Origin of the sequence: Polynucleobacter sp. CS-Odin-A6, assembly GCF_018882095.1 — a bacterium.
Lineage (GTDB): Bacteria > Pseudomonadota > Gammaproteobacteria > Burkholderiales > Burkholderiaceae > Polynucleobacter.
Map to the genome: position 1 here is coordinate 226,424 of NZ_JACVPD010000003.1, position 44,181 is coordinate 270,604.

Here is a 44,181-nt window from a genome sequence, read left to right on the forward strand (position 1 = left end):
GTTATTGATTTTGTGGGCACCAGTATGATTTAAATCTTCACGCTTCAGATAAATCTGAGCACCGCCCAACATTTGACTCCAGCGTTTGGCGTGATAGACCGGTGATGGTCGCCCTACAAAGTGTTTGAGCTCGTAATGGAATTCTTCTAAAAACTCGGGGTCGTATTGATATTTGGCATAAGCCGCTTTGAGCTCATCCAAAGCAAACATCAGCGTCTCAGAAACAAATACGCCACCGTAAGGACCAAAGTGTCCTCGTGCATCTGGCTTATCGTACATAAATACCTCTTTTATTTAGCTACAGCAATATTAGGATGTGGTGCTTGCGTCTGCCGCACGCACTGCCTGAATAAACTCCTTCATTAAGGCATGATCTTTAACACCCTTGCTGATTTCTACGCCGCTAGAGACGTCAACTACGCAAGGATGTAGGCGAGCAATGGCATCGCCCACGTTGTGAACGTTCAACCCACCACTCAAAACGACCTGATGCGCGTTTGCGCTTATCCATGCTTCTGGGATTCCTGACCAGTCAAAAGGAATGCCTCCTCCACCGTAACCCTCAACTAGGGCATCGAGCAAAAAAGCATCTGCTTGCCTATATTGTAGGGAAAAATCGGCAAAGGGGAAGTCGGCGCCAACACGGGCCGCTTTTATCCAGGGTTGGCCTGCTGCAAAGCCCTGGCATTCTGAGGGTGACTCATCCCCATGAAACTGCCATAAAGTGATTGGGGCTACCCTACGAATGGCCTCAAACTCGGCATCTGTGGCATTAACAACTAAACCTACTGCATCAACACCGGCTGGAAGCCTGGAGATCAAGGCAGCAGCTGTTTGGGGGCTGACAGCCCGGGGGCTTTTGGGGTAAAAGACAAAACCAACGGCATCAACCCCAGCTGCAACTGCTGCATCTACATCATGGATGGTTTTTAGACCACAGATTTTGACTCTGGTTCGATTGGGGGAGTAATTGAGTAAGCCCATAAGGAAATGATAAGGCTTTAGGCCTTGGATGACCGAGTTTGACTAAAACAGACTTTTGGGAAGCCACGAATTTTCAAGCCATGGCTGTGGAATTTGAAATTGCTCTGGATAAGCGATTTGAGTCAAATAGAGCCCAGCCGGAGAAAAAGTGGGAGCAGCAATACTGCGATTTTTTGCTGCCAAGACATCTGACATCCAATCAGCAGACTGTTTACCAACGCCAATTTGGATAAAGCTACCGACAAGATTGCGGACCATATGATGCAAGAAGGCATTTCCTTTGATCTTAAAATACAGCCAAGGTCTATCAGAGACAATCTCAATAGAATAAATGGTTTTCACAGGAGTCTTACTTTGACATTCAGAGGAGCGAAATGAGGTGAAATCATGCTCGCCGATTAAACACACTGAAGCCAATTTCATCACATCTACATCAAACCAGCGCTCTGCAGGAAGCATTACATAACCCGCACGTGCAGCAGCCATTGGCGAGCGGCATGGTCCAGCATGCAAAGCATAAATGTAGGTGCGCTCAAATGCAGAGTAGCGAGCACTAAAATCTACTGAAACAGGCTGAGCCCAATTCACCACAATAGATTCTGGTAAGAAAGTATTGACCCCTCTTACCCATGACCAATGATCTCGTTCAACTTCAACATCAAAATGAACGACTTGACCTAAGGCATGTACGCCAGTATCTGTTCTGCCAGCCGTAATCACGCGTATGGGGTCAGATTGGATCGCACTCGTCCCGACAAATGCAGTAATCGCTTTTTCTACCTCATCTTGAATCGTGTTTTGATTTACTTGGGATTGCCAACCTGAGTAGGGGCTGCCATCGTATTGGAGGCCTAGGGCTATCCGCATAGCAAGGCTTTAGTGATGACGATCTGATAGCTCAGCTAACATACCTTGAGCTTCCACCGTAATGGCAGTATCAATATCTGCGCCAATCAGAATGATTTCTTGCAGCGATTTCTTAGCAGCCGCAAAGTCTTCAATAGTAATATAGGCACGCGCTAAATTTAACTTCACGCGCAGAGTGTCAGCCAAAGGATTCGACTCAGTAAGAACTGCTGCACTTGTTTTTTTTGCAGGAGATAAGTCTAAATCAATTCCTGCAAATAATGCCTTGGCTCGGTTAGGCATCGCACCAGGTGATGCAGCATGGTCATCAGGGGTTGGAATCGTTTGTGCTGGTTCTTTAGAAAAATGACGCGCTTCTGACTTACGCGCATTCTTGGCCAACAACCATAGTAGTAATCCTGTAAAACCCATCAGCACCAAAGCGAGTATGGCAGGCGCAAAACTACCCAGAATAGAGGCATTGTTAGAATTGGGTTCACCCTTATCTTTACCTTTTGCTTTGTCGAGCAGTTGCTGAAGATCTGCAATATTTTTTTCTAACTCAACTACACGTTCTCGGCTCTGCTCTAGTATTTTTTCTTGCGCAACCAATTCTTCAGTGTAACGACGCTCCTCGGAGTTACCTTCAGCAGTAGAGCCAATTTTTAATCTATCTTGAGCAGGTAGCGCCACCCCACTCTTTGAGGTATTTGCAGCAGTGGATGCACCACCCTGTGACGCACGTTTAGACTGCCATTGGGCATTTGATTCAGCCACAAACTCATAAGCCTCTGCTGGACTAATCGATCGCAATAAAGCTTGACTAGGCTTGCTCAGCTCAGCTCCCGCCTCAAGTCGATTGATACTGCCGCTAGCAAATGCATCAGGATTAGCTCTAAAAAGTGCCATCATGGTTTGGTCTAGGGTTGCACCATCTAATTTAGGCAATAATTGAGAAGCGATCTCAGACAAACTTTGGCCTGGTCTGACAGTAATCTTTTGAGGGTCACCCAAAAGCAAGGTATAGGTCTTAGTAATGCTCCCTGCAGACCAATTTAATGTCACCATGACATCTAGAAATGGATCATCCACTGCGGGAACTGATTCAACCGTCTCAACCAAGACCATTAACCGCTCTTTCTGATTACGATAAACCATCGCTTGCGGATTAAACATGAGTAACTTCTGGGAGACGCCGCGTTTTTCGTATACGGCTTTATTCGAAATATCGACATTCAAACTGGAGATAAGCGATTGCTCCTCTGCGCCAACCCGAATTGGAAACTCAACTTTCAGCGGCTCTCCAGGTCGGGACAACAGTTTCGGGGAGCCTAGAGAGATAGCGCCTGCTGTGCATGACCAGCTCAGCCAAATTAAGCATAGGGCTTTTACTTTTACTAACTTCATTTGGCTCATTCTTAACATTAGCGCTCGAGCAAGATGCGGAGCATGCGACGTAAGGGCTCAGCAGCACCCCACAAGAGTTGATCGCCCACTGTAAAGGCGCCGAGATATTCAGGGCCCATCGCCATTTTATGTAATCGGCCAATAGGTACTGTCAAAGTACCGCTAATGGCAGATGGAGATAATTCACGCTCAGTCATCTCACGGTCGTTCGGAACGACTTTGACCCATTGGCTATCGTTAGCCAAAATGTCTTCGATATCCTGTAAGGGAATATCTTTCTTGAGCTTCACTGTCAAACCCTGTGAGTGGCAACGCATTGCACCAACACGCACACATATACCATCAATCGGAATACTTCCAGGCGATCTAAACGCAGGTCGCCCTAAGATCTTGTTAAATTCAGCGCCACCCTTCCACTCTTCTTTAGTTTGGCCATTCTCAACAGGAACATCAATCCACGGAATTAAGCTACCTGCCAAAGGAGTATTGCGGAAATTTTTCTTAGGAAAATCAGGAGAACGCAAAGTTTCAGTGATTTTTCGATCAATATCTAAGATCCAGGATGAAGGATCGGCTAATTCGGTTGCGACGCTGTCGCGTAAGGCACCCATCTGCAAAAGAAGCTCACGCATATTCTGAGCACCAGCGCCTGAAGCAGCTTGATAGGTCATAGCACTAATCCATTCGACCATATCCGCCTTCACAAGACCACCCATAGCCATCATCATCAGACTTACAGTGCAGTTACTACCAATCCAGTTTTTTCCACCAGCAGCTAATGCCTTGTCTATAACCGGTCGATTTATGGGATCCAGAACCAGCACTGCGTCACCTTTCATACGCAATGCACTAGCTGCATCGATCCAGTGGCCCTGCCAACCAGCAGAGCGTAACTTTGGAAAAATATCGTTGGTGTAGTCACCGCCTTGGCAAGTCAAAATAATGTCACAACGTGATAGAGCTTGAATGTCGTTCGCATTCCGCAAAGAATTTTCGCCCTTAGTAACCTTTTGTCCGTTAAAGAGAGGAACTTCACCACCAGCCTGGCTAGTACTAAAAAATACGGGCTCAATGAGATCGAAATCCTTTTCAGCCAGCATTCTATCCATCAGAACACTACCGACCATACCGCGCCAACCGACTAAACCTACCAATGGTATTTTTGTATTTGCCATGATTAACTATCTATGAATGAACTGCACTATGTTATTAACTTAAACGATTTATTTTCAAAGCGCAGCCAGAACTGCGTTACCCATTTCAACGGTAGAAACCTTTTGGGTACCTTCTGTGAAAATATCAGCGGTGCGCAATCCTTGTGTCAATACTTTTTGCACAGCCCTTTCAATACGATCAGCTTGATCAGGCATCTCTAATGAATAACGCAACATCATGGCAGCAGACAAAATGGTTGCCAATGGATTTGCAATACCCTTGCCCGCAATATCCGGAGCTGAACCATGGCTCGGCTCATACAAGCCTTTATTATTTTTATCCAATGATGCAGACGGCAACATACCAATTGAGCCAGTCAACATCGCGGCCTCATCGGACAGAATATCGCCGAATAGATTACCAGTCACTACCACATCAAATGCTTTTGGTGCCCTTACTAGTTGCATTGCTGCGTTATCAACGTACATATGTGACAACTCGACATCTGGATAATCTTTACCAACCCGAATCATGACTTCACGCCACAACTGTGAGGTCTCCAACACGTTTGCCTTATCAACACTACAGACTTTTTTGCTGCGCTTACGAGCCGCTTCAAATGCAACACGACCAATCCGCTCTACCTCTGGCTCGCTGTAATGCATCATGTCATATCCCTCACGCGCACCCTTGAATAAAGGTAACTCTGAAGTACGAATGCCCCGCGGCTGACCAAAATAGATATCACCATTCAGCTCACGAATAATTAAGATATCAAGACCACCAACAATTTCTGCTTTCAAGCTAGAAGCCGCTGTGAGCTCGTCGTAGCAAATAGCGGGTCTGAAATTGGCAAACAACTCTAAATGCTTACGCAAACCTAGAATGGCTTGCTCAGGACGTAGTTCACGGGCGAGAGTATCGTATTTCCAATCGCCAACAGCGCCGAACAAAATAGCGTCTGCTTTTTTAGCAAGGTCTAATGTAGCGGGAGGCAAAGGATGGCCAGACAAGTCATAAGCAGCGCCACCAACAGGGGCTGTCTCAAGGTCAAATTGAGGGCCGAGTGCGTTTAATACTTTAACGGCTTCAGCAACGATTTCCGGGCCAATACCATCGCCCGGTAGAACTGCAATTTTCATGAAAGGCCTTTAACTAGATAAAACTACGGCAGTTGTGTCGCAAGCCAAGGCATCTTGAGGATGCGCTCAGCTTCATAAGCCTTGATTTTATCTGCATGTTCCAGAGTTAAGCCAATATCGTCCAAACCGTTAAGCAAGCAATGCTTCCTAAATGGCGCTACATCAAAGCTATAAGGAGTACCGTCAGGGGTAATCACTTGCTGAGCATCGAGATCGATAGTGAGCTGATAGCCATTAAACGCCAGTGTTTCATTAAATAAGTGGTCTACTTGCAGCTCAGACAACACAATGGGTAGAAGGCCATTTTTGAAGCAATTATTGTAGAAAATGTCAGCAAAGCTAGGAGAAATGACTACCCTAAAGCCGAACTGGTCGAGCGCCCAAGGTGCGTGTTCGCGGGAGCTTCCACAGCCAAAGTTCTTGCGAGCCAACAAAATACCGGCATCTTTATAACGGGGCTGGTTTAAAACAAAATCCGGATTCAGGGGGCGTATGCTGCAATCCTGCCCAGGCTCACCATGATCTAGGTAGCGCCACTCATCAAATAAATTCTGGCCAAAACCGGTTTTCTTAATTGACTTTAAAAATTGTTTTGGGATGATGGCATCGGTATCGACATTCTCGCGATTGAGCGGAGCCACCAAACCTTTGTATACGGTAAATTTATCCATTGCTTTTACTTAACCGGTGTGACAACAACATCTTTTCCCTGAGTTTGGGATTGGTTATTGTTATTCGTATTCGCTTGGTTTTTTCCACCCATGGAGTTACCCATCGTTTGGAGATCCTTACCAACACCTTCCATCGTATTGGCGCACGCAGCAAGAATAATCCCAGCAACAGCGACTACAGTTAGCTTTTTAATCATCGTGCAAGAAGACAATTTGACCATCATATTTCCTTAAGAAATCTTACGAATATCCACAAAATGCCCTTCAATGGCTGCAGCAGCTGCCATAGCAGGACTTAGCAAATGCGTTCTTCCACCATTACCTTGGCGACCCTCAAAATTCCGATTAGAAGTAGAGGCGCAGCGCTCTCCTGGCTCGAGTCGATCTGCGTTCATAGCTAAGCACATGGAACAACCCGGCTCACGCCATTCAAAGCCGGCAGCTTTAAAAACACGATCCAAACCTTCGCGCTCTGCCTGAGCTTTCACTAAGCCAGATCCTGGCACCACCAAGGCCAATTTAACGTTAGCTGCAACCTTTTTACCTAAGCGATCCACTACCTTAGCAGCAGCACGTATATCTTCAATGCGACTATTGGTGCAAGAACCAATGAATACTTTATCAACTGCGATATGACTTAGTGGCGTATTTGGGGTGAGGCCCATATATTCCAATGCACGCTCCATCGCGGAACGTTTATTGGGGTCTCGTTCTTTTTCTGGGTCGGGGACACGATCGCTAATAGATAGAACCATTTCTGGCGAAGTACCCCAAGTGACTTGTGGGGCAATTTCTTCAGCACGTAGCTCAACGGTAGTATCAAACTTGGCATCCACATCCGAATGCAAAGTGCGCCAGTATTGCAAGGCATGACGTAATGCTTCACCACTCGGGGCGTAAGGTCGACCTTGAATGTATTCAATTGTAGTCTCATCAACTGCAATCAGACCAGCACGAGCACCAGCTTCAATCGCCATATTACAGACAGTCATGCGACCTTCCATCGATAAATTGCGAATAGCCTCACCAGCAAACTCAATGGTGTAACCCGTGCCACCAGCAGTGCCGATCTTGCCAATCACGGCAAGCACAATATCTTTTGCAGTCGAGCCTGGCTGTAAACGACCGTCCACTTTCACCAACATGTTCTTGCTCTTTTTCATGAGCAAGGTTTGGGTAGCAAGTACATGCTCTACTTCTGAGGTACCAATACCAAAAGCTAACGCACCAAAAGCGCCGTGAGTACTAGTATGGGAGTCACCACAAACCACAGTCATGCCAGGCAAAGTAGCACCCTGCTCTGGCCCAATCACATGCACAATCCCTTGACGGGAATCGTTCATTTTGTATTGAGTGATACCAAAAGCGTCACAGTTTTGATCCAGGGTATCTACCTGCAACTTAGAAATCGGATCAGCAATTCCTTCGGATCGATCAGTTGTCGGAACATTGTGATCTGAGACTGCCAGGTTAGCCGAGATACGCCAAACCGGACGACCAGCCAAATTTAAACCTTCAAAAGCCTGGGGGCTCGTGACCTCATGCAATAAATGACGGTCTATATAAATCGTAGCCGTACCATCATCTTCAGAATAGACGACATGGTCATCCCACAATTTATCATAAAGCGTACGTGACATAAAACCCTCTAAGGCGTTTATTTACGAACCGAAATGTTGGAAACTTTACGTGAAGTTTCACCAACGTATAGCTGGCGTGGACGACCAATCTTGTACTCAGGATCAGTAATCATCTCCTCCCACTGGGCAATCCAACCAACCGTCCTTGCTAAAGCAAAGACACAGGTGAACATTTCTGTAGGGATACCAAGTGCGCGTTGAACAATACCTGAGTAGAAATCTACGTTGGGATAGAGCTTACGGCTAACAAAGTACTCATCCTCCAAAGCAATCTTCTCAAGCGTCATTGCCAACTTAAATAATGGATCATCTTGTAAACCAAGCTCTTGCAACACTTCATAGCAAGTCTCACGCATCAATTTAGCACGGGGATCAAAGTTTTTGTATACACGATGGCCAAAGCCCATCAAACGCACGCTGGAATTCTTGTCTTTAACTTGCGCGATGAAATCATGAATCTTATCTACGCCACCATTCGCCTGAATGTCACTCAACATCTCCAAACAAGCTTCATTAGCGCCGCCATGAGCTGGGCCCCATAAGCAGGCGATACCGGCCGAAATCGCCGCAAAAGGATTGGTTCCTGAAGATCCACATAAGCGAACAGTTGAAGTAGATGCGTTTTGCTCGTGATCAGCATGCAAAATGAAGATCCGATCTAGGGCGCGCACCAAAACTGGGTTCACATGATAGGCTTCACATGGTGTAGCAAACATCATTCGCATGAAATTAGCCGTGTATGACAGGGAGTTATCGGGATAAATGAATGGCTGGCCAATAGAGTACTTATATGCCATAGCAACTAAGGTCGGCATCTTTGCAATTAAACGAATTTGAGCTATCTCACGAGCTTTGGTCTGACTATAGTCAATCTGATCATGGTAGAAGGCAGCCATTGCACCAACCAATCCAGTAAGCACTGACATTGGATGTGCATCACGACGAAAGCCCCGCAAGAAAAATTGCATTTGCTCGTGCACCATAGTGTGATGCATGACCATATTTTCAAAATCTTTTTTCTCTGTGGCATTTGGCAAGTCGCCATTAATTAAGAGATAGCACACCTCCAAGAAATCACAATTATTCGCCAGATCTTCAATTGGGTAACCGCGATACAACAACTCACCTTTATCACCATCAATATAAGTAATTTTGCTGTTGCAAGATGCTGTAGAAAGGAAGCCTGAATCGTAAGTGAACTTACCAGTTTGACCATATAGTTTGCGAATATCAATGACATCAGGACCAATCGTGCCTTTGTAAATCGGCAGTTCGATATCTGGTGTGCCATCCGAAAACGAGAGTTTTGCCTTGATGTCCGATTCAATCATTTCTAATCCTTAGTCATTCATATTGAAGATTAATACACTATTTGATCCTACAACCGCACTACTTCTGCCTAAGCTTTTGCAAAACCGACTTAAAAGAGGTTTTTTGGGCCTCTTGTTCCAATGCCGCTACAGAATCTTTACGTCCGATCAATAAGTCCATCAAATCGTTATCCTCTAGAGCAAGCAACAGGGTTAATACTTTTCCATCTTCCGCATTTAATTGAGTGCCAAAGCGCTCAAAAAAACGATGCAAAATCAAATCGTTCTCAAGCAAGCCCCTGCGGGCATCACTCTTTAATCGATATAACTCTGCATTACTAAGGGTCATACGGCCCTACGTACCATCAATTCTTTAATCTTTCCAATCGCTTTTGTTGGATTTAAATGCTTAGGGCATACATCCACACAATTCATAATCGTATGGCAACGGAATAAACGATACGGGTCTTCCAAGTTGTCCAAACGCTGCGCAGTCTCTTCATCGCGACTATCGGCAATGAAGCGATACGCTTGCAGCAAACCGGCAGGACCTACAAATTTATCCGGATTCCACCAAAAAGATGGACATGCTGTAGAACACGAAGCACACAAGATGCACTCATATAAGCCGTTTAACTCTTCACGCTCTTCAGGACTCTGGAGACGCTCTTTTTCTGGTGGAGGGTTATCGTTTACTAAGTAAGGCTTAATAGACAAGTATTGCTTGAAGAACAAAGTCATATCAACAATCAGATCACGAACGACTGGCAAGCCAGGCAATGGGCGTAATGTGATGACCTTTGGCAGGGTTAACATATTCGTCAAGCAAGCAAGGCCATTTTTACCGTTGATGTTCATCGCGTCTGAACCACACACACCTTCACGACATGAGCGGCGATAGGTGATACTCTCATCTTGTTTCTTCAAAGAAATCAAAGCGTCCAATAACATCCGCTCACCAGTCAACTCCAGTTCATAACGTTCCATACGCGGCGCTGCATCGACATCAGGATCGTAGCGGTAAATTTCAAATATACGAATATCACTCATTTTTCTATTTCTCTTCGCTTAGAAAGTACGTTCTTTGGGAGGGAAAGATTCCACTGTTAAAGGCTTCAATTGCACGGGCTTGTAATCTAGGCGGTTACCTTCGCTATACCAAAGCGTGTGCTTCATCCAATTGATATCATCGCGGACCTGATGATCATCATGTGAATGTGCTCCTCGACTTTCAGTACGCGCAGCCGCTGAAATCATCGTAGCGTTTGCAGTCTCGATCAAGTTAGCCACTTCCAAGGCTTCAATCCGTGCGGTATTAAAAATCTCCGACTTATCTTTTACCCATAAGTGTTTTGCGCGCTCTGTCAACTTCGCCATTTGACGCACACCTTCGTCCATCAGCTCTTGATTACGGAAAACGCCTGCATACTTTTGCATCGTCTTACGAATATCATTTGCAACATCTTGGGCGTACTCACCCGAACTGGAGTTATCGAGTGCGGCAATACGCTCTAAAGTATGCTCGCCAGCATTAGCAGGCAATGATTTGAATTCACGATTCTTGAGATCCATTGCAACGATGTGATTCCCTGCTGCGCGCCCGAATACCAACAGATCGAGTAATGAGTTTGTACCTAAGCGGTTTGCACCATGAACGGATACGCAAGAACACTCACCGATCGCATATAAACCATTCACAATTTCATTGGGCTTACCATTGGCCGGAACCACCACCTGACCATTGATGTTCGTCGGAATACCGCCCATTTGATAGTGAATGGTTGGCACCACCGGGATTGGCTCTTTAGTAACATCCACGTTCGCAAAGTTCATGCCGATTTCATAGACAGAAGGCAAACGCTTCATGATGGTTTCAGCGCCAATATGGGTCAAATCAAGCACTACATAGTCCCCATTAGGACCGCATCCGCGTCCTTCTTTAATTTCTTGATCCATACAACGAGACACGAAATCACGAGGAGCCAAATCTTTATAAGTCGGTGCATAACGCTCCATGAAGCGTTCGCCATCCTTATTGCGCAAGATACCGCCTTCACCACGACAGCCCTCTGTCAACAATACGCCTGCACCAGCTACACCCGTTGGATGGAATTGCCAGAACTCCATATCTTCCAAGGGAATACCTGCGCGCGCAGCAAGACCCATACCATCGCCAGTATTAATATAAGCATTGGTTGATGCGTCCCAAATACGACCTGCTCCGCCAGTCGCCATCAAGACCACCTTAGCCTCAAGAATGTAGACCTGGCCTGTTTCCATTTCGAGAGCAGTAACGCCAACAACATCGCCTGCATCATCACGAATCAGATCGAGAGCCAGCCATTCAACAAAAAAGTTGGTTTTGGCGCGCACATTACGTTGGTACAAGGTGTGCAACATCGCATGACCAGTGCGGTCCGCTGCAGCGCAAGCACGTTGCACCGGCTTCTCACCATAATTTGCTGTGTGCCCACCAAATGGGCGCTGATAAATCGTGCCATCTGGGTTGCGGTCGAAAGGCATCCCAAAGTGCTCGAGCTCATAAACTACCTTCGGGGCTTCACGACACATAAATTCAATCACGTCTTGGTCACCCAACCAGTCGGATCCTTTAATCGTGTCATAAAAGTGATAGTGCCAATTATCTTCACTCATGTTTCCAAGCGCAGCACCGATACCGCCTTGAGCCGCAACGGTATGAGAGCGTGTAGGAAAAACTTTTGTTAACACCGCAACATTCAGGCCCACCTCTGCTAGTTGCAGTGAAGCACGCATACCCGAGCCACCAGCGCCAATAATGACGGCATCAAAACGGCGGCGTGGTAATACTTTTTTAATCGCAGTCATTCAATTACACTTTCCACAAAATTTCTACGGCATAGGCCGCACAGGCTACGAGATATAAAACAGTGAGCGCTTGAAGCGTCAAGCGAACACTGACAGGCTTGATGTAGTCCATCCAAATGTCGCGAATACCAATCCAAGCGTGGTAGAAGAGGCTAAAGAAGAACAGGAGCGTGAGGAGCTTCATAAACTGATTACTAAACAAAGCAGACCAGCCCTCATAAGTTGCGCTACCGGTAATGCAATAATCAATCAATAAAACAATCGTGAAAACCACCATCACAACAGCAGTAACGCGCTGAATAATCCACTCTTTCAGACCATAATGCGCGCCGACCACTAAACGCTTTGGTCCGATTTGATAAATAGGCATGAGATTTCCTTAGTATAGAAACGCTTAATACAAGCCGAATAGTTTGAGACCAACCAGGGCTGTTAAAGCAAGGCCCAAGCAAAATACAAAAATTGCTGAACGATTGGCATCCACTTTTTCAACGCCAATCTCTAAATCGAGCAATAGATAGCGAATGCCGGCACAAAAATGGTGCAAAAAGGCCCAAATTAAGCCAAGGCAAACGATTTTGACCAGCACATGACCGGTAATCAACTGAAACTGTTGATAACTGAGTTCAGAGGCCAAACTTTGATCTAAGAGATAAAGTAAAAATGGCAACATCAAAAATAATGCTGCTCCACTAATGCGGTGAAGAATAGATACTTTTCCAGCCCATGGCAGGCGGTACTTGATCAACTGGGCTAGACCAATATTGCGATAAACCGGTCTATCTTTTTTTATGGTTTGCTGTGCATCACCCATGGGTAATCTCAATCTTTCGGTGGAGGTTCAGTGTGGCTTTGTTGTGTTGCAACATATTCTATTGGAAACCTTGGTGTAAAAGTGGACTTTTTCGTGTTTAAAGGGGTTAAATAGTGGTTTTTACTCATTTTTGAGTGTACTACCTAGTTCAATTTATTGTCGTAATGCTGGTCAGAAGTGTCGTACCTAGCATGCCGAATTTCCACTGGTTTACTCCCATAGGTAAAGGCTACCCGCTCTACCGAGAGTAAAGCTGCGCCAGCTGGAATCTGCAGATATTGAGCCAGATTCTGATTGGCCAAAACGGCTTTAATTTTTTCCTGTGCACGCACCATATGGGTAGCGTATTCACTTTCATAAAAAGCGTACATTGGGCCATGCCAGTCATTCAACTCTTCCATCGTCAGCCCTTTAAAGCGCCATTCAGGAAGCCAAATCTCCTCAAATACGATCGGTTTACCCGCATAGCTTTGGATACGATCAATTCGAATGATGGGGTCACCGACCTTTAAGCTCAATAAATCAGCAATATAGGCATCGGATTGAATGTTTTCACAGACTAAAAACTGGTTTTTCAGGTGCAGTTTTTCACCAGAATCCGGCTCCAAACGCAGAAAACGATACTGCCAGTTTTCCTCTTGATGGGTGGCTACAAAGGTGCCTTTGCCTTGGCGCCTTACTAATAAATTTTGGGCAGCCAACTCATCAATCGCCTTGCGAACGGTCCCCTGGCTTACGGCATAGCGTACTGCGAGCTCCATTTCACTGGGGATAGCCTCACCTGGCAACCATTCGGAAGTCTGCAAACTGGCCAAAATCAAAGCTTTTATTTGCTCATAGAGGGGGCTAAACGAGGCAATGGGTTCGGACATAATTGACAAATTAACTTAACGAGCGCTGCTATTGGATAAAATCTGGTGCATATCTCATATCTTATATAAGACATGAGCAATAGTGTAAATGGAAAGTCCGCACTCTTGAATGGATAATAGAAAAAGATTTTTTAACCTTAACTGGAGTTATTAGTAATGGCAAAAGCCCCAATGCGTGTTGCGGTCACCGGTGCAGCCGGTCAAATCGGTTATTCCCTGCTCTTTCGTATCGCCAATGGCGATTTACTAGGAAAAGACCAACCTGTCATCCTCCAGTTGCTTGAAATTCCAGATGAAAAAGCTCAAAAAGCCTTGGCTGGAGTGATGATGGAATTAGACGATTGTGCGTTCCCATTGTTGGCCGGCATGACTGCCCATTCTGACCCAATGACGGCCTTTAAGGATATTGATATTGCTTTACTGGTTGGCGCACGCCCGCGCGGCCCAGGTATGGAGCGAAAAGATTTGCTCTCTGCGAATGCGCAAATTTTCACAGCCCAAGGTAAAGCACTAAATGCAGTTGCTAAGAAAACGGTCAAAGTATTGGTGGTTGGTAATCCAGCTAATACCAATGCTTACATCGCGATGAAATCTGCTCCCGATATTCCTGCTAAGAACTTCACAGCGATGTTGCGCCTCGATCACAATCGGGCACTGTCACAACTAGCAAGTAAGCTGAATAAACCCGTAGCGGATATCGAAAAATTGGTTGTTTGGGGCAACCACAGTCCAACCATGTATCCCGATTATCGCTTCGCAACAGTGGATGGTAAATCGGTAAAAGACAGTATTAATGATGCCGCATGGAATAAAGATACTTTCATTCCTACAGTGGGTAAGCGTGGTGCAGCTATTATTGAAGCGCGCGGCCTTTCATCAGCAGCGTCTGCTGCAAATGCAGCCATTGATCACGTTCGTGATTGGGTTCTCGGTACTAATGGGAAATGGGTCACGATGGGCATACCGTCTAAAGGCGAATATGGCATTCCGGCTGATGTCATTTACGGTTATCCTGTCGTTTGCGAAAACGGCGAATATAAGATGATTGAAGGCTTGGAAATTGATGAGTTTTCTCGTGAGCGCATGAACCACACTCTGAATGAATTGCTTGAAGAGCAAGCAGGCGTTCAACATCTCCTCTCTTAAGGATTTAGATACATGAAGAAAACCCTGATGATTGTTGGTTTAGCTGTAACTGGCCTCCTGGGCTCGGTGCAAGCCCTTGCAAATGAAGAAGTTTCTACTTGGACTTGTAGCGAAAGTAAGCAATTTAAAACTTCAGGTACTACTGAATTGGTTCGCCTTACTTGGGAGTCAAAAACATTTGAGCTAAAACGCGAGAATTCGTTGCCGGGTAGCTTGCGTTACAAGAACGCTAATACTGGACATGATCTTGTGGTCCTAGGAAATAAAGCGATGTTATTCAATATCAAATCAGGAAGTCGCTTAGCAGATTTCTGCCAAACTGCAGAAATGAAAACCGGTAAGCTGCCTCATTTATTTGCTAATTCAGAGCCTTTTATACAAAATTAAAATATGCATTTAAGCTAGTGTTATCAGATCAAAAGCCGAGAGTTTCTCGGCTTTTTTCGTTACTGCAACCAACTTTGAAATTGCCTAATGAAACAAAGGTTGCTGTATTGGTGCGTCATCTGGTAGCTCGGCGTGAGCAGCCTCACCCGATCGATCGGGAAATAGAGGCGCGCCGCAATCATCACACAACTCTGGATCAAAGAGCATCGCATGACGGAAAACATCATCCACACCTGCATCACGTAATGCATCAGCAATTTTCTTCATCGGGCTATCATCATCCGATAAATCATTCAGCGCATCGTTAGCAACACTTTCGCGATCATAAAGAGGCCAAATTACCCCATAGACTATCTCTGGAGAGCCTTTTACGCTAAAAGAAATACGATACTCGTCAGCCTGCTCTTCGCCGAACGCACCGACTACACAAGATAATCCAGCGGGCAAGACACCGAGTGTGCTTTCCAGGAAATTCACAGCGGCTCTAATACTCAATGGACGTATCTGCTTATCTGCTAAACGACAGTTTGTAAAATAAGCCTCAGGTAATAAGAGTTCAAATTCGCAGCCCGGCAAGAGTAATGCCACGGACTCTTGCATCGTATTTTGCCAACCAATCAGGCTAACACCACGCTCTTGTCGGGTTGGTGCTTCTGCTTGCCAACGAAACAATGGCATTCCAGAGGGAGCAGCAACAGCTGCAATGATAAAACGGGGATCGGCCAAAACAGCAATCGTTTCAGACATCTCACGTAGCTCCAGCTTAATCTCGCTCGCAGTAATTGCTGCCATTGCCAAAGCTTCAGTTAATAAACGGGTTTGGCTATGTGAATGCGGCATTTGATCAATACTATAGAGCCAAGGAATAATTGCAAGGCGCGCATCCGCAGAAGCGATCGAGCTATGTAGGGAAGCGGCTGTAGATTCAATGATGTGAACTGGCAGAGCGCCAGAGGGAATTTGATAGCGAGTATGCGCAATAATGGGTATGGCTAGCAAAAGCACATCCCATTGTTGCTCTTCATGCTCCATGATTAAGGATTCAGCTAAGGTTTCAGCACAATCGGCAAGCACTTCAAAGGCCAAGGTATTAATTCGAAATGTTTGATCTAGAGCGGCGTCAATGACATTCTGATTCTGGCTCTTGAGTAAACGCATTAAACGTACGTTTAAGCGTTCTTCCCAGAACTGATCTTCCATATGACTGCCTGAGGCTGCCAAGGAAATAGCGTCAGCTACCAATCGCTCCACATCTGGCGAAGCGCGTTGTGAGGATTTAGTGCGATGTACAGCCATAGTGCACTCTCCTACTTTCTTTCGGGACGTCTAAATAACGGTTTTTCAGGCTTAGATTCAGAGGCGACAAATTGATAGCCGTCCAAATTAAAACCCTTCAACTCAGCGGGCTCTGTAATGCGATTTTCAACCACATAACGCGCCATCAACCCCCTCGCTCGTTTGGCGTAAAAGGAAATAATTTTGTATTTACCATCCTTGCCATCTTGGAACACGGGAGAAATCACAGGGCACCCTAGATTCTTCGCTTGCAGTACTTTGAAATACTCCTCTGATGCAAGATTGAGTAGCGCAGGCTTCTTTTGCTTCTCCAGAAGCTTTTTAAGAGAATCAGTAACGCGCTCACCCCAAAAGGCATACAGATCCTTGCCCCTTGGATTCTGAAAGGCAGTACCCATTTCCAAGCGGTAAGGCTGCATTAGATCAAGGGGTCTGAGAACACCATACAGTCCAGATAGGATGCGAATATGGTCCTGGGCAAAATCGATCGCCTTGACACTCAATGTTTTGACGTCAAAGCCATCATAAACATCGCCGTCAAAGGCATAAATGGCAGCCTTGCTGTTTTCTTCGGTGAATTTCTTGGACCAATCGCGATATCGTCCAACATTGAGTGTAGCTAACTGATCAGATAAGCCCATCAAATTGGCAACTTCTTGGGGTGAAAGCTTCTTGAGATCGGCAATCAGCTTTGCCGATTCCGAGGCAAACTCAGGCAAAGTTGGCGCCTTAACCTTGGCGGGGGTTTTGTAATCTAGAGATTTAGCAGGTGAAAGGACGATCAACATGGCACAATTTATAAAGAATTTCCCCCATTCTAGCGACTACCCACCTTATTTGCCTTAAATCCCCTTTGAAGGAACTCATAATGACTATCAATAAAGCTCAGGAAAACCAAATTGAAGTGTTTAGCTGGGCAACTCCTAATGGGCACAAGGTGCACATCATGCTTGAGGAATGCGGCTATAAGTTAGGAAAAGATTGGATTGCTCATCCAATTGATATTGGAGCTGGCGATCAATTCAAGCCAGACTTCTTGACTATTAGTCCAAACAACAAAATACCGGCGATAACAGATCCACAGGGACCCGATGGAAAGCCGATCCACCTTTTTGAATCTGGCGCCATCTTGCTCTACCTTGCAGCAAAAACCGGTAAGTTTTTACCCAAGTCTACCCGGGGTAAATATGAAGTATTGCAATGGCTGATGTTTCAGATGGGTGGCGTAGGCCCCCTTTTGGGACAAAACCACCACTTTCGAATTTATGCTCCAGAGAAAATTGGATACGCGATTACTCGCTACACTAATGAAGCAAAGCGCTTATATGGGGTTATCGATCATCAACTCAAAGATAATCCCTACATCGCGGGCAAAAGTTACACCATTGCCGATATAGCCATCTTCCCTTGGACTCGTAATTGGAAGAATCAAGGTATCGATATTCATGAGTATCCGCATTTCAAGCGCTGGTTTGAGATGATTAGTGAGCGCCCTGCTGTTAAGCGTGGGGTTGAGGTGTTAACAGCATTACGAAAGCCTTTGCATGATGACAAAGCAAAAGAACAATTATTTGGTTCATCACAGTATCAAAAAAGGAAATAGCATGAAGATTCAATCAGTAGGAGTCATTGGCGCGGGCACGATGGGTAATGGTATTGCCCAAGTTTGCGCGGTAGCTGGACTAGATGTAGTCATGGTTGATATGAATGATGCTGCGGTGGAGCGTGGCTTGAGCCAAATTAGTAAAAGCCTAGATCGCCTAGTGAAGAAAGAAACGCTTACAGCAGAAAATAAAGATGCCGCACTCAAGCGCATCAGAGGTAGCACATCGTATGCCGACTTCAAAGGTTTGCAATTAGTGATTGAAGCTGCTACAGAGAACCAAGCGATTAAAGAGCAGATTCTGAAGCAAGTCGATGAGATTGTGAGCAAAGATACGATCATTGCCACGAACACCTCATCATTGTCGATCACCAAACTGGCCGCTCTTGACTCTAATCCAAGTCGCTTCATAGGCATGCATTTCTTCAACCCACCACCCTTGATGGCCTTGGTTGAAGTAATTCGCGGCCTGCAAACTTCAGATGCAACCCATGCCACCATTATTGAAATGGCTAAACGAATTGGCAAGGAGCCCATTACGGTGAAAAACTCACCTGGTTTTGTTGTAAACCGTATTTTATTGCCGATGATTAATGAAGCCTTCTTTGTTTTACATGAAGGACTTGCTAGTCCAGAAGATATTGATGCTGGCATGAAGTTGGGTTGCAACCAACCGATTGGTCCGCTGGCCTTGGCTGATTTAATTGGTCTGGATACCTGCCTAGCAGTCATGGAAGTGTATTTTGAAAACTTCAGCGACTCTAAGTATCGTCCGTGTCCACTCCTCCGAGAAATGGTTGCCGCCGGTTATCTCGGACGTAAGACTAAGCGCGGCGTTTATACCTATGATCAGTAATTTAGCAACATTCATTACCCTATACCCTATAACCTCAATGAAAAATCCTTTGTGAACCCATTACCACCCCTAGTCCTTAAATTAGCTTATGCCGGCCTGATACCTTTTGTGGGCCTCGCTTTAATGGTTCAGTTAGCACCAACGCCACTCAATTATCTAAGTGCCGAGTCACTGGCGAGTTATGGCGCAATCATTACCGCCTTTATGGGTGCATTGCATTGGGGTGCGAATTTACATCATCTTGGCAAGACGCCGCAGGGCGATCGCTGGGAAGACCGCAATGCTTGGATCTGGGGTATCACACCGGCATTGGCTGCCTGGGTTGCGCTTCATGTTTATATTCCAGTAGGCTTGCTCATCTTGGCATCCGCATTAATCATTCAACGCAATATTGATAAGGAAACCTATCGATATTATTTTTCCAGCGAAGTAGCTTGCAAAGCATTTATGACCTTACGCACTCGACTGACAATTGTTTCTGCAGGATGTTTAACTTGGGCCGCTCTCGTGATTTTATTTGTACAGAATTAAATCGGGTATATGGGCAATCTATTTGATCAAACGCCGCCCCCACCATTAGCGGAAGCCTTACGCCCTAAAACAATTGAAGAAGTCATTGGCCAAACTCACCTATTAGCCTCAGGTAAGCCACTAAATCTGGCTTTTGCATCTGGTAAGCCTCACTCAATGATTTTATGGGGGCCTCCAGGAGTTGGCAAAACTACCTTGGCTCGACTATCTGCTAAAGCCTTTGATCGAGAATTTATTGCCATCTCAGCAGTCTTGGCTGGTGTAAAAGAAATTCGCGAGGCAATCGAACAAGCGCAACAAAGCATGTCTCAGTATGGCAAGCAGACCATTCTGTTTGTTGATGAAATTCATCGCTTTAATAAAAGTCAGCAAGATGCCCTATTACCGCATGTGGAATCAGGTCTCTTTACCTTTATTGGCGCCACTACTGAAAACCCTTCTTTCGAAGTCAACTCTGCCCTTCTCTCTCGTGCGCAAGTGTATGTACTTAAGTCATTAAGCGCACCAGAGCTAAAGCTGCTGTTTGATCGAGCCCGTGAATACGCTATGCCGGAAATTGCATTTGAAGCGGCTGCAATTGATAGTCTCATTACCCATGCAGATGGCGACGCCCGTCGACTACTGAATTTAGTAGAGCAAGTACGTAATGCGCTCTCAGCACCTAATTTAAATGTTCAGACTGTAGATCAAGCGTTTATTGAGAATGCGTTAACGGTCCAAGCACGTCGATTTGATAAAGGTGGCGATCACTTTTACGATCAAATTTCTGCATTACACAAGTCGGTTCGTGGCTCCAATCCTGATGCAGCTCTTTACTGGTTTTGCCGAATGCTCGATGGTGGCGCAGATCCGCGTTATTTAGCCCGCAGAATTATTCGTATGGCATGGGAAGACATTGGGCTTGCTGATCCTAGGGCAATGCAACTGGCGAATGATGCTGCCGAAACTTTTGAGCGCCTTGGCTCTCCTGAAGGTGAACTCGCCTTAGGTCAAGCCGTGGTGTATTTGGCTATTGCTGCCAAAAGCAACGCAAGCTATAAGGCATTTAATGCTGCGAGAGCCTTTGTTGCGAATGACCAAAGTCAGCCGGTACCCAATCATCTCCGCAATGCTCCAACCAAGCTCATGAAAGAGTTAGGTCATGGAAAAGAATATCGCTATGCTCATGATGAACCCCATGCTTATGCCGCCGGAGAATCCTATCTGCCAGATGGTATGGCAGAGCCTCATTGGTATGAGCCGGTAGATCGTGGCTTAGAAACTCAGATTGCAGAGAAGATGGCTTTTTTACGGAAGCTAGATATGGAATCAACACAGGAATCAACACAGAAATTAAAGAAGAAATGAATCAAAGACTTTGAGCAATACAATGGAATGAATTATTTACTAGAACCTTAAGGAACTTCATCATGCGCAAAATTTTTACTTTCCTGTTATTTGTTACCAGTCTCCTTACGAGTGCTGTCGCACTGGCTGCTCCGATGGTGGAATTCAAAACAACTATGGGCAATTTTGTAGTTGAGCTTGATTCCGTTAAAGCTCCAAAGACAACTGCTAACTTCTTAGCTTATGTCAATAGTGGCTTTTATAACGGCACCATTTTTCATCGTGTCATTGATGGCTTCATGATTCAAGGTGGAGGCTTTACTCCAGATTTAGCGCAAAAGCCAACTAATGCGCCGGTAATCTCAGAAGCTCAAAATGGTCTGAAGAATCAGACCTACACCATTGCCATGGCCCGCACTTCTGATCCTGATTCCGCAACAGCACAATTCTTCATCAACGTGAAGGACAACGAGGGATTAAATTATCCTAATGCAATGGGTAATGGCTACACCGTATTTGGCAAAGTGATTTCTGGAGCACAAACGATTGATGCAATTCGCAAAGTCCCAACCATGATTGCATCGACACCAAAATCGGGTCGCATGTCAGATGTTCCTAGTAAGCAAGTAACCATTGAATCCGCTACTGTGTTGAAGTAATTTTAGTTAAATTATTAGCGCTCAGAAGGTTAGTTCAGTGATATTGCTAGATGATGCCCAGAGTACCGAGGCTCAGCCTAGCAGCCGCCTCTATCAACACGCGCTTCGATGTTGGACTATTTATGCTGGGCCCAGCGCCATAGAAACCGCTGCTGCGGTTGATCAGTGTCTTCAAGAGATCAATGAAGCTCTTGGTAGCGGACAGTATGTCGTAGCGGCATTTGCTTATGAATTAGGTCGATCCATTCATGGACTTTCTCAGCGAGAGCACTCAAATGTGATGCAGTCACACCCTCTGGTTCAGGCTTGGTCTTTTTCGTCTTATGAGAGTTTAAGCAAGGGCCAAGTAGATGCTTTCATTCAAGATGGCTTGTGTGCATTAGAGCCCGACTCCTCCCATATTGCTGGTGTAGCGAATCTCCATTGCTCTGTTGATGAGAAGCAATTTACTGCAGATATTGACACCATACAAGAGTACATTCGCAATGGCGATACGTATCAAATCAATCACACCTTTCGGATTACGGGTGAGACTTATGGTGAGCCTTTGGCTCTTTATGCCCGTTTACGGGATCGTCAACCAGGAAGATTTGGAGCATTCATTAATGAGGATTCGAGCTGCATCCTTTCACAGTCCCCCGAATTATTTATTCAGCGCCAAGGCAATACATTAAAGGCGATGCCTATGAAAGGCACTGCTAGCGCCTTGAGTGATTCGGCGGATCATCTGTCAAAAGATGCCAAGAACCAAGCAGAGAATGTCATGATCGTGGATTTGCTTCGTAACGACCTGAGTCGACTTGCATTACCAGGCACTGTGAAGGTTCCGCAATTATTCGAGGTTGCTAGGCATGGTGATGTTCTGCAAATGACATCGACTATTCAAGCTGAGGCTAAGCCTGACGTTCAATTGCGGGAAGTACTCAATGCAGTCTTTCCTTGTGGATCTGTAACCGGCGCACCCAAAAAAAGAAGTATGGAAATTATTCAGGAGTTAGAGCCCGAAGATCGAGCCTATTACTGTGGCGCTCTAGGCTGGCTTGATCCTGACGGTGATTTTGCTTTTAGCGTCCCCATTCGCACAGTAGAAATTGATCGCAACTTGAAGACGCAGGCCTCACCCTTTACACTGGGCATTGGTGCCGGGATTACGATTGACTCTGAAGCTAAGCTGGAGTGGGAAGAATGTCACATTAAAGCTGCTTTTTTAAGTGATTTACCCAGCCAGATCGGCCTGTTTGAAACTATTTTGATTCAGCATGCCACACCCCAACATATAGAGCTTCATCTTGATCGTTTAGTGCATTCAGCCCAAGTGCTAGGGATCCCTTGCTCTAAAGCAGCTGTCAACAGCGTAATTCAAACTTCATGCAAAAGTTGCGCCTTCGATCAAGAGTATCGATTGAGGATCGATTTGAGTCATGCTGGAGAGGTAAGCTTTCAACTATCCCTATTGACTCCACTAATACACCCAGTCAAGATTTTTTGGGCAAGCGATATTCTCCCCAACCCCAGTCAGGCGGTCTTCCATTCTGGCAATATCTTATTAAGACATAAGGTCACCAGTCGAAGTACCTATGATGAGGCCTGGAAACTCGCAGAGAGTCATGGCGGGTTTGATGCGCTTTTTGTCAATGAGCAGGGTTTTGTAACTGAAGGTGGTAGAAGTAGTATTTTTATCAAGTCTGGGGACCGCTGGCTTACGCCTCCCGTTGCCGCTGGCTTGCTTCCAGGGGTCATGAGATCGATCGGATTAAATGATCGACAATGGAATGTCCATGAAGCTAACTTAACTATTGATCAGGTTCGTAATGCGAAAGAGATTATGCTTAGCAATGCCTTACGCGGATTTATTCCCGCTTATTTTTAGAAAGTTTGCATGAAGTTTTGCTCGTACTGCGCAGCGCCTATCACCATGAAGATTCCTGCGGATGATTCACGGGAACGTCATGTTTGCGAATCTTGCGGAGCGGTTCACTATTTCAACCCACGTAATGTGGTTGGTACTATTCCGGTTTACGGCAAGCAGATATTATTATGTCGGCGTGCAATTGAGCCACGGCATGGTTACTGGACCTTGCCAGCGGGGTTTATGGAGCTGGGAGAAAGCACTAGCGCTGGGGCCGTGAGGGAAACCCAAGAAGAAGCGGGTGCCTACGTGGATATTGGTCCGCTCTATTCCCTGCTTAATGTACCTCATGCAGAGCAAGTGCATTTTTTCTACTTGGCCAAGATGACTTCTGCAGAATTTCATGCTGGCGAAGAAAGTCTAGAGGTTGCGCTGTTTGATGAGCAGGATATTCCGTGGAATGAAATTGCTTTTCCTACAGTCAAACAAACGCTAGAGTGGTTCTTTGCCGATCGTGCTGCAGGACGTTTTGATCAGCCAAATGAATTTAGCGTGCGCAGCAGAGATATCCTGCCCTCAGAAAAGATTTAGGCATCGCAAACGCATGAGCAATATCAATTGGCTTGGGGCACATGATGTTTTTCCAAACCCCATTCACTGCCAGGATCTAGATCCTAGTGTGCCGGGCTTAATTGCAGTCAGTGAGCGCATTTATCCAGGTCAACTTGCTCGTGCATATCAAACCGGAATATTTCCATGGTATTCGGATAACCAACCGGTCTTATGGTGGTCTCCTAACCCGCGAATGGTATTACGAGCCGCTGACTTTAAGTGTCATGATTCATTGAAAAAAGTGATTCGCCATTTTTTGTCAGACCCGCACAAAGCAATCTTAGTAGATCATGATTTTGGTGCCGTCGTTCGATCCTGCGCAACCGCGAAAAGAAAAGATCAGGATGGCACTTGGATCACCCATGAAATCATGGACGCCTACACTCAACTCCATGAGCAAGGTCATGCTCATAGTATTGCGGTCCTGGATGATCAGCGCCTGATCGGTGGACTCTATTGTGTTGCTTTTGGGGGCATGGTTTTTGGTGAGTCTATGTTTAGTCATCAAACGGATGCCTCTAAAATTGCTTTAGCAGCCCTGGCCGCCTGGTGCAATCAGAATCAGGTAGAAATGATTGACTGTCAGCAAGAGACTGCGCACCTCGATTCTCTGGGGGCTGCGCCTATTTCTCGAGACGAATTTTTAGCCCATCTGCAAATAGCTCTAAAGCAAACTAATATAGAGATTCCCTGGATATTTGATAAAGAAATCCTACATCGCTGGCTATGACCCAACTCACTGAACTTCCGCTGACAGAGCTCCAGTTTTATGCAACGGCACCTTACCCCTGCAGTTACCTTCCAGGAAAGGTTGCGCGCTCACAAGTTGCTACGCCTTCACACTTAATTCACGCTGATTTATATAGCGAACTAGTGAATGCGGGGTTTCGTCGGAGTGGTTTATATACCTATCGCCCCTATTGTGACGAATGCAATGCTTGTACTGCAACGCGCATCCCTGTGAAACGCTTTGAACCCAATCGTAGTCAGCGACGCGCTTGGAAAAAACATGCTGGACTTGATGTTCGTGTTCTGAACCTAGGCTATCAAGAGGAGCACTACCAGCTGTATCAACGATATCAAAATGAGCGACATGCAGGCGCCGATATCGATCAAGAAAATCAAGATCAATATATGCAGTTTTTATTGCAAAGTCGGGTGAACTCTAGAGTGGTCGAGTTCCGGGATGGCCCCCACGATAGCAATCCTGGTCAACTACGCATGGTCAGCATGATAGATATATTAGACCAAGGGATCTCTTCGGTTTACACCTTCTTTGATACTAGTAATCGTGCTGCGAGTTACGGCAGTTTCAGTATTCTGTGGCAAATTGAGCAAGCCTTAGAGTTAGATCTTCCTTACCTCTATCTCGGCTATTACATTGAAGATAGTGAAAAAATGTCCTATAAGGTCAAGTTTCAGCCCATTGAAGGTTTGATTGAAGATCACTGGCAACCTATCATTGGGCCATAATCTTTACTCATGATCGATAGTTACCCCCTTCTTCGTCCCTGGCTTTTTTCCTTAGATCCAGAGCGTGCCCATGATCTCACTTTGAGCAATTTAGACCGTGCAGAGCGCTGGGGGCTTTTACGCTATCTAATTAAGCAGCCTACTCCCGATCCACGTACTATCTGCGGCATTACCTTCCCCAATCCCGTTGGACTTGCCGCTGGTTTAGATAAAGATGGCAAGCATATTGATGCACTTGCTACCTTAGGTTTTGGTTTTCTAGAAATTGGCACCGTCACCCCAAAACCGCAGCCTGGTAATCCGAAACCACGCATGTTTCGTCTACCAGCAGCGCAAGGGCTAATCAATCGCATGGGGTTTAATAATGATGGTGTTGATGCCTGCGTCAAGCGCGTACGCAATTCCGATTATTGGCAAAAAGGTGGCATCGTTGGTTTAAACATTGGCAAGAATGCCAGTACGCCCATTGAGAATGCTGCCAGCGATTACGTTTCCGCGATGCAGGCAGTCTATGAGGTAGCCTCATACATCACTGTTAATATTTCATCTCCGAATACTCAAAACTTACGCGCTCTCCAGGGAGAGGAAATGCTGCGCTCTTTACTTGGCTCTCTACATTTAGCACGTGAAGCCCTGAGTGATCGGTACGGAATGCGCAAACCGCTGTTTTTAAAGATTGCACCCGACCTAGATGCAAATGACATCAAACTCATTGCCGATCTCTTAATGGAGTTTGGCATCGATGCAATCATTGCTACTAACACTACGATCGCACGTGATTCCGTTCAAGGACTCAAGTTTGGAGATGAAGCTGGCGGCCTCTCAGGCACCCCAGTTCGCATTGCATCGACGAGAGTAGTGCAAAGCCTAAAGGAATATTTGGGTGATGCCCTGCCGATCATTGGCGTTGGGGGCATTCTATCTGGACAGGATGCTCAGGAAAAGGTCCTTGCTGGAGCCAGCTTGATTCAGGTATATAGCGGTCTGATTTATCGTGGCCCCAAGCTCATCTCTGAGTGTGCGTCTGCCTTGCGCAAATAGCTCAAAAACAGCAACCCACCCCAACCTAAGCCCTTGGAATAATGAGATTCGATTTCATATCGTGCAATATTAGCTAAAAATTCGCTACAATTAACACGATGATTGAGAGTAAACCCAATAAAGTGCCAAGAGTGCCAAAGGTACCTGGAGAAGCTGGCAAAACAGCTATCCAGGTAGTTGAACGCATGATGAACTTGCTCGATGCTCTAGCCGTCCAAGAAGAATCCTGCAGCCTTAAAAGTCTCGCTCAGCAAACGGATTTGCATCCCTCTACAGCACATCGCATACTCAATGACTTAGTAGCGTGTCGTTTGGTGGAGCGCGGCGATGGCGGAACGTATCGGCTCGGCCTGAAGTTACTTGAACTCGGAAATTTAGTCAAAGCGCGTTTATCTGTCCGTGAGGCAGCTCAAGCTCCCATGCGAGCCCTACATAAACTCACCGGTGAAACGATTAACCTGTCAGTACGGCAAGGCGATGAAATTGTCTACATTGATCGCGCTTACAGTGAGCGATCCGGTATGCAGGTGGTGCGTGCCATTGGCGGTCGTGCTCCGCTCCATCTCACTTCAGTGGGTAAATTATTTTTAGCGAGCGATGACCCCAGTCAAGTTCGCGCCTATGTCACTCGTACCGGTCTGGCTGGTCATACCAGAAATAGCATTACTGAAATGGGCAAGTTAGATGCGGAACTCAATCAAGTGCGCCAATTAGGACATGCGAGTGATAATGAAGAATTAGAGTTAGGTGTTAGTTGCGTTGCAGCTGAAATCTTTGATGACAGCGGCAAGTTAGTAGCAGGCCTATCATTAAGCTCGCCCACCGATCGGATTAAGACAGAATGGTTGCGCCTATTGCAGGAAACCGCGCTACAGATTTCCAAAGGAATAGGCTTCAAACCAAAATCATCAGAGCCTCATTCTTAATATAAAAAGCGTCACTTTTATGATTGCTTTACTACATTAGGCGACGTAAAGCTTGAGGCTCGCCGGATGGCATACGTTCGTACCAGTCCTTCACCCTGACAGCATCTGCAAAACGAGATTGTGTGCCTACCGAGTCCAAGAAAACCAATAGTAGCGGCGTGTTATTGACTCTGGCTTGCATTACCAAGCACTTGCCTGCAGCATTAATAAATCCGGTTTTTTGTAAGCCGATATTCATATCGCCGGCACGAACCAAACGATTGGTATTGAGGAATTTCTGTGGGCGATTGGCAATCACCATCGTGAGATCAGGCCAAGTAGAAAACTCGCGAATCTTTTTATACTGGTAAGCAGCGCTCAACATACGGGCTAAATCCTCTGCTGATGCCACGTTCTCACTCATGAGGCCGGTAGGATCCGCAAAATACGAATGGGTCATACCAATTTCTCTTGCTTTTCGATTCATCGCATCAACAAATGCTGTCATACCACCGGGATAGTTTCTGGCGAGAGTGTAGGCTGCTCGGTTCTCTGAAGACATTAAAGCCAACAACAAGGCCTCTTCCCGCGTCAGTACAGTTCCACTAGCCAGACGAGAGCTTCGATAACTGCGCACATCATCCGCATTGATCACAATAGTTTCATCAAGTGGCAATTTAGAATCCAGTAACACCATTGCAGTCATGAGTTTAGTAATAGAAGCAATCGGCAAACTAACCGAAGAATTTTTCTCAAAATAGACTTCCTTAGTATCCTGATTCACCACCATCGCTACGCTAGACTTCAGACTCAGATCATCATGCTGACCTCGCAAACCCAATGCAGTTGCAAATGAGGGTCTTGCTGCTAAGGCCGGCTCAATAGGACGGGTAACCGTAGTGCGAACTATTTTTGGCTTCTTGGAAGATTTTGAAGCCTTCTTGATCTCCACCTTTGGTGACGCCTTGGCAGGCTTAGTAGATTGATAATCTTTATTAGCTGCACCCGCCTGAAACGAAGTGATTGTGCCAAATGACACTAGGCTAACAACTGCTATGAGCCACAATCGATTCAAACGCATCCTAAATTACCTTCCAAAACTTTTGACATACAGAATAATAAATAACTTTTGAACCCAAGCCACACTTATTGCAAAATTATTCTGCGATTATCGCAACAGAGTTTGCGCTTCTCCGGTTCACCAAAACTACTCCAGTCATGGTAAGCAGCAAGCCCGCACCCATTAACAAGGTGAAAGGCTCATCAAACAAGAACCATGCCATCGCAGCCGTAGTAGGCGGCGTTAAATAGAGCAAACTAGTCACCTTGGTAGCTGCTCCCTTGCGAATCATCATGAATAACAAGCTGATCGAACCAATCGACAGCGGAAAGATTGCCCACAACAATGCCCCAACAACAGAAGCATTCCACACCATCTCGCCAGATTCAAAGAAATACATACAGATAAAGCACAGTAATGCCGACACCCCAAATTGAATTGAGGAGCCAGCCCGAAGATCAAATACTGGGCAGAATTTCTTTTGATAAAGGGTGCCAAAGGTAATGGCAAGCAAGGCCGCAAAGGCAAGAATGTAACTCAACAATGGAATATGGTTAAAGCCAATTTTTTCAGCTACCACTAGGGCAACACCAGCAAATCCGAAGCACAAACCAATCCACTGACGCCCAGTGACTCTCTCTGAAATCCAAGCGGCAAACCACGCAGTCAGAATTGGCTGCAAACCCACAATGATGGCAACTAAACCAGCAGTCATCCCAAGGCGAACCGCAAACCAGACGCCTAGGAGATAGCCGAACTGAAGCAACATCCCTGCTACGGCAATATGTTTAAACTGAGACCAACTGGGCCAACTAATTTTCCACACCACACTAAGACAGGCCATCGCCAGGAGTACGCCTATAAAACGCCAAAATAGGAAAGTGGCTGGCTCAACATAAGGCATAGCTAAACGCGCAATGACAAAGCCGGTACTCCAAATTAATACAAATAAAGGGGCAATCAGGCTGTCAAGCTTCAAACTCATAGATAACTTATTGAATGTGGGGATTTTTGCTGTTCAACCAACGATTTTAGGCTTTTTCTATAATTAACCTTAAGAAACTTGCCTAATCATCCTTTAATGTTGCAATGCAATATATAAAAAGGTTTATGGTCTTAAATGAATCCACTGAAAAGAGGTTGAAATGAACTTGACTCCAGAACAGATTGCAGCGGCTCATAAGGCCAATTTAGAAACGTTAAGCGGTCTGACTAATCAGGCATTGCAGAGTATTGAGAAACTGGTTGAGCTCAATATGCACATTGCCAAGCAAAGTCTGAGCGAAGGTATGAGTAGCGCAAAGAAGGCATTGGAAGTAAAAGATATTCAGCAACTGTTAGCGCATCAAGCGGAAGCAGTTCAGCCCATGGCTGAAAAAATCATGGCCTATAGCCGACATTTATATGAGCTAGCCCATGAAACGCAAGCCAGCTTTACCAAATCTGCTGAGAAAGAATTGCAAGATGGTCAACACAAGATGAATACCTTGGTTGAGGGTTGGACTAAAAATGCTCCTGCAGGATCTGATGCTGCCGTCAATGTATTAAAGCAGGCCATTGCCTCTGCAAACAGCGTATATGAAACCAGTCAAAAGGCAGTCAAGCACGCAGTAGAGATTGCACAAACCAATCTCAATAACGCAACAGATACTTTCGAGAAGAACATAAGCGCTACTAGTAAGTCAAAAGGAAAATCCAGTAAAAGCGAGTAATACTTTTTCACTCTGTTATTCACGAAACGATAAAAAAGCCCCAATCTCTTGGGGCTTTTTTAATGCGGTAATGACAACAGGATTAATGTCCTAGTGCACCTTCTTTTTTATTGGAGGTAAATCAGTACAGTGCCCATTAGCCGCTTCAGCGGCGAGACCAACAGACTCGCCGAGAGTGGGATGAGGATGAATAGTTTTACCCATATCCACTGCATCTGCGCCCATCTCGATAGCAAGACAAACTTCACCAATCAAGTCACCTGCATGAGTGCCGACAATACCGCCACCAATGATGCGCTTGCTGGTAGCGTCAAAAATCAGTTTCGTGAAGCCTTCATCTCGACCATTAGCAATTGCTCTTCCGCTTGCAGCCCATGGGAATAAGCCTTTTTCATAAACGATCCCTTGAGCCTTGCATTGCTCTTCCGTTAAACCAGCCCACGCTACCTCTGGATCAGTGTAAGCAACCGAGGGAATTTGTTTAGCATCGAAATAAGATTTCTCGCCAGCAGCAACTTCAGCAGCAACATGACCCTCATGCACTGCCTTATGGGCCAACATCGGTTGACCAACGATATCTCCTATCGCAAAAATATGATTTACGTTAGTTCGCATTTGATTGTCAGCAGGGATAAAGCCGCGCGCATCTACCATCACACCCGCAGCTGAGGCATCAATCTTTTGACCGTTGGGTGTGCGCCCTACTGCGACTAGTATGAGATCATAAGTCTGCGGCTCTGATGGCGCATTCTCACCCTCAAAGCTGACCTGAATGCCATCCGCTTTCACCTCTGCCTTGGCAGCACGGGTTTTAAGCATAATATTTTCAAAGCGGCCGGTATTGAATTTCTCCCAAACCTTCTCTAAATCACGGTCAGCACCAGCCATCAAACCGTCCGCCATTTCAGCAATATCGATGCGTGAACCTAGAGTGCTGTAAACCGTAGCCATCTCTAAACCGATAATGCCACCACCAATCACAAGCATGCGCTTTGGAATACTCTTGAGCAATAAAGCACCAGTGCTATCCACGATGCGAGGATCTTCTGGGAGGAATGGTAGTTTGACTGGTTGGCTACCTGCTGCAATGATGGCCTTTTGAAAGCGAATGACTTCTTTTTGACTAGTTAGCTCTTGGCCCTCGCCCTGAGTTAGCTGCACTTCAACGTGATGACTATCTAAGAAGCGACCTAGTCCACGAACTACTGTCACCTTACGCGCTTTAGCCATACCGGCAAGGCCACCAGTGAGTTTTGCAATCACTGAATTTTTGTAACCCCGAAGTTGATCAATTTCAATCTTCGGAGCGCCATAACTAATGCCGTGCTTGGTCATGGTTTTCACTTCATCCATTACTGCGGTGGTATGAAGCAAGGCCTTTGAAGGAATGCAGCCCACATTTAAGCAAACACCGCCTAATGTTGAGTAACGCTCTACCAAGACTGTCGTCTTACCTAAATCGGCACTACGGAATGCGGCACTATAACCACCAGGGCCAGCACCCAATACGAGCACTTCACACTCATGATCCACCTTGCCACTATATTGACCAGCGATTGGTGCACTAATTACAGGAGTTGCTACTGGTGTAGGAATGGAAGTTGCTGGGGCTATGACTGTGGCTGGCGATGATGCGGAAGAAGCCGAGATGTCTGCTGCCTCTATTTCAGCAACGATACTGCCCTTACTGACTTTGTCGCCAGCCTTAACCGAAATGTTCAGGATAGTTCCGGCAGCATCAGCAGGAATTTCCATCGTAGCTTTGTCAGATTCCAGAACGAGGAGTGGCTGTTCTTTTTCAATGACATCGCCCACTTTAATCAATACTTCAATCACCGGTACGTCTGAATAATCGCCAATGTCTGGAACGAGAATAATTTGCTTAGCCATATCCTCTCCTTAAAACGCTGCGCGACGGAAGTCGGCCATCAGCTGAGAAATATAGACATTAAAGCGCGTCGCTAATGCGCCATCAATCACGCGATGATCGGCACTTAAAGACAATGGGCAAATTAAGCGGGGTGCAAACTGCTTACCATCCCAAACCGGCTTCATAGCAGCTTTGCTTATACCCAAAATTGCCACTTCAGGTGCATTGACGATTGGTGAGAAGTAGGTGCCACCAATACCGCCTAAGGAGGAGATCGTGAAACTAGCACCCTGCATTTGATCTGGCTTTAATTTGCCGTCACGCGCTAAGGCAGCAAGCGCTGAGGTTTCTTGAGCAAGCTCAAAGATTCCTTTTTTATCTGCATCACGAATGACTGGTACAACTAAGCCATTTGGTGTATCGGCAGCAAAAGCAATATTGAAATACTTCTTCAGCACTAATTCATCGCCGTCCAGTGAACTGTTGAACTCGGGAAATTTCTTCAGAGCCGCAACAGCTGCTTTCATTAAGAAGGCTAGCATGGTGATTTTAATGCCCTGCTTTTCATTCTCTTTATTGGTGAGCACTCTAAATGCCTCTAAATCGGTAATATCGGCATCTTCGTGATAGGTCACTGCAGGAATCATGACCCAGTTACGGCCCAAGTTAGCGGCAGTGAGTTTCTTAATGCGATTGAGAGGTTGACGCTCCGTCTCACCAAACTTGGAGAAATCTACCTTTGGCCAAGGAATTAAATTCAAGCCACCCAAACTTCCACCAGAAGTATTAGAGCTACCTCCTCCACTACTCATCGCAGCTTTCACGAAAGCTTGTACATCCTCTTGAGTAATTCTTCCTTTGGGACCAGAGCCCTGAACTTGATGCACAGTGACACCGAGTTCACGTGCAAACTTGCGCACTGATGGACTGGCATGGCTCGCGGTGGGATCTATATCAACCGGAGCGTGGCTAACAGGCAGCGGTGCTGGGGCGCGAACGATTGGTGGTTCTACTGTTGGAGGAGGAGTGGGTACTGATACTGACTCCACTTTTATTCCTACTGCAGGCGCAGTTTGTGATGTAGCCTGAGTAGTCTCCGTAATACTTGCTTCAATAACCAAAACAACTGCACCCTCTGAAATAGAATCGCCTACTTTAACTTTGACCTCTTTCACTATGCCGGACTGTGAAGATGGCACATCCATTGTTGCCTTGTCTGATTCCAGAACCACAATGGACTGCTCTTTCTCAATCTGATCACCGACTTTGACCAAGACCTCGATAACCGGCACATCTTTGTAATCCCCGATATCGGGGACTTTTATATCAATCAATTGGCTCATAGTATCCGTCTCTAATCAGACTGTCATGGGGTTTGGTTTAGTGATATCGATCTGGTATTTCTGAATTGCGTCAGCAAGCTTTTGACGATCCAGCTGACCAGCATCCACTAAAGAGCGAAGTGCGGTAAGCACAATCCAGCGACGATCTACTTCGAAGAAGTCACGTAATTTTTCTCGAGTGTCGGAACGCCCAAAACCATCTGTACCTAACACCTCGAAGCGACGACCCAGATGCTGAATGGCCGGACGAATTTGCTCCGCAAATAAACGCACGTAGTCAGTTGCTGCAATGACTGGGCCGACGGTATCTTTTAGGCACTGCTCTACATGAGATAGTGCCGGTGCTAATGTTGGGTTAAGCAAGTTTTGACGATGCACTGTAGTCCAATCACGACCTAGCTCAGTAAAACTCGGACAACCCCACAAATCAGAAGCAACACCCCAGTCTTGATGCAGGATTTCAGCAGCCTCAATCACCTCCCGGAAGATCGTGCCAGAACCTAAAAGCTGCACGCGTAATTTTGCGTTAGCGTCACCAACAGATTTCAGCTTATACATCCCCTTAATGATGTCTTGCTCTGCACCTGCAGGCATTGCAGGATGAGCATAGTTTTCATTCATCAAGGTAATGTAGTAATACACATCCTCTTGCTCAGCCAGCATACGACGCATGCCATCCTGAATCACTACTGCAACCTCAAAAGAGAATGATGGGTCGTAACTGATGCAGTTTGGAACTGCAGCGCTCCACACTTGACTATGGCCATCTTCATGCTGAAGCCCTTCGCCATTTAATGTCGTTCTACCAGCTGTACCGCCTAATAAGAAGCCACGGCTCCGCATATCTCCGGCAGCCCAACACAAATCACCAATGCGCTGAAAGCCAAACATGGAGTAGAAAATATAGAAGGGCAGCATGGGCACGCCATGAGTGGAATAAGCAGTTGCCGCCGCAATCCAATCGCACATACCACCCGCTTCGTTAATACCCTCTTGCAAAATCTGGCCAGTCTTGTCTTCCTTGTAGAACATTAATTGATCATGATCTTCTGGGGTATAAAGCTGGCCTAGTTGACTCCAAATCCCTAGTTGGCGGAACATCCCTTCCATGCCAAAAGTGCGTGACTCGTCTGGAACAATGGGTACCACGCGCTTACCAATGACCTTGTCGCGAACAATCGTATTGAGAATGCGCACAAAGGCCATGGTTGTCGAAATCTCGCGACCTTCAGTAGTTGCCTCTAATAGGGGTGCAAATACCTCTAATGCAGGAACCGGAAGGCTCTCCGCTTTCATACGACGCTGAGGCAGATAGCCACCCAATTCTTGACGACGCGCCTTCATATATTCAAGCTCTGGACTACCGTCGGCAAATTTCACCAAAGGCATTTCCTCCAGCCGCTCATCTTTTACTGGAATCTCAAAACGATCACGGAAACGACGTACATCATCCGCATTCATTTTCTTTGCCTGGTGGGCAATATTCATCGCCTCGCCAGAACCACCCATACCGTAGCCCTTAATGGTGTGAGCCAAAATAACCGTGGGTTGCTCTTTGTGATTTACCGCCGCTTGAAAGGCTGCAAATACTTTATGGGGATCGTGTCCACCGCGATTGAGCTGCCAAATATCATCATCACTCCAATCGCTAACTAAGGCCTTAAGTTCTGGCGTATTAAATACTGCCTCACGAACATAAGCACCATTCTTGGACTTCATCGTTTGATACTGACCATCGACGATTTCGCCAAGTCGTTGCATCAAGATGCCTTTTTTGTCGCGCGCAAACAATGCATCCCATTGCCCGCCCCACACTACTTTAATGACGTTCCAACCCGAACCACGGAACTCACCTTCTAATTCTTGAATGATCTTGCCGTTACCACGCACGGGTCCATCTAGACGTTGCAAGTTACAGTTCACTACAAAAATGAGGTTATCTAATTTTTCACGACCGGCCATACCAATTGCGCCCAGGGATTCTGGCTCATCGGTTTCACCATCGCCTAAGAAGGCCCATACCTTACGACCTTCTGCTTTAATAAATCCCCGATCCTGCATATAGCGCATAAAGCGGGCTTGATAAATTGCCATGATTGGGCCAAGACCCATAGACACGGTAGGAAACTGCCAAAAATCCGGCATTAGCCAAGGATGTGGATAACTGGAAATTCCATTACCACCGACTTCTTGGCGGAAGTGATTGAGTTGCTCATCTGACAAACGTCCCAGCATGTAAGCGCGGGCATAAACTCCGGGGGCGGAATGTCCCTGAACAAATATGAGATCACCCCCATGATCAGGAGATGGTGCGTGCCAGAAATGATTAAAGCCAACATCATACAAAGTAGCGGCTGACTGGAACGATGAAATATGGCCGCCAACGTTAGTATCCTTATTGGCTCGCAAGACCATGGCCATGGCATTCCAACGCGTATACGAACGGATGCGGTGCTCTACATTTTGATCGCCTGGTAGGCGGGCTTGCTGCTCTACGGGAATCGTATTGATATAGGGCGTTTCTGCATGAAATGGCTGATTAACCCCGTTAACGCGTGCATGAGAAATCTGTTGATCAATCAGGTAAGCGGCTCTTGCTGGACCTTCATTTCGGATCACGCCATCTAGTGCTTGCAACCATTCTTGGGTTTCCCCTGGATCCGCATCTTGCTTACCTGCGCTGCCCAAAATTTGATCTGGAACTGCTGCCATAACTGCCTCCATTTGCTTCGCTGTTTTATTGATTCACTTTATAGGGGATATTCTAAAAAGGTCTATGAGTGTAAACAAGCAATTTTTCACATAATGATAATATTTCTCACTATATGGTATTTTGTTGCGATGCAAATAAATTCATTTAGATGGTGAATAAAGGAAGAAAACGCATCCATGAGGCAAAATAAGTGGATTAAATGAAAAAAATTGCATCCTCTTTTTTACAGCTTAAGCCCGTAATGTGGCTCCGCAGAATACGGGGTTTTAAGCTTGTCTTTACCCCCTTAATAGCAATAGTGCTATTTACAGTGGTGATGGGCGTCATTATGGGCACCCTGCAACTGCAGGAAAAAGGTCAGCAAGAAGCCGCACTATTTAGAGAGCTCTCATTTGCCAAGCAGCGGATTCAGTTACGTTTTGCAAATAATACCGATGTACTGCAATCGATTGGTAGAGACTATGTCAGTTCCAGTGACTCTGCTAGATCAAAAGATAATGTGATTATTCAGGCGGAAAATCTGCTTCAGAATAATCATGAAATTGCGCAAATCCTTTGGATTGATGAGGATGGACAGCGGCAGTGGAAAATCCCGGCTGATAACTTAAAGACGGATTGGTTCAATAAAGCCGAAAACGCTGGGAGCATCAACCAAGCGCTGAAAAAAACCATTGATCTGAGCACTGCAACCAATAGACCCGCTTTCAGTCAGTTTATTTCTCTGCAAGTTCCCAGTGAAGAGTTGGTTTCTAAAGAAATCCGAAATGTCTTTTGGCAAACTGTGCCTCAGTTTTCAGGGAACGAAATCAAAGGCATGGTTGCGGTTCTGTATACAACTCAGGGGCTTCTCGAGATGATTCCTGGAGAGCTCAAGGGTCTATACCGCTTCACACTCATTACCGATGATGAAAAGGTTCTTGCAATTTCGTCTGATAAAAATGTACCAAAGCGTGCATTTAGCAACCAAACCAGCCTCGATATTGGAGTGCTAAGTCCTAATCTCATTCTGCGGATTGATACTTATCCACCCCCTACTAATCTCACTTTTAGAATGTTGATTGGGGTCGTTCTAGGTTTGAGCGCATTTGTGATCTGGAGTCTATGGTCGGTATTAAAACAAATGCAGGTTCGTCAACTAGTAGAAGCGAACCTCCGTGCAGAAACCAATTTCCGTAGTGCGATGGAAAATAGCACCCCGGTAGGAATTCGTGCACATGACTTGAATAAAACGATCACTTATGTGAATCCTGCATTTTGCGAGATGACAGGCTGGTCGGCAAAAGAGCTCATTGGGCTTAGCCCCCCATTTGCTTTCTGGCCAGAGGGGCAAAAGGGTGAGCTTACCGAAAAAATGAATGAAGCCCTCAAGCTAGCGATGAACCAAGAAAAAAAACTGGGTATCGAAGGCTCCATTCTTCATCGCAATGGCACTGTCATTCAAACCCGTACTTTCATCGCCCCATTAATTAATGAAAAAGGTAATCAAACGGGTTGGATTACTTCATTGATTGATATTTCAGAGCCAAAGAAAATCCGGGAAGAGTTAGCGGCTTCACAAGAGCGATTCGTTACTGTGCTGGAAAGTTTGGATGCAGCAGTTTCAGTAGTAGCCAATGAGACAGGAGAATTATTATTTGCCAATCGCTTCTATCGTGAGCGTTTTGGCAATACTCCTAAGGGTCACTTTGATTTAGCCGGTAGTGATGTCCATCAAAACAGGGTGCAAGCGTTAGCTGAGGAGTCTGGCAACACCCTCATTGAGGGCGCTCCCCCATCCTCTTTGTATCAAGAATCAGAATCGGAAGAAATACAGTTGCTTGATGAGGCTACGGAAACGACGAAGTGGTATGAGGTTCGCAGGCGTTTTATTCCGTGGGTGGATGGGCATCTCGCACAGCTATTAATTGCAACCGACATTACGATTCGAATTGAAGCAGATGATCTAGCTCGCCAACAAGAAGAGCGCATGCAATTTACTAGCCGTCTAACCACCATGGGTGAGATGGCCTCTTCATTGGCACACGAATTAAATCAACCACTGGCTGCGATCTCAAACTACTGCATGGGTGTGGCAAAGCGTCTGCAAGGGTACTTAGACCCAGCCATGCAAAAAGACATTCTCCCAGCATTAGAAAAAGCATCGAATCAGGCCTATCGAGCAGGCACGATCATTCAACGGATTAAGGGCTTTGTAAAGCGCAGTGAGCCGCAGCGTAAATCCTGTGACATTAGTGAAATTATTAGTGACGCTGTAGGTTTAGCGGAGATCGAGGCGCACCGTCATCGCTTAAGCATCAGTACCGAAATTGCTGAAAATCTTCCTGAGGTCGACCTCGATCCAGTATTAATACTGCAGGTGCTGGTTAACCTCCTTAAAAATGCCTTAGATAGCTTGAGAGAGGCCTACCCATTCTCTTCGCGCTGGTCAGCGCCTCCAGTCCGAATTTCGGCAGATCTGGACACCAACACCTTTCCTGCGATGTTGCGGATTCAAGTACAGGATGCGGGGGCTGGAATCGCTGAATCGGTCATAGAACGCATGTTTGAGCCGTTTTTTAGCACCAAAAACGATGGAATGGGCATGGGCCTCAATATCTGCCGCTCCGTCATTGAGTCCCATCAAGGTCGTCTTTGGGCGACAAATCAAATGGATGTGGAGCGTACCAAGCTATCGGGTTGCACCTTTACGATACTATTACCCCTAGAATCTCCAAAGACCTAGGACGATATTAAATTGAGGCATTTTTTTAGATTTATCTGTGAAAGTAAGTATGAATATCAGTACGACTACCAAACCTAGCCAAGCCGAAGTGGTTTATGTTGTAGATGACGACGAGGCAGTTCGCGACTCGCTCACTTGGCTGCTTGAAAGCAATGGCTATGTCGTTCGCTGTCACGCCAGTGCCGAACGATTCTTACAGTCCCTACAAAGCACTGATAAATCCACAATCTCGTGTGCGATCCTCGATGTTCGCATGTCAGGCATGTCCGGCCTTGAGCTACAAGAACGTTTAATTAGTGAAAATTCACCCATGCCTGTGGCTTTTATTACGGGTCATGGCGATGTCAATATGGCAGTTTCCACCATGAAACGGGGTGCAGTAGACTTCATTGAAAAGCCATTTAAAGAAAACGATCTCTGCACTTTAGTGGATCGCATGCTTGCAAAAGCCCGTATTGATTATTCACAAGCCAGTCAGCGCAAAGTGACCCAAGGCCTCTTGAGTAAATTAACAGGGCGTGAACGTCAAGTCCTCGAACGCATTGTGGCTGGTCGCCTGAATAAGCAGATTGCAGATGATCTTGGCATTTCTATCAAAACAGTCGAAGCGCACCGTGCTAACATCATGGAAAAATTGAATGTGAATACCGTTGCCGACCTGCTTCGTTTAGCCCTCTCAGATCCACAGCCTAATTAAATACACTCTTATGCCCGCTCAACTACTCGATGGTGTTGCCTTATCAAAAAAAATTCGTTCTGAAATCGCTGCGCGCGGAGCTATCGTCACCGCCAAAGGTGTCAGACCCGGATTAGCAGTGATTGTGGTTGGCGAAGTTCCTGCCAGCCAAGTCTACGTCCGAAATAAAGTAAAGGCCTGCGAGGATGTTGGCTTTCATTCAGTGCTAGAACGCTATCCCGCAGAATTTGGTGAAGCAGAATTGCTCGCCCGTATTGCGACGCTCAATGCGGATCCTACAATCCATGGCATCTTGGTTCAACTACCACTTCCTGAACATATCGCAGCTGAACGGGTACTAGAGGCTATTGCACCCGATAAAGACGTCGATGGCTTTCACGTGGCCAATGCAGGCGCCCTAATGGTGGGTCAACCTGAATTCAAGCCCTGCACCCCTTATGGATGCATGAAGATTCTGGAAAGTATTGACTACCCTATTCGCGGTGCTCGCGCTGTGATTGTGGGCGCATCGAATATTGTGGGCAAACCCATGGCTATGCTATTACTTCAGGCTGGCGCCACTGTCACGATTTGCAATAGTAAAACTCGTGACTTAGCTCACCATACGAAGGATGCCGATATCTTGGTGGTCGCTACGGGCAGACCAAAAATGGTTACGGGTGACATGATCAAAACGGGTGCAGTGGTTATTGACGTGGGTATTAATCGCTTACCCGATGGCAAACTGTGTGGTGATGTCGACTTTGATACCGTTAAATATGTCGGTGGCTGGATAACTCCAGTTCCTGGCGGCGTAGGTCCGATGACCATTACCATGCTCCTCATGAACACTCTTGAAGCAGCAGAAAAAATAGCAAAACGCTAAGGAAATGACTGGGGCTTTTGGCAAAAAAGTTCCCAGTCGATTAAGCTATGGGGATGACTACATCAACATCCCCCACGCTTTCTGATGAACTTCAAAAAAATCCATTAATTGCGTTTGGTAGAGGCATTGCCTCCTACCCAGATATCAAGCCTAGTGATATTGCACCCGCCATTAAGTTTCTTTTAGAGCAAGCACAATCTGCGGTAAACCAGGCTGTTGATCCCACTACATCTCCTAGTTGGAATGGTTTGGTGGAGCCCCTTGAAGATGCTACTGAATCCTTGAGTCGTTCCTGGGGGGTAATCTCTCATCTCAATAGCGTAGCAGATACCCCAGAGCTTCGTGCAGCCTACGGCGAAATGATGCCTAAAGTGACTGCCTTTTTCTCAGGCTTAGGTCAAAACCTGGCGCTGTACCAAAAGTTCAAGCAGCTGAGTCTAAGCGGCGACTTTTCTAATTTGAGTACTGCCCAGAAAAAAGTCATTGAAAACTCCTTAAGGGATTTTCGTTTGGGGGGAGCCGAACTTTCTGACTCTCAAAAACCCCGCTTCGCAGAAATTCAAGATGAGCAGGCTTTACTTGGCAAAGCGTTTTCTGATCACGTATTGGATGCAACGGATGGATTTGTACATGTGATCCAAGATATTTCTGAATTGGCAGGACTACCGGAGGATGCCATTGCCGCAGCCGCAGATCTAGCATCACAAAAAAATCTCCAGGGCTGGGCATTTACCCTGCACTTCCCCTCCTATTACCCAGTCATGCAGTATTCCGAAAATCGTGCACTCCGCAAACTGATGTACCAGGCTTATGTCACGCGCTCATCTGAGTTGGCGCCGCAGTATGGCAAGGGCAAGCTGGATTGGGACAATACTCAGAACATGTTGGAGCAACTTCTTCTGCGAGATGAAGAAGCGCGTATGCTGGGGTTTACTAATTATGCGGATTTAAGCTTGGCACCAAAGATGGCCAATACCGTAAATGAGGTTGATCTCTTTCTGACGAACTTCGCTATTAAAGCAAAGCCGTTTGCCCAAAAAGATTGGCAAGAGCTTTGCGAGTTCTCAAAGGCTGAACTGAAGCTAACTGATGGACTTGAGCCTTGGGATATCCCTTTTGCTGCTGAGCACTTGAAACAAGCACGCTATGCATTCTCTGAGAATGAGCTTAAGCAATACTTTCCGCTGCCCAAGGTATTGGATGGCTTATTCCAAGTCATTCAGTCCTTGTTTGATGTCCGGATTGAGGCGGCCAACTTACCGACTTGGAATGACAACGTGCAATCTTTTGCAGTCAAAGATCGCGCTGGCCAAACTCAGGCGTATTTTTATCTAGACCCCTATGCTCGTCCCGGCAAGAGTGGTGGCGCCTGGATGGATGATGCTCGCGGCCGCAGAGAACTTCCTAATGGAGAAATTCAGATCCCCGTGGCTTATTTGGTCTGCAACTTTGCAGCGCCCGTCAAAGTTGATGGCGTGATGCGACAACCCACCATTACTCATGATGATGTGATTACCCTCTTCCATGAAAGTGGTCATGGTTTGCATCACCTCTTGACGCAAGTGAGTGCCTTAGGCGTTTCGGGCATCAATGGTGTTGAATGGGATGCAGTGGAATTACCAAGTCAGTTTATGGAAAACTTCTGCTGGGAATGGGAAGTATTAGAAAAAATGACCGCCCATGCAGAAACAGGCAAGCCCTTACCTAAGGCCTTATTTGAAAAAATGCTGGCTGCCAAAAACTTCCAAAATGGCATGATGACGCTTCGTCAGGTCGTGATGTCATTAACGGATTGGCGTTTACATTCGCGTTTTGATGCGAGTAGTGCAAAAGGCCATGCGGTGCTGGACGTCTCCAGAACCATTGCTGATGAATACAACATTATTCCGCAGCCAGAACTCTCTCGCTGGATCAATTCCTTTAGTCATATTTTTGCTGGTGGTTATGCAGCAGGTTACTACAGCTATAAGTGGGCTGAGGTTCTCTCTGCTGATGCATATGCTGCCTTCGAAGAAGCGGCAAAGCTGACTGGCAGCGTACTTGATCCAAAAACAGGTAGTCGCTACAGACAAGAAATTTTAGAGGTGGGTGGCAGTCGCCCTGCTGCAGAATCATTCAAAGCTTTCCGTGGACGTGAGCCAAGTATTGATGCGCTATTGCGTCACGGTGGCTTAGCCTAATCGCTTGATGTCTAATCCGCAAAATGTTTTGGATGAAGCGAGGCTGATTTCCCAAAGGATTATTACCCATTATGACCAGAATGCCGTTTCTTATGATGAGGGTACGAAAAGTCATGATGTCAGTCAAAATATCAATGCTCTATTAAGAGCCATTAAGAGTGAGCCACCATTTCATATTCTGGATTTTGGATGTGGACCGGGTAGAGACCTACAAACTTTCACTAAGCTTGGTCATATCGCTACAGGTCTTGAAGGTAGTCAACAAGCCGCTCACATAGCTAGGAATAAAAGTAGTTGTGAAGTATTGGTACAAGATTTTTTTAACTTAGATTTGCCAGAGAATAGCTTTGATGGCATTTTTGCCAATGCCTCACTGTTTCATATCCCCAATACTCTTTTGCCAAAAGTACTAGGCAATTTATGGGCTTGCTTAAAGCCTAATGGCATTCTTTTTAGTTCAAACCCTCGGGGTAATAACCAAGAAAGTTGGTATGGGGATCGCTTTGGCTCGTATCACGATCTAGAAGGCTGGCGATCTTTTATGACAAATGCAAACTTCACCGAAGTTGAACATTACTACAGACCCAGTGGGTTGCCATTTGAATACCAGCATTGGCTTGCAAGCGTTTGGAGAAAGTAATACTCAAAGAATGATTGATGGCCTCGGAAGTAATCGAACCGCTGATATCAAGATTTTCAATTCCCCCGCTACACGAAGTGTCCTTTTTAAAGGACATCACTCATTAATAATCACGGCGGATTTTGACTTGATGATTTGCTCGAGCTCTTGACTTGTAAGGTAGCAGATTGTTGCCTTAGATTTGGCAACTTCATATTGCTCATCTTCAATCGCTTTGATTGGATATCGCCCTACCTTCAATGGCGTAAGCCCAATAACATCATCATCAAGAACTGTTTTAGCTAAAAAACTATCGATTACTTTTAATTGCATGAACTCGATTTTATAAAAGTAATATGACAGCCCCTTTAGACATAAAAGTTATTAAATATTGAGAATTTCTGCCTTGTGAATTATTACTCACCCGCTAAGCTGATTAATAAACTTCACTTTTGGCTTTGCACCAAATCAAACCTATTTTTTTCACAAAAGTGCCTTTAAAAGTTCATATGACAGCAGTTAAATAGCCACCCAAGGACGATTTCCTTGGAATGCAAAATTTTTTCAAATTCACGAAGGAGATTGGCCATGGAAGCAATTGAAAACCATACTGAACCATATGAACTCAAAAGGTTTAGTAGAAAATTAGACCCCGAAAATCACTTGAAAGATCGCATGATCATGAGACACCTGCGACTTCGTAAAAATAATTTCTCTTTTAATTTTGATGAGCCCGCAAAAACCCAACAAAACCTTGGAGCAAGCAATGAATAAAGATATTTTGCTCTCTTCGCCAGGAGTAGGCGCTTATCTCCTTCTTTCATGCGCCGCTTTATTAGCCGCGGCCCTCATCATTTTCTTTAATACGTGAACCCAGATCTTTTGCTGAAAGCCACCCAAGTGAACTGACCCCCAGTAGTTGGACAGTTTAGTTAGGTTAGCACGAGGGATTGAGTTCGGTATTGCACCGGGCTTAATCCCTTTAGCTTTTCTTTGATTCGATCATGGTTGTAGTAGTGGATATATTC

The 44,181-nt window shown here is 45.8% G+C and carries 45 protein-coding genes (1 of these 45 running past the window's edge); 20 read left to right on the forward strand and 25 right to left on the reverse strand.

The features are described from left to right. The 16 genes from trpB to ICN15_RS08745 all read right to left on the reverse strand — a co-directional run. Positions 1-279, reverse strand: partial view of a tryptophan synthase subunit beta gene (trpB, locus tag ICN15_RS08670; RefSeq protein WP_216202304.1) — the 5' portion only. The gene continues 915 nt to the left of window position 1, outside the view; 279 of the gene's 1,194 nt are visible here — the first part of the coding sequence; the start codon lies at positions 277-279; its stop codon lies beyond the left edge, outside the window. 30 nt (positions 280-309) lie between these two features. Then, positions 310-984, reverse strand: coding sequence for a phosphoribosylanthranilate isomerase (locus ICN15_RS08675; RefSeq protein WP_216202305.1), 675 nt, complete (start codon positions 982-984; stop codon positions 310-312). 42 nt (positions 985-1,026) lie between these two features. Next, positions 1,027-1,851, reverse strand: a complete 825-nt coding sequence (gene truA / locus ICN15_RS08680) for a tRNA pseudouridine(38-40) synthase TruA (protein ID WP_216202307.1) — start codon at positions 1,849-1,851, stop codon at positions 1,027-1,029. A 9-nt stretch (positions 1,852-1,860) separates the two neighbouring features. Then, positions 1,861-3,237: a FimV/HubP family polar landmark protein gene (locus ICN15_RS08685; protein ID WP_255532939.1), complete on the reverse strand. Its 1,377-nt coding sequence runs from the start codon at positions 3,235-3,237 to the stop codon at positions 1,861-1,863. A gap of 17 nt (positions 3,238-3,254) precedes the next feature. Then, complete coding sequence (gene asd / locus ICN15_RS08690; protein WP_216202309.1) at positions 3,255-4,412, reverse strand: aspartate-semialdehyde dehydrogenase; 1,158 nt, start codon at positions 4,410-4,412, stop codon at positions 3,255-3,257. Between the two features lie 54 nt (positions 4,413-4,466). Then, positions 4,467-5,534 (reverse strand): 3-isopropylmalate dehydrogenase, encoded by a 1,068-nt coding sequence (gene leuB / locus ICN15_RS08695; RefSeq protein WP_216202311.1) that lies wholly within the window; start codon positions 5,532-5,534, stop codon positions 4,467-4,469. A 23-nt stretch (positions 5,535-5,557) separates the two neighbouring features. Next, complete coding sequence (leuD, locus tag ICN15_RS08700) at positions 5,558-6,205, reverse strand: 3-isopropylmalate dehydratase small subunit (RefSeq protein WP_216202312.1); 648 nt, start codon at positions 6,203-6,205, stop codon at positions 5,558-5,560. A gap of 5 nt (positions 6,206-6,210) precedes the next feature. Beyond that, positions 6,211-6,429: a hypothetical protein gene (locus ICN15_RS08705; protein ID WP_255532940.1), complete on the reverse strand. Its 219-nt coding sequence runs from the start codon at positions 6,427-6,429 to the stop codon at positions 6,211-6,213. 6 nt (positions 6,430-6,435) lie between these two features. Beyond that, the gene (gene leuC / locus ICN15_RS08710) at positions 6,436-7,845 is read right to left on the reverse strand and encodes a 3-isopropylmalate dehydratase large subunit (RefSeq protein WP_216202315.1); all 1,410 of its coding nucleotides are present in this window, start codon (positions 7,843-7,845) and stop codon (positions 6,436-6,438) included. A gap of 17 nt (positions 7,846-7,862) precedes the next feature. Continuing rightward, positions 7,863-9,176: a citrate synthase gene (gene gltA, locus ICN15_RS08715; RefSeq protein WP_216202317.1), complete on the reverse strand. Its 1,314-nt coding sequence runs from the start codon at positions 9,174-9,176 to the stop codon at positions 7,863-7,865. Positions 9,177-9,234: 58 nt separating this feature from the next. Then, positions 9,235-9,504 (reverse strand): succinate dehydrogenase assembly factor 2, encoded by a 270-nt coding sequence (locus tag ICN15_RS08720; RefSeq protein ID WP_216202318.1) that lies wholly within the window; start codon positions 9,502-9,504, stop codon positions 9,235-9,237. Further along, a complete protein-coding gene (locus ICN15_RS08725) occupies positions 9,501-10,205 on the reverse strand; it encodes a succinate dehydrogenase iron-sulfur subunit (protein ID WP_216202319.1) in 705 nt (234 codons plus the stop codon). The genes ICN15_RS08720 and ICN15_RS08725 overlap by 4 nt, the downstream gene beginning before the upstream one ends. Before the next feature lie 18 nt (positions 10,206-10,223). Further along, a complete protein-coding gene (gene sdhA, locus ICN15_RS08730) occupies positions 10,224-12,002 on the reverse strand; it encodes a succinate dehydrogenase flavoprotein subunit (protein ID WP_216202321.1) in 1,779 nt (592 codons plus the stop codon). A gap of 4 nt (positions 12,003-12,006) precedes the next feature. Continuing rightward, the gene (gene sdhD, locus ICN15_RS08735; protein ID WP_216202322.1) at positions 12,007-12,372 is read right to left on the reverse strand and encodes a succinate dehydrogenase, hydrophobic membrane anchor protein; all 366 of its coding nucleotides are present in this window, start codon (positions 12,370-12,372) and stop codon (positions 12,007-12,009) included. Positions 12,373-12,396: 24 nt separating this feature from the next. Further along, complete coding sequence (gene sdhC, locus ICN15_RS08740) at positions 12,397-12,816, reverse strand: succinate dehydrogenase, cytochrome b556 subunit (RefSeq protein WP_216202324.1); 420 nt, start codon at positions 12,814-12,816, stop codon at positions 12,397-12,399. Positions 12,817-12,959: 143 nt separating this feature from the next. Further along, complete coding sequence (locus ICN15_RS08745; RefSeq protein ID WP_255532941.1) at positions 12,960-13,688, reverse strand: GntR family transcriptional regulator; 729 nt, start codon at positions 13,686-13,688, stop codon at positions 12,960-12,962. Between the two features lie 156 nt (positions 13,689-13,844). Here ICN15_RS08745 and ICN15_RS08750 point away from each other — a divergent pair, with 156 nt between their 5' ends. Both ICN15_RS08750 and ICN15_RS08755 read left to right on the forward strand, forming a co-directional pair. Continuing rightward, positions 13,845-14,834 (forward strand): malate dehydrogenase, encoded by a 990-nt coding sequence (locus ICN15_RS08750; protein ID WP_216202327.1) that lies wholly within the window; start codon positions 13,845-13,847, stop codon positions 14,832-14,834. A gap of 12 nt (positions 14,835-14,846) precedes the next feature. Next, on the forward strand, positions 14,847-15,221 hold the full coding sequence (locus tag ICN15_RS08755) for a hypothetical protein (RefSeq protein ID WP_216202328.1): 375 nt from the start codon (positions 14,847-14,849) through the stop codon (positions 15,219-15,221). Positions 15,222-15,305: 84 nt separating this feature from the next. Here the strand turns inward: ICN15_RS08755 and ICN15_RS08760 are convergent, their stop codons facing one another. Both ICN15_RS08760 and yaaA read right to left on the reverse strand, forming a co-directional pair. After that, positions 15,306-16,517 (reverse strand): DUF2863 family protein, encoded by a 1,212-nt coding sequence (locus ICN15_RS08760; RefSeq protein ID WP_216202329.1) that lies wholly within the window; start codon positions 16,515-16,517, stop codon positions 15,306-15,308. 11 nt (positions 16,518-16,528) lie between these two features. After that, positions 16,529-17,305 (reverse strand): peroxide stress protein YaaA, encoded by a 777-nt coding sequence (gene yaaA, locus ICN15_RS08765; protein ID WP_216202330.1) that lies wholly within the window; start codon positions 17,303-17,305, stop codon positions 16,529-16,531. A gap of 80 nt (positions 17,306-17,385) precedes the next feature. On the opposite strand from yaaA, the gene ICN15_RS08770 reads away from it, so the two are divergent. From ICN15_RS08770 to ICN15_RS08820, 11 genes are all read left to right on the forward strand, one after another. Next, positions 17,386-18,120: a glutathione binding-like protein gene (locus tag ICN15_RS08770; protein WP_216202332.1), complete on the forward strand. Its 735-nt coding sequence runs from the start codon at positions 17,386-17,388 to the stop codon at positions 18,118-18,120. A gap of 1 nt (position 18,121) precedes the next feature. Continuing rightward, positions 18,122-18,976 (forward strand): 3-hydroxybutyryl-CoA dehydrogenase, encoded by an 855-nt coding sequence (locus tag ICN15_RS08775; RefSeq protein ID WP_216202334.1) that lies wholly within the window; start codon positions 18,122-18,124, stop codon positions 18,974-18,976. A 51-nt stretch (positions 18,977-19,027) separates the two neighbouring features. Continuing rightward, positions 19,028-19,507: a DUF3429 family protein gene (locus tag ICN15_RS08780; protein ID WP_216202335.1), complete on the forward strand. Its 480-nt coding sequence runs from the start codon at positions 19,028-19,030 to the stop codon at positions 19,505-19,507. A gap of 9 nt (positions 19,508-19,516) precedes the next feature. After that, positions 19,517-20,854 (forward strand): replication-associated recombination protein A, encoded by a 1,338-nt coding sequence (locus ICN15_RS08785; protein ID WP_216202336.1) that lies wholly within the window; start codon positions 19,517-19,519, stop codon positions 20,852-20,854. Between the two features lie 62 nt (positions 20,855-20,916). Beyond that, positions 20,917-21,492, forward strand: a complete 576-nt coding sequence (locus ICN15_RS08790; RefSeq protein WP_216202338.1) for a peptidylprolyl isomerase — start codon at positions 20,917-20,919, stop codon at positions 21,490-21,492. Between the two features lie 37 nt (positions 21,493-21,529). Then, entirely contained in the window at positions 21,530-23,362 is a 1,833-nt protein-coding gene (locus ICN15_RS08795) for a chorismate-binding protein (RefSeq protein WP_216202339.1), read from the forward strand. Positions 23,363-23,371: 9 nt separating this feature from the next. Beyond that, complete coding sequence (locus ICN15_RS08800; protein ID WP_216202341.1) at positions 23,372-23,932, forward strand: NUDIX hydrolase; 561 nt, start codon at positions 23,372-23,374, stop codon at positions 23,930-23,932. Between the two features lie 13 nt (positions 23,933-23,945). Next, positions 23,946-24,683, forward strand: coding sequence for a leucyl/phenylalanyl-tRNA--protein transferase (gene aat, locus ICN15_RS08805; RefSeq protein ID WP_216202343.1), 738 nt, complete (start codon positions 23,946-23,948; stop codon positions 24,681-24,683). Beyond that, positions 24,680-25,426 carry an arginyltransferase gene (locus ICN15_RS08810; RefSeq protein WP_216202344.1) on the forward strand — a complete coding sequence of 249 codons (747 nt, stop codon included), beginning with the start codon at positions 24,680-24,682 and terminating at the stop codon, positions 25,424-25,426. Before aat ends, ICN15_RS08810 begins: the two co-directional genes overlap by 4 nt. Positions 25,427-25,435: 9 nt before the next feature. Further along, positions 25,436-26,467, forward strand: a complete 1,032-nt coding sequence (locus ICN15_RS08815; RefSeq protein ID WP_216202346.1) for a quinone-dependent dihydroorotate dehydrogenase — start codon at positions 25,436-25,438, stop codon at positions 26,465-26,467. 98 nt (positions 26,468-26,565) lie between these two features. Then, positions 26,566-27,393, forward strand: a complete 828-nt coding sequence (locus ICN15_RS08820; protein ID WP_216202347.1) for an IclR family transcriptional regulator — start codon at positions 26,566-26,568, stop codon at positions 27,391-27,393. Between the two features lie 31 nt (positions 27,394-27,424). Here ICN15_RS08820 and ICN15_RS08825 read toward each other — a convergent pair whose 3' ends face one another. Beyond that, positions 27,425-28,453: a serine hydrolase gene (locus ICN15_RS08825; protein WP_216202349.1), complete on the reverse strand. Its 1,029-nt coding sequence runs from the start codon at positions 28,451-28,453 to the stop codon at positions 27,425-27,427. A gap of 76 nt (positions 28,454-28,529) precedes the next feature. Next, positions 28,530-29,417, reverse strand: coding sequence for a DMT family transporter (locus ICN15_RS08830; RefSeq protein WP_216202351.1), 888 nt, complete (start codon positions 29,415-29,417; stop codon positions 28,530-28,532). A 160-nt stretch (positions 29,418-29,577) separates the two neighbouring features. Here ICN15_RS08830 and ICN15_RS08835 point away from each other — a divergent pair, with 160 nt between their 5' ends. Beyond that, a complete protein-coding gene (locus tag ICN15_RS08835; RefSeq protein WP_216202357.1) occupies positions 29,578-30,144 on the forward strand; it encodes a phasin family protein in 567 nt (188 codons plus the stop codon). A gap of 90 nt (positions 30,145-30,234) precedes the next feature. Here the strand turns inward: ICN15_RS08835 and lpdA are convergent, their stop codons facing one another. From lpdA to aceE, 3 genes are read right to left on the reverse strand one after another with little or no spacing between them, the layout of a single operon-like run. Further along, a complete protein-coding gene (lpdA, locus tag ICN15_RS08840) occupies positions 30,235-32,034 on the reverse strand; it encodes a dihydrolipoyl dehydrogenase (RefSeq protein ID WP_216202359.1) in 1,800 nt (599 codons plus the stop codon). 9 nt (positions 32,035-32,043) lie between these two features. Beyond that, on the reverse strand, positions 32,044-33,357 hold the full coding sequence (aceF, locus tag ICN15_RS08845; RefSeq protein WP_216202362.1) for a dihydrolipoyllysine-residue acetyltransferase: 1,314 nt from the start codon (positions 33,355-33,357) through the stop codon (positions 32,044-32,046). 15 nt (positions 33,358-33,372) lie between these two features. Then, positions 33,373-36,069 carry a pyruvate dehydrogenase (acetyl-transferring), homodimeric type gene (aceE, locus tag ICN15_RS08850; RefSeq protein ID WP_216202363.1) on the reverse strand — a complete coding sequence of 899 codons (2,697 nt, stop codon included), beginning with the start codon at positions 36,067-36,069 and terminating at the stop codon, positions 33,373-33,375. Positions 36,070-36,269: 200 nt separating this feature from the next. Here aceE and ICN15_RS08855 point away from each other — a divergent pair, with 200 nt between their 5' ends. From ICN15_RS08855 to ICN15_RS08875, 5 genes are read left to right on the forward strand one after another with little or no spacing between them, the layout of a single operon-like run. Continuing rightward, positions 36,270-38,792, forward strand: coding sequence for a PAS domain-containing sensor histidine kinase (locus tag ICN15_RS08855; RefSeq protein WP_216202364.1), 2,523 nt, complete (start codon positions 36,270-36,272; stop codon positions 38,790-38,792). A 49-nt stretch (positions 38,793-38,841) separates the two neighbouring features. Then, positions 38,842-39,489 carry a response regulator transcription factor gene (locus ICN15_RS08860; protein WP_216202366.1) on the forward strand — a complete coding sequence of 216 codons (648 nt, stop codon included), beginning with the start codon at positions 38,842-38,844 and terminating at the stop codon, positions 39,487-39,489. Between the two features lie 10 nt (positions 39,490-39,499). After that, the gene (folD, locus tag ICN15_RS08865; RefSeq protein WP_216202368.1) at positions 39,500-40,354 is read left to right on the forward strand and encodes a bifunctional methylenetetrahydrofolate dehydrogenase/methenyltetrahydrofolate cyclohydrolase FolD; all 855 of its coding nucleotides are present in this window, start codon (positions 39,500-39,502) and stop codon (positions 40,352-40,354) included. Between the two features lie 53 nt (positions 40,355-40,407). Next, entirely contained in the window at positions 40,408-42,534 is a 2,127-nt protein-coding gene (locus tag ICN15_RS08870) for a M3 family metallopeptidase (protein ID WP_216202369.1), read from the forward strand. Between the two features lie 7 nt (positions 42,535-42,541). Next, positions 42,542-43,174 carry a bifunctional 2-polyprenyl-6-hydroxyphenol methylase/3-demethylubiquinol 3-O-methyltransferase UbiG gene (locus tag ICN15_RS08875; RefSeq protein WP_216202371.1) on the forward strand — a complete coding sequence of 211 codons (633 nt, stop codon included), beginning with the start codon at positions 42,542-42,544 and terminating at the stop codon, positions 43,172-43,174. A gap of 96 nt (positions 43,175-43,270) precedes the next feature. Here ICN15_RS08875 and ICN15_RS08880 read toward each other — a convergent pair whose 3' ends face one another. Continuing rightward, entirely contained in the window at positions 43,271-43,486 is a 216-nt protein-coding gene (locus tag ICN15_RS08880; protein WP_216202373.1) for a hypothetical protein, read from the reverse strand. A 255-nt stretch (positions 43,487-43,741) separates the two neighbouring features. On the opposite strand from ICN15_RS08880, the gene ICN15_RS08885 reads away from it, so the two are divergent. Further along, complete coding sequence (locus ICN15_RS08885; protein WP_216202375.1) at positions 43,742-43,927, forward strand: hypothetical protein; 186 nt, start codon at positions 43,742-43,744, stop codon at positions 43,925-43,927. 158 nt (positions 43,928-44,085) lie between these two features. On the opposite strand, the gene ICN15_RS08890 is transcribed toward ICN15_RS08885, so the two are convergent. Beyond that, a partial coding sequence (locus tag ICN15_RS08890) for an IS3 family transposase (protein ID WP_216202393.1) occupies positions 44,086-44,181 on the reverse strand: 96 nt, incomplete at its 5' end.

Excerpts from the sequence above, each read along its gene's own strand:
- ICN15_RS08860 (WP_216202366.1), top strand. The coding sequence starts at position 38,842 with ATGAATATCAGTACGACTACCAAACCTAGCCAAGCCGAAGTGGTTTAT.
- ICN15_RS08820 (WP_216202347.1), top strand. The coding sequence starts at position 26,566 with ATGATTGAGAGTAAACCCAATAAAGTGCCAAGAGTGCCAAAGGTACCT.
- leuC (WP_216202315.1), bottom strand. The coding sequence starts at position 7,845 with ATGTCACGTACGCTTTATGATAAATTGTGGGATGACCATGTCGTCTAT.
- ICN15_RS08705 (WP_255532940.1), bottom strand. The coding sequence starts at position 6,429 with ATGATGGTCAAATTGTCTTCTTGCACGATGATTAAAAAGCTAACTGTA.
- aceE (WP_216202363.1), bottom strand. The coding sequence starts at position 36,069 with ATGGCAGCAGTTCCAGATCAAATTTTGGGCAGCGCAGGTAAGCAAGAT.
- folD (WP_216202368.1), top strand. The coding sequence starts at position 39,500 with ATGCCCGCTCAACTACTCGATGGTGTTGCCTTATCAAAAAAAATTCGT.
- aceF (WP_216202362.1), bottom strand. The coding sequence starts at position 33,357 with ATGAGCCAATTGATTGATATAAAAGTCCCCGATATCGGGGATTACAAA.
- ICN15_RS08825 (WP_216202349.1), bottom strand. The coding sequence starts at position 28,453 with ATGCGTTTGAATCGATTGTGGCTCATAGCAGTTGTTAGCCTAGTGTCA.
- ICN15_RS08750 (WP_216202327.1), top strand. The coding sequence starts at position 13,845 with ATGGCAAAAGCCCCAATGCGTGTTGCGGTCACCGGTGCAGCCGGTCAA.
- sdhC (WP_216202324.1), bottom strand. The coding sequence starts at position 12,816 with ATGGGTGATGCACAGCAAACCATAAAAAAAGATAGACCGGTTTATCGC.
- gltA (WP_216202317.1), bottom strand. The coding sequence starts at position 9,176 with ATGATTGAATCGGACATCAAGGCAAAACTCTCGTTTTCGGATGGCACA.
- ICN15_RS08830 (WP_216202351.1), bottom strand. The coding sequence starts at position 29,417 with ATGAGTTTGAAGCTTGACAGCCTGATTGCCCCTTTATTTGTATTAATT.
- ICN15_RS08810 (WP_216202344.1), top strand. The coding sequence starts at position 24,680 with ATGACCCAACTCACTGAACTTCCGCTGACAGAGCTCCAGTTTTATGCA.
- aat (WP_216202343.1), top strand. The coding sequence starts at position 23,946 with ATGAGCAATATCAATTGGCTTGGGGCACATGATGTTTTTCCAAACCCC.
- ICN15_RS08855 (WP_216202364.1), top strand. The coding sequence starts at position 36,270 with ATGAAAAAAATTGCATCCTCTTTTTTACAGCTTAAGCCCGTAATGTGG.
- ICN15_RS08745 (WP_255532941.1), bottom strand. The coding sequence starts at position 13,688 with ATGTCCGAACCCATTGCCTCGTTTAGCCCCCTCTATGAGCAAATAAAA.
- asd (WP_216202309.1), bottom strand. The coding sequence starts at position 4,412 with ATGGCAAATACAAAAATACCATTGGTAGGTTTAGTCGGTTGGCGCGGT.
- ICN15_RS08870 (WP_216202369.1), top strand. The coding sequence starts at position 40,408 with ATGACTACATCAACATCCCCCACGCTTTCTGATGAACTTCAAAAAAAT.
- ICN15_RS08835 (WP_216202357.1), top strand. The coding sequence starts at position 29,578 with ATGAACTTGACTCCAGAACAGATTGCAGCGGCTCATAAGGCCAATTTA.
- ICN15_RS08725 (WP_216202319.1), bottom strand. The coding sequence starts at position 10,205 with ATGAGTGATATTCGTATATTTGAAATTTACCGCTACGATCCTGATGTC.
- ICN15_RS08880 (WP_216202373.1), bottom strand. The coding sequence starts at position 43,486 with ATGCAATTAAAAGTAATCGATAGTTTTTTAGCTAAAACAGTTCTTGAT.
- ICN15_RS08885 (WP_216202375.1), top strand. The coding sequence starts at position 43,742 with ATGGAAGCAATTGAAAACCATACTGAACCATATGAACTCAAAAGGTTT.
- ICN15_RS08675 (WP_216202305.1), bottom strand. The coding sequence starts at position 984 with ATGGGCTTACTCAATTACTCCCCCAATCGAACCAGAGTCAAAATCTGT.
- ICN15_RS08770 (WP_216202332.1), top strand. The coding sequence starts at position 17,386 with ATGACTATCAATAAAGCTCAGGAAAACCAAATTGAAGTGTTTAGCTGG.
- ICN15_RS08775 (WP_216202334.1), top strand. The coding sequence starts at position 18,122 with ATGAAGATTCAATCAGTAGGAGTCATTGGCGCGGGCACGATGGGTAAT.
- ICN15_RS08800 (WP_216202341.1), top strand. The coding sequence starts at position 23,372 with ATGAAGTTTTGCTCGTACTGCGCAGCGCCTATCACCATGAAGATTCCT.
- ICN15_RS08815 (WP_216202346.1), top strand. The coding sequence starts at position 25,436 with ATGATCGATAGTTACCCCCTTCTTCGTCCCTGGCTTTTTTCCTTAGAT.
- ICN15_RS08685 (WP_255532939.1), bottom strand. The coding sequence starts at position 3,237 with ATGAAGTTAGTAAAAGTAAAAGCCCTATGCTTAATTTGGCTGAGCTGG.
- ICN15_RS08760 (WP_216202329.1), bottom strand. The coding sequence starts at position 16,517 with ATGGCTGTACATCGCACTAAATCCTCACAACGCGCTTCGCCAGATGTG.
- ICN15_RS08785 (WP_216202336.1), top strand. The coding sequence starts at position 19,517 with ATGGGCAATCTATTTGATCAAACGCCGCCCCCACCATTAGCGGAAGCC.
- truA (WP_216202307.1), bottom strand. The coding sequence starts at position 1,851 with ATGCGGATAGCCCTAGGCCTCCAATACGATGGCAGCCCCTACTCAGGT.
- ICN15_RS08720 (WP_216202318.1), bottom strand. The coding sequence starts at position 9,504 with ATGACCCTTAGTAATGCAGAGTTATATCGATTAAAGAGTGATGCCCGC.
- lpdA (WP_216202359.1), bottom strand. The coding sequence starts at position 32,034 with ATGGCTAAGCAAATTATTCTCGTTCCAGACATTGGCGATTATTCAGAC.
- ICN15_RS08875 (WP_216202371.1), top strand. The coding sequence starts at position 42,542 with ATGTCTAATCCGCAAAATGTTTTGGATGAAGCGAGGCTGATTTCCCAA.
- leuD (WP_216202312.1), bottom strand. The coding sequence starts at position 6,205 with ATGGATAAATTTACCGTATACAAAGGTTTGGTGGCTCCGCTCAATCGC.
- sdhD (WP_216202322.1), bottom strand. The coding sequence starts at position 12,372 with ATGCCTATTTATCAAATCGGACCAAAGCGTTTAGTGGTCGGCGCGCAT.
- sdhA (WP_216202321.1), bottom strand. The coding sequence starts at position 12,002 with ATGACTGCGATTAAAAAAGTATTACCACGCCGCCGTTTTGATGCCGTC.
- leuB (WP_216202311.1), bottom strand. The coding sequence starts at position 5,534 with ATGAAAATTGCAGTTCTACCGGGCGATGGTATTGGCCCGGAAATCGTT.
- ICN15_RS08790 (WP_216202338.1), top strand. The coding sequence starts at position 20,917 with ATGCGCAAAATTTTTACTTTCCTGTTATTTGTTACCAGTCTCCTTACG.
- ICN15_RS08755 (WP_216202328.1), top strand. The coding sequence starts at position 14,847 with ATGAAGAAAACCCTGATGATTGTTGGTTTAGCTGTAACTGGCCTCCTG.
- yaaA (WP_216202330.1), bottom strand. The coding sequence starts at position 17,305 with ATGTTGATCGTCCTTTCACCTGCTAAATCTCTAGATTACAAAACCCCC.